The sequence below is a fragment of the Actinophytocola sp. genome, assembly GCF_050699935.1.
Lineage (GTDB): Bacteria > Actinomycetota > Actinomycetes > Mycobacteriales > Pseudonocardiaceae > Actinophytocola.
On sequence record NZ_JBOHGB010000024.1, the window covers coordinates 1 to 57,236 of the forward strand.

General features: G+C 72.0%; 50 protein-coding genes (1 of these 50 running past the window's edge). 17 read left to right on the forward strand and 33 right to left on the reverse strand.

Annotated elements, in window-relative coordinates; translation table 11 throughout:
- Window positions 1-30 precede the first annotated feature (30 nt).
- From ACRDTB_RS11190 to ACRDTB_RS11215, 6 genes are all read right to left on the reverse strand, one after another.
- Complete coding sequence (locus ACRDTB_RS11190) at window positions 31-1,065, reverse strand: ABC transporter substrate-binding protein (RefSeq protein WP_431430011.1); 1,035 nt, start codon at window positions 1,063-1,065, stop codon at window positions 31-33.
- Window positions 1,066-1,095: 30 nt separating this feature from the next.
- Entirely contained in the window at window positions 1,096-1,935 is an 840-nt protein-coding gene (locus tag ACRDTB_RS11195) for an ABC transporter permease (protein ID WP_431430013.1), read from the reverse strand.
- 289 nt (window positions 1,936-2,224) lie between these two features.
- On the reverse strand, window positions 2,225-3,022 hold the full coding sequence (locus ACRDTB_RS11200) for an ABC transporter permease (RefSeq protein ID WP_431430014.1): 798 nt from the start codon (window positions 3,020-3,022) through the stop codon (window positions 2,225-2,227).
- Complete coding sequence (locus ACRDTB_RS11205) at window positions 3,019-3,735, reverse strand: GntR family transcriptional regulator (RefSeq protein ID WP_431430015.1); 717 nt, start codon at window positions 3,733-3,735, stop codon at window positions 3,019-3,021. Before ACRDTB_RS11205 ends, ACRDTB_RS11200 begins: the two co-directional genes overlap by 4 nt.
- 6 nt (window positions 3,736-3,741) lie before the next feature.
- Window positions 3,742-5,067, reverse strand: coding sequence for a UbiD family decarboxylase (locus tag ACRDTB_RS11210; RefSeq protein ID WP_431430016.1), 1,326 nt, complete (start codon window positions 5,065-5,067; stop codon window positions 3,742-3,744).
- 64 nt (window positions 5,068-5,131) lie between these two features.
- Window positions 5,132-6,583 (reverse strand): UbiD family decarboxylase, encoded by a 1,452-nt coding sequence (locus ACRDTB_RS11215; RefSeq protein WP_431430017.1) that lies wholly within the window; start codon window positions 6,581-6,583, stop codon window positions 5,132-5,134.
- Here ACRDTB_RS11215 and ACRDTB_RS11220 point away from each other — a divergent pair.
- From ACRDTB_RS11220 to ACRDTB_RS11235, 4 genes are all read left to right on the forward strand, one after another.
- Complete coding sequence (locus tag ACRDTB_RS11220) at window positions 6,464-6,745, forward strand: hypothetical protein (RefSeq protein ID WP_431430071.1); 282 nt, start codon at window positions 6,464-6,466, stop codon at window positions 6,743-6,745. The genes ACRDTB_RS11215 and ACRDTB_RS11220 overlap by 120 nt on opposite strands.
- 344 nt (window positions 6,746-7,089) lie before the next feature.
- On the forward strand, window positions 7,090-8,217 hold the full coding sequence (locus ACRDTB_RS11225; protein ID WP_431430018.1) for a hypothetical protein: 1,128 nt from the start codon (window positions 7,090-7,092) through the stop codon (window positions 8,215-8,217).
- Window positions 8,218-8,361: 144 nt separating this feature from the next.
- Window positions 8,362-9,426 (forward strand): ABC transporter substrate-binding protein, encoded by a 1,065-nt coding sequence (locus tag ACRDTB_RS11230; protein ID WP_431430019.1) that lies wholly within the window; start codon window positions 8,362-8,364, stop codon window positions 9,424-9,426.
- On the forward strand, window positions 9,423-11,192 hold the full coding sequence (locus ACRDTB_RS11235) for a thiamine pyrophosphate-binding protein (RefSeq protein ID WP_431430020.1): 1,770 nt from the start codon (window positions 9,423-9,425) through the stop codon (window positions 11,190-11,192). The genes ACRDTB_RS11230 and ACRDTB_RS11235 overlap by 4 nt, the downstream gene beginning before the upstream one ends.
- 24 nt (window positions 11,193-11,216) lie before the next feature.
- Here the strand turns inward: ACRDTB_RS11235 and ACRDTB_RS11240 are convergent, their stop codons facing one another.
- Both ACRDTB_RS11240 and ACRDTB_RS11245 read right to left on the reverse strand, forming a co-directional pair.
- Window positions 11,217-11,708, reverse strand: a complete 492-nt coding sequence (locus tag ACRDTB_RS11240) for a DUF2269 domain-containing protein (RefSeq protein ID WP_431430021.1) — start codon at window positions 11,706-11,708, stop codon at window positions 11,217-11,219.
- An 8-nt stretch (window positions 11,709-11,716) separates the two neighbouring features.
- Complete coding sequence (locus tag ACRDTB_RS11245) at window positions 11,717-11,872, reverse strand: hypothetical protein (protein ID WP_431430022.1); 156 nt, start codon at window positions 11,870-11,872, stop codon at window positions 11,717-11,719.
- Window positions 11,873-11,949: 77 nt separating this feature from the next.
- Between ACRDTB_RS11245 and ACRDTB_RS11250 the strand changes: the two genes are divergently transcribed.
- The 3 genes from ACRDTB_RS11250 (at window position 11,950) to ACRDTB_RS11260 (ending at window position 14,882) form a co-directional block, all read left to right on the forward strand.
- Window positions 11,950-12,528: a TetR/AcrR family transcriptional regulator gene (locus ACRDTB_RS11250; RefSeq protein ID WP_431430023.1), complete on the forward strand. Its 579-nt coding sequence runs from the start codon at window positions 11,950-11,952 to the stop codon at window positions 12,526-12,528.
- Window positions 12,529-12,673: 145 nt separating this feature from the next.
- On the forward strand, window positions 12,674-14,395 hold the full coding sequence (locus ACRDTB_RS11255; protein ID WP_431430024.1) for a sialidase family protein: 1,722 nt from the start codon (window positions 12,674-12,676) through the stop codon (window positions 14,393-14,395).
- 97 nt (window positions 14,396-14,492) lie between these two features.
- Window positions 14,493-14,882, forward strand: a complete 390-nt coding sequence (locus ACRDTB_RS11260) for a DUF6578 domain-containing protein (protein ID WP_431430025.1) — start codon at window positions 14,493-14,495, stop codon at window positions 14,880-14,882.
- Between the two features lie 28 nt (window positions 14,883-14,910).
- On the opposite strand, the gene ACRDTB_RS11265 is transcribed toward ACRDTB_RS11260, so the two are convergent.
- Entirely contained in the window at window positions 14,911-15,339 is a 429-nt protein-coding gene (locus tag ACRDTB_RS11265; protein WP_431430026.1) for a MerR family transcriptional regulator, read from the reverse strand.
- Window positions 15,340-15,378: 39 nt separating this feature from the next.
- Here ACRDTB_RS11265 and ACRDTB_RS11270 point away from each other — a divergent pair, with 39 nt between their 5' ends.
- Window positions 15,379-16,023, forward strand: coding sequence for a class I SAM-dependent methyltransferase (locus ACRDTB_RS11270; RefSeq protein ID WP_431430027.1), 645 nt, complete (start codon window positions 15,379-15,381; stop codon window positions 16,021-16,023).
- A gap of 653 nt (window positions 16,024-16,676) precedes the next feature.
- Here ACRDTB_RS11270 and ACRDTB_RS11275 read toward each other — a convergent pair.
- From ACRDTB_RS11275 to ACRDTB_RS11290, 4 genes are read right to left on the reverse strand one after another with little or no spacing between them, the layout of a single operon-like run.
- Window positions 16,677-17,315, reverse strand: a complete 639-nt coding sequence (locus ACRDTB_RS11275; protein WP_431430028.1) for a hypothetical protein — start codon at window positions 17,313-17,315, stop codon at window positions 16,677-16,679.
- A gap of 21 nt (window positions 17,316-17,336) precedes the next feature.
- Entirely contained in the window at window positions 17,337-18,149 is an 813-nt protein-coding gene (locus ACRDTB_RS11280) for a hypothetical protein (protein WP_431430029.1), read from the reverse strand.
- Window positions 18,146-19,567 carry a putative T7SS-secreted protein gene (locus tag ACRDTB_RS11285; RefSeq protein ID WP_431430030.1) on the reverse strand — a complete coding sequence of 474 codons (1,422 nt, stop codon included), beginning with the start codon at window positions 19,565-19,567 and terminating at the stop codon, window positions 18,146-18,148. The genes ACRDTB_RS11280 and ACRDTB_RS11285 overlap by 4 nt, the downstream gene beginning before the upstream one ends.
- A 4-nt stretch (window positions 19,568-19,571) precedes the next feature.
- Window positions 19,572-19,865 carry a hypothetical protein gene (locus ACRDTB_RS11290; RefSeq protein WP_431430031.1) on the reverse strand — a complete coding sequence of 98 codons (294 nt, stop codon included), beginning with the start codon at window positions 19,863-19,865 and terminating at the stop codon, window positions 19,572-19,574.
- A gap of 166 nt (window positions 19,866-20,031) precedes the next feature.
- Between ACRDTB_RS11290 and ACRDTB_RS11295 the strand changes: the two genes are divergently transcribed.
- The 6 genes from ACRDTB_RS11295 to ACRDTB_RS11320 all read left to right on the forward strand — a co-directional run bounded on the left by ACRDTB_RS11295 (window position 20,032) and on the right by ACRDTB_RS11320 (window position 27,498).
- Complete coding sequence (locus tag ACRDTB_RS11295) at window positions 20,032-20,844, forward strand: ESX secretion-associated protein EspG (RefSeq protein WP_431430032.1); 813 nt, start codon at window positions 20,032-20,034, stop codon at window positions 20,842-20,844.
- Window positions 20,845-20,895: 51 nt separating this feature from the next.
- Window positions 20,896-21,360, forward strand: coding sequence for a hypothetical protein (locus ACRDTB_RS11300; protein ID WP_431430033.1), 465 nt, complete (start codon window positions 20,896-20,898; stop codon window positions 21,358-21,360).
- A gap of 4 nt (window positions 21,361-21,364) precedes the next feature.
- Entirely contained in the window at window positions 21,365-22,492 is a 1,128-nt protein-coding gene (locus ACRDTB_RS11305; protein WP_431430034.1) for a PPE domain-containing protein, read from the forward strand.
- Window positions 22,493-22,538: 46 nt separating this feature from the next.
- Entirely contained in the window at window positions 22,539-23,798 is a 1,260-nt protein-coding gene (locus tag ACRDTB_RS11310; protein WP_431430035.1) for an AfsR/SARP family transcriptional regulator, read from the forward strand.
- Window positions 23,785-26,673: a tetratricopeptide repeat protein gene (locus tag ACRDTB_RS11315; protein WP_431430036.1), complete on the forward strand. Its 2,889-nt coding sequence runs from the start codon at window positions 23,785-23,787 to the stop codon at window positions 26,671-26,673. The genes ACRDTB_RS11310 and ACRDTB_RS11315 overlap by 14 nt, the downstream gene beginning before the upstream one ends.
- A gap of 228 nt (window positions 26,674-26,901) precedes the next feature.
- On the forward strand, window positions 26,902-27,498 hold the full coding sequence (locus ACRDTB_RS11320) for a M23 family metallopeptidase (RefSeq protein WP_431430037.1): 597 nt from the start codon (window positions 26,902-26,904) through the stop codon (window positions 27,496-27,498).
- Window positions 27,499-27,523: 25 nt separating this feature from the next.
- On the opposite strand, the gene ACRDTB_RS11325 is transcribed toward ACRDTB_RS11320, so the two are convergent.
- The 14 genes from ACRDTB_RS11325 to ACRDTB_RS11390 form a co-directional block, all read right to left on the reverse strand.
- Entirely contained in the window at window positions 27,524-30,406 is a 2,883-nt protein-coding gene (locus tag ACRDTB_RS11325; RefSeq protein WP_431430038.1) for a BTAD domain-containing putative transcriptional regulator, read from the reverse strand.
- A gap of 592 nt (window positions 30,407-30,998) precedes the next feature.
- Window positions 30,999-33,371, reverse strand: coding sequence for an NACHT domain-containing protein (locus ACRDTB_RS11330; RefSeq protein WP_431430039.1), 2,373 nt, complete (start codon window positions 33,369-33,371; stop codon window positions 30,999-31,001).
- A 274-nt stretch (window positions 33,372-33,645) separates the two neighbouring features.
- Window positions 33,646-35,190 (reverse strand): class I adenylate-forming enzyme family protein, encoded by a 1,545-nt coding sequence (locus tag ACRDTB_RS11335; protein ID WP_431430040.1) that lies wholly within the window; start codon window positions 35,188-35,190, stop codon window positions 33,646-33,648.
- A complete protein-coding gene (locus tag ACRDTB_RS11340) occupies window positions 35,187-36,218 on the reverse strand; it encodes an alpha/beta fold hydrolase (protein WP_431430041.1) in 1,032 nt (343 codons plus the stop codon). Before ACRDTB_RS11340 ends, ACRDTB_RS11335 begins: the two co-directional genes overlap by 4 nt.
- Complete coding sequence (locus ACRDTB_RS11345) at window positions 36,215-36,922, reverse strand: ABC transporter ATP-binding protein (protein WP_431430042.1); 708 nt, start codon at window positions 36,920-36,922, stop codon at window positions 36,215-36,217. Before ACRDTB_RS11345 ends, ACRDTB_RS11340 begins: the two co-directional genes overlap by 4 nt.
- 1 nt (window position 36,923) lies before the next feature.
- Entirely contained in the window at window positions 36,924-38,801 is a 1,878-nt protein-coding gene (locus ACRDTB_RS11350) for a branched-chain amino acid ABC transporter ATP-binding protein/permease (protein ID WP_431430070.1), read from the reverse strand.
- A 1-nt stretch (window position 38,802) separates the two neighbouring features.
- Window positions 38,803-39,678, reverse strand: a complete 876-nt coding sequence (locus tag ACRDTB_RS11355) for a branched-chain amino acid ABC transporter permease (protein WP_431430043.1) — start codon at window positions 39,676-39,678, stop codon at window positions 38,803-38,805.
- Complete coding sequence (locus tag ACRDTB_RS11360; RefSeq protein WP_431430044.1) at window positions 39,675-40,538, reverse strand: LLM class flavin-dependent oxidoreductase; 864 nt, start codon at window positions 40,536-40,538, stop codon at window positions 39,675-39,677. The genes ACRDTB_RS11355 and ACRDTB_RS11360 overlap by 4 nt, the downstream gene beginning before the upstream one ends.
- Window positions 40,529-40,963, reverse strand: a complete 435-nt coding sequence (locus ACRDTB_RS11365; protein ID WP_431430045.1) for a Zn-ribbon domain-containing OB-fold protein — start codon at window positions 40,961-40,963, stop codon at window positions 40,529-40,531. The genes ACRDTB_RS11360 and ACRDTB_RS11365 overlap by 10 nt, the downstream gene beginning before the upstream one ends.
- Window positions 40,960-42,144, reverse strand: coding sequence for a thiolase C-terminal domain-containing protein (locus ACRDTB_RS11370; protein ID WP_431430046.1), 1,185 nt, complete (start codon window positions 42,142-42,144; stop codon window positions 40,960-40,962). The genes ACRDTB_RS11365 and ACRDTB_RS11370 overlap by 4 nt, the downstream gene beginning before the upstream one ends.
- The gene (locus ACRDTB_RS11375) at window positions 42,141-43,325 is read right to left on the reverse strand and encodes an ABC transporter substrate-binding protein (RefSeq protein WP_431430047.1); all 1,185 of its coding nucleotides are present in this window, start codon (window positions 43,323-43,325) and stop codon (window positions 42,141-42,143) included. Before ACRDTB_RS11375 ends, ACRDTB_RS11370 begins: the two co-directional genes overlap by 4 nt.
- 161 nt (window positions 43,326-43,486) lie before the next feature.
- Window positions 43,487-43,918, reverse strand: coding sequence for a cobalamin B12-binding domain-containing protein (locus ACRDTB_RS11380; RefSeq protein WP_431430048.1), 432 nt, complete (start codon window positions 43,916-43,918; stop codon window positions 43,487-43,489).
- Window positions 43,911-45,494: a methylmalonyl-CoA mutase family protein gene (locus ACRDTB_RS11385; protein WP_431430049.1), complete on the reverse strand. Its 1,584-nt coding sequence runs from the start codon at window positions 45,492-45,494 to the stop codon at window positions 43,911-43,913. The genes ACRDTB_RS11380 and ACRDTB_RS11385 overlap by 8 nt, the downstream gene beginning before the upstream one ends.
- Window positions 45,495-45,542: 48 nt before the next feature.
- Window positions 45,543-46,463 carry a cyclase family protein gene (locus tag ACRDTB_RS11390; protein WP_431430050.1) on the reverse strand — a complete coding sequence of 307 codons (921 nt, stop codon included), beginning with the start codon at window positions 46,461-46,463 and terminating at the stop codon, window positions 45,543-45,545.
- A 134-nt stretch (window positions 46,464-46,597) separates the two neighbouring features.
- Between ACRDTB_RS11390 and ACRDTB_RS11395 the strand changes: the two genes are divergently transcribed.
- Entirely contained in the window at window positions 46,598-47,257 is a 660-nt protein-coding gene (locus ACRDTB_RS11395; RefSeq protein WP_431430051.1) for a TetR/AcrR family transcriptional regulator, read from the forward strand.
- Here ACRDTB_RS11395 and ACRDTB_RS11400 read toward each other — a convergent pair.
- The 6 genes from ACRDTB_RS11400 to ACRDTB_RS11425 all read right to left on the reverse strand — a co-directional run bounded on the left by ACRDTB_RS11400 (window position 47,254) and on the right by ACRDTB_RS11425 (window position 53,752).
- Window positions 47,254-48,423, reverse strand: a complete 1,170-nt coding sequence (locus ACRDTB_RS11400; protein WP_431430052.1) for an acyl-CoA dehydrogenase family protein — start codon at window positions 48,421-48,423, stop codon at window positions 47,254-47,256. The genes ACRDTB_RS11395 and ACRDTB_RS11400 overlap by 4 nt on opposite strands.
- Entirely contained in the window at window positions 48,420-50,069 is a 1,650-nt protein-coding gene (locus ACRDTB_RS11405; RefSeq protein WP_431430053.1) for a class I adenylate-forming enzyme family protein, read from the reverse strand. Before ACRDTB_RS11405 ends, ACRDTB_RS11400 begins: the two co-directional genes overlap by 4 nt.
- Window positions 50,066-50,527, reverse strand: a complete 462-nt coding sequence (locus ACRDTB_RS11410; RefSeq protein WP_431430055.1) for a Zn-ribbon domain-containing OB-fold protein — start codon at window positions 50,525-50,527, stop codon at window positions 50,066-50,068. The genes ACRDTB_RS11405 and ACRDTB_RS11410 overlap by 4 nt, the downstream gene beginning before the upstream one ends.
- Before the next feature lie 70 nt (window positions 50,528-50,597).
- Complete coding sequence (locus ACRDTB_RS11415) at window positions 50,598-51,725, reverse strand: NAD(P)H-dependent flavin oxidoreductase (RefSeq protein ID WP_431430056.1); 1,128 nt, start codon at window positions 51,723-51,725, stop codon at window positions 50,598-50,600.
- A gap of 11 nt (window positions 51,726-51,736) precedes the next feature.
- Window positions 51,737-52,792, reverse strand: a complete 1,056-nt coding sequence (locus ACRDTB_RS11420; RefSeq protein WP_431430057.1) for an NAD-dependent epimerase/dehydratase family protein — start codon at window positions 52,790-52,792, stop codon at window positions 51,737-51,739.
- A gap of 57 nt (window positions 52,793-52,849) precedes the next feature.
- A complete protein-coding gene (locus ACRDTB_RS11425) occupies window positions 52,850-53,752 on the reverse strand; it encodes a TIGR03619 family F420-dependent LLM class oxidoreductase (RefSeq protein ID WP_431430058.1) in 903 nt (300 codons plus the stop codon).
- A 210-nt stretch (window positions 53,753-53,962) separates the two neighbouring features.
- Between ACRDTB_RS11425 and ACRDTB_RS11430 the strand changes: the two genes are divergently transcribed.
- Both ACRDTB_RS11430 and ACRDTB_RS11435 read left to right on the forward strand, forming a co-directional pair.
- The gene (locus tag ACRDTB_RS11430) at window positions 53,963-55,117 is read left to right on the forward strand and encodes a thiolase C-terminal domain-containing protein (RefSeq protein WP_431430059.1); all 1,155 of its coding nucleotides are present in this window, start codon (window positions 53,963-53,965) and stop codon (window positions 55,115-55,117) included.
- 3 nt (window positions 55,118-55,120) lie between these two features.
- Window positions 55,121-57,236: the 5' portion of a CoA transferase gene (locus ACRDTB_RS11435; RefSeq protein ID WP_431430060.1), read on the forward strand. The gene runs 95 nt beyond the window's last position; only the first 2,116 of its 2,211 coding nucleotides appear in the window; the start codon lies at window positions 55,121-55,123; its stop codon lies off the right edge, out of view.

Consider the following 57,236-nt stretch of genomic DNA (forward strand, 5'->3'; position numbering starts at 1 on the left):
GCGCCGCCACCACGCCGTCATCCGCGACGGCTACCAGGAGTAGGTCTTGAGCTCGGCGATCACCTTGTCCACAAAGGACGTGTCGGTGACGTCGGCAGCGGGGATGACCGCCTTCTGGGCCTGGATCGCGACGTTCAGCTCCTGGGTAGCCTCGACCTGCTTGTCGGTCCAACCGAGATCCGGGTTGATGATCTTCAGGTCGCGGTGCGCCTTGATGGCCTCGGCCACGTCGGGCTCGTCCTCCGCCGCGCTCTTGAGCCGCTCCATCGCCAGCGCCGTCGCCTCGTCAAGGTGGTCGAGGGCGTAGCGCATGCCCTTGGTGTACGCCGTGAGCACCTTGGTCAGGTCGTCCGGCCGCTCCTCGATGATCCCCGCGGTGGCGAACCAGCCGGAGCCGAGCACGTCGGGCACGATGTCGGCGAGCGAGACCAGCCTGTGGAGCTTCGGGTCCCGGTCGATGATCGGGATGTTCTCCACACCGCCGAGCGCCGCGTCGACCTGGCCGCTGAGCAGCGCGGCCATCCGCTCCGAGTCGCCGCCGGACTGCACGATGCTCACCTGACCGGGGTCGATCTGGTACTGCTCCAGGACCGCGTTCACCAGGATCGCGGACGAGGTGTTGGGCGCCTGGATCGCGATCCGCTTGCCCGCTAGGTCGGCCGGATCGGCGATCTCCTTCTTGGCGAAGATGAAGTCGCGCACCTTGTTCCACGGCACGCCGACCAGCTTCAGATCGGCGCCGTTCTCGTTGGCGGCGAAGCCGGTGCCCGGGGCGAGCAGGATGACGTCGAGCCGGGAGCCGACCGCGGCCCGGACCAGCTCGGCGCCGTTGGCCGAGGTGAACTCGACGTCGAGGCCCGCCTCGGAGAGATAGCCCTTCTTGTCGCACATGAGGGTGAACCCGTCGGGGATGGTCGGGCTGATGGTGCCGCTGCGCCAGGCGATGCGCCCGCCCTCGCCGGCCGCGCCCGCGTCGTCGCCACACGCGCCCAGCAGCGGAACCGCGCCGAGCGCCAGTCCGATCTTGAGGACGTCCCGGCGAGACCTGGCAGTCTCGAATTTCATGACTTTTCTCTTTCTCGAAAGGAAGTCTGACTAGCGTTCGTCGCTGTGCCGCTCGGTTTCCTTCCAAGCGACCACCCGCGACTCGACGAACCGGAGCAGCGCGGTGAAGCTGATCCCCAAGATCATCAGAACAACGACGGGGCCGAACGCCAGCTGGGTGCGCAGCTGGTTGCTGTAGGTCATCAGCAGCCCGCCGAGACCGCTGATGGCGGTGAACAGCTCGCCCACGACGACGCCGCTCAGCGCCCGGCCGATGGCGAGCCGGAGCCCGGCGAGGATGAACGGCAGCGACCCGGGGACGACGATCGACACGAAGTTCTTCCACGGACCGGCCGACACCGACCGTCCGATGTCCATCATGGACGGACCGATGTTCTTGGCACCGACGTAGGTGTTGATGATGATCGGGAAGGTCGCCACGCTCACCACGATGATCAGCTTCGACACGGTGCCGTTGCCGAACCACAGGACCAGCAGCGGTACGAACGCCATCGTCGGTACCACGTAGAGCGCGTAGACGAAGCTGTCCAGCGTGTGCTCGACCACGCGCGACCGGCCCATGGCCAACCCGATGGGCACGCCGAGCACGGCGGAGATGAGGAACCCGATCGCGAACGTCCCGAGCGACGAGCCCGCTGCCCGCGGCAGCTCGCCGCTCACCACCGAATCGACCATCCCCTCGAGGATGTGCGACGGCGAGGGCAGGAACAGCGGGCTCACCTGCCTGCCGACGACCTCCCACACGCCGAGGACCAGCGTCACCGACACGATCCGCACGACCCACCGCACCTGCGCGCTGCCCGGCCTGCGGGATCGCCGCACGGCGGGGGTCCGCTGCCCGGGCCGGGTCACCGGGTACGTCGCGGTCATGACTGATCCGCCTCCCCGGAATTCAATGTGCTGGTTCCGTTCCAGCGAAGGGTGCGGTTGTTCACGTACTTGTGGCTGGGTTGCGTCACGGTCCCCTTAGGTGCGGTTGGGAAGCGCTCGGTCTGATTTGATCTTGAGGTCGACACAGGGGAATTCCATGTGTTGGTTCCGTTGAAGAACGAACGATTCTGCTTGGTCACGTGCTTGTAGCTGGGTTGCGTCACGGTCCCCTGAGGTGCGGTTGGGAAGCGCTCGGTCTGATTTGATCTTGAGGTCGACACAGGGGGCGTCATTGGTCCATCACCTCGATGTTCACCCGGGACAGCCGCCGTTCGACGAACTGCACCAGGAAGGTGAGCCCGACCCCGAGCATGACCAGGACGAGGATCGTCGCGAACAGGTAGTCGGGGCGGAAGCTCCGCGCGTAGGCGGTGATCAGGCTGCCCAGCCCGCCGAACGCGAGCAGGATCTCCGCCACCACCATGCCGCCGACCGCCTGCCCGAGCCCGAGCCGGACCCCGGCCAGGATGTGCGGCAGCGTCGCCGGCAGGAAGATCCGCAGCAGGATCATGCGCTCCGTCGCGCACAACGAGCGGCCGACCTCGTCGAGCGAACCGCTGACGTCGCGGGCGCCCACATAGGTGTTGATCAGAATCGGGAACACGGACATCAGGCAGACGACGATGACCTTCGCCTGCAACTCGAGGCCGAACCACAGCACCACGAGGGGGATGAACGCGATGCGCGGCGTCGGGAACAACGCGTTCACATACGGGTCCAGCGCCGCACCGACCAACCGGTAGCGGCCCATCAACAGCCCGACGGTCACGCCGATCGCGACCGCGAACGAGAAGCCGGCGAACAGGCTCCGGGCGCTGCTGAGGAACGCCTCGTGCAGGTCGCCGCTCTGCACCAGGATCACGAACGCCTTGACGGTCGCGATCGGGGTGGCGAAGAACCTCGGGTCGATCCGCGCGGCGATCAGCTGCCATGCGACCAGGACGGTGACCCAGGCGATGACCCGGATCAGCCACGCGGGCAGGCGGGTCCTGGCCCGCGCCCCGGCGCCCAGCGCCGCCCCGGTCATCGGGCCACCTCGTCCCGATCGGACATCCGGTGTGCCGCCTCGAACCGCTTGCGCGAGTTCACCACGTGGGTGCGGGCGGCGCGCTCGGCGGCCTTCGGGTCCCGAGCCCGGATGGCGTCGTAGATCGCCCGGTGCTCGCGTGCCGCGACGGTGAGCCGGGCCTGGGTGTCGCCGGTGCTGGCGAGCAGGGTGGGTTGGAACACCCGCGCCTGGATGCCGATCGTCTCCAGGAACTGCTCCAGCAGCGGCACGCCGGAGGCCCTGGCGATGCAGCCGCCGAACATCTCGTTCGACCCGAGCCAGCCCGGCCAGTCCCCGGCCTCGACGAACCGCTCGGACTCCTCGACGATCCGGCCGAGCTCGGCGAGCCGCTGGTCGGTGATGCGCTCGGCGGCCAGCCGGCACACGTGACACAGCACCAGCTCCCGCAGCTTGTACAGGTCCAGCGCGCCTCGGTAGGAGTAGCCGGCGACGACGTAGCCGCGGGATCCGTTGCGTTGTAACAGGCCTTGGCTGGTCAGGATGCTCAGGGCCATGCGTAGCGGGGTGCGGCTCACGCCCATCCGGTCGGCCAGGGCCGCTTGGCGGATCACCTGGCCGGGTTCGAAGTGGCCCCGGGTGATCGCGTCGCGTAGCTTCTCCACGACCTGGTCGACCAGTTGCCGCTGCTCGATCCACAGCTCGCCGGAGCTGATCCTCGCGTCCTCACCCATAGCGGGCTACCAGGTGACCTCGTCGGTACCGGGGACGAGCACCTTCTCGTAGCGCAGCGCCTCCGCTCCGAGCGGTTTCGTGGCATCGGTGCCCATCTTGGAGGTCTGCCGCACGAGCGGGGCCGACGGGTCCAGCGGCGCGCCGACCATCACGGGGAAGATGTGTACGTCGGTCGCCGGCTGCGAGCGGGTGTTGACCGCCCAGTTGACCTCGCGGTCGTCGAAGATGTTCACGTCCTCGTCGACCACCACGCAGTACTTCGCCTGCGCGTTGCCGGCGAGCACCGCCGACATCACGTTCCACGGCTCACTCTGGTGCCGCTTGGTCATCTTCACCACGGCCTCGTAGACGTAGTTGCCCTTGACCGTCACGTCGATCACGCCCGGGCTGACCCGCTTGGCGTCGGAGTACACGACGGCGTTCATCGCCACCCAGTTGAGGAGGTGGTCCTCGGTGACCGGGAAGCCGGTGAGCACGGTCTGGAAGATCGGGTCGCGGCGGTGGGTGATCGCGGTGACGGTCATGACCGGCACCTGCATCCGGCCGCCGTAGCAGCCGGGGAACTCGCCGAAGGGCGCCTCGGTCTGCGTGTCGCCCGGCTCGATGTAGCCCTCGATGACACACTCGGCGCTCGCCGGCACCAGCACGTCGATCGTCTCGCAGCGGGTCAGCTTGAGCGGGCCGCCGAGCAGCGCCCCACCGATCGCGTACTTCTCCTGGTCGTGCGGGACCCGCGCGCACGCACCCAGCACCGTGCACGGGTCCGGCCCGATGACCACCGCGATCTCCAGCCGCTCGCCGCGCTCCGCGCGCTTGAGCCGCGCCCGGCCGATGCGCCGCTCGTTGGGTGCCCACAGGCCGAGGCGGTCGCGGCCGAACACCTCCATCCGGTGCATGCCGAGGCCGTGCACGCCGGTGTCCGGGTCCCGGGCGACCTGCACGCCGGCGGTGATGAACGGACCGTCCTTTTCGGAGTGAGTGACCACCGGGACGGTGGCGAGGTCGACGTCGTCCCCGGTGACGACGACGTCCTTGACCGGGCCGCCGTCCACCACCTCCCAGGGGATCGGGTTCTGGATCGCCTCCAGGTAGTGCCGCGTCACCTGCTCGATCGGCACGTCCAGCGCGTCGAGCACCCGCCCCGGGGTCGCGTACATGGCGCCGGTGGCCCGCCACCCCGGGTGCCCGACCACGTCGTCGAACACGAAGCACGGGCCGCCCGTGTCCGAGGACTTGCGGATGTACGCGGCGATCTCCCACTTGGTGCTCACCGGCTTGCCGACGGTGACGAGGTCGCCCTTCTTGTCGAGGTGCTCGAGGAATTCCCTCATGTCGTTCCAGTACACGGGCCGCCTCCGCGGGGTCGTGAGGGTGGAGTTCGGGGTTTCGGGCGCGCTAGCCGAAGGCCGGGGCGCCGGTGGAGCCGAACAGCGTCGGTCCCCACTTCCGCAGCGTGGCCTCGCGGACTTCGGGGGTCAGCTCGACGACGTCGGAGAACTGCTCGCGCCACTCCCACGGCCGGGTCGCGTCGATGATCATGCGCGAGGTGAACGGGTTCTTCTTCTGTCCCGGCGGGACCATCGGGTCGAGCTCGTCGCTCCACGCACGCTTGATGATCGACACATCGGTGGCCGGGTCGCTGCGGGTGCAGACCGCCCACATCACGTCATTCAGGTTGTAGGCGTCGATGTCCTCGTCGACGACGATCACGATGCGCCCCATGTACGCCCCGCCCTGGCACATGGCCGCGACGTGCCCGACCTGCGTGGCGTGCCCCGGGTATCGCTGCTTGATGGACACGGCGACCAGGAACCGGCTGCCACACTCGTGGAGCCAGACGTGCTGCACCTCCGGGATGCCGGCCTTGCGGATCTCCTCGCGGATCCGGGCCGCGCGGATGGTGCCGAGCGCGGTGTGCTTGCCGGTCGGCGGCTTGGCCGGTGGCGTGCCGGTCATGATCGGGCTGTTGCGGTGGTAGACGCGGTGGATCGTGGTCACGTACTCCATCCGCTCGCCGCTGGCGTAGTAGCCGGGCCACTCGCCGAACGGCGCCTCGCGGTGCTTCTCGGCGGGGGAGATCTCGCCCTCGAGGACGATCTCCGCGCGGGCGGGGATCGGCAGCCCGGTGTAGTCACCCTCCAGCACCTCCACCGGCTCGCCCTTCAGCCCGCCGATGTAGCCGTACTCGGACTTGCCGTAGGGCACCTGGGTGCCGCCGGCGAGTAGGATCAGCGGGTCCTGGCCGACCGAGATCGCCACGCGCATCGGCTTGCCCTCGGCGAATAGCTTGTCGCGGAAGATCGTGGCGTGCTTGCCGGGTGCGGTGTAGACGCACACCCGCCGCTCGTCGACGACCATCACGCGGTAGGTGCCGATGTTGACCCAGCCGCCGTCCGGGTCCCGGCAGATCACCGCGTCGCCCGTGCCGATGTAGCGGCCGCCGTCCTTGTCGTGCCAGCGCGGCACGGGGAACCTCAGCAGGTCGACCTGGTCGTCGGCGAAGACGTTCTCGAGCAGCGGGCCGTCGGTGACGACCTTCGGCGGCACGTCGGGCAGGTCCTGGAGCCGGGTACGCCACAGGTCGCAGTAGTCCGCCTTGGACAGTCCGGTGGGGAAGCCGACCATGAGCGCGACGCGGTTGAGCGAGCTGATCGGGTTGACGAGGATCCGGTGGTCGGGTTCGAAGCCCTGGATCCGGTCGAACAGGACCGCCGGACCGTCCATCGCGTGCTCGGCGACATCGGTGATGGGCGCGACGTCGTCATCGACATGTGCTCCCGAAATCCGCCGCAGCTCGCCAAGTTCTTCGACTTTGTCGATCCAATCCCGCAAATCCTGATAAGTCACGCGGCCGTTCCTCTCCGCTCGGTCGTCAACGACAGCCCGGGGTGGTCAGGAGTTGAATCTCGGATCCAAAGTGCAGGATTTCGCATCCGAAGTTTCAGCAGGCTAAGCGCCCGCAAGGTCACCGTCAAGACCATCCCGGTTCCCGTTCTCGCAACATTCTGAAACGTTCCCGACCACATCCGGGTGTAGACATAACAGCAGGTCGATAGCCTGATCGCAATGATCTGGGTTGTCCTACCGTGCAGCGTGCCGTACTATGTACGATAGTGGCGTACGATGGCCGCCTTGTCTACTACTTCTTTGGCCCGGCGCGCGGGCCGGGCACGGTGCCGGAGGCGAAAATTCGGAGCGCTCGGAAATCGAGCCGGACACGCCACCCACGAGCGTGCCGGAAATTTTCCAACCGCACGTTTCGCACAGTCCTGTTCGATTGTCCACGCACGGCACACGACCGAATACATCGCGCACAAAATTCATCGAGCGAAATGAGAACGACTGTGGTTCGGGTGCTGACGAACGAGGACCTCGGTGCCGTGCTCGACTACCCGCACGCCATCGACGCGCTCTACGGGAGCCTCGCCGCGTTCGCCGCCGGCGAGGCGGCCCGCCGCCCCCGGGTCGACGTGCTCGCCCCGGCCGGCACGGCCGGCGAGTACGCCCGGTTCACCACCGCCGACGGCGTGGTGAGCGGCGGCTACTACGCGCTGCGGGTCAAGCCCGAGGTGATCCACTGGCCGGTGGTCGACGGCGCCCGCCGCCTGTCCGCGTACTACTCCACACCGGGCCACTACGGCGGGTTCGTCCTCTTGTTCCGCACGAGCGACGCGGCACTGGTCGCGATCATCCAGGACGGCCACCTTCGGTACGTCCGCACCTCGGCACTCGCCGGTCTCGGTGCCCGCTACCTGGCCCGCCCGGACTCGGCGGTGCTGGGGATGCTGGGCGCCGGCGGCTTCGCCCGCAGCTACGCCCGCGCGCTGGCGACGGTGCTGCCGCTGACCCGGATCAAGGTCTACTGCCCCACTCCCGAGCACGTCGAGGCCTACTGCGCCGAGCTGCGCGCGGATGGCCTGCCGGCCGAGCCCGCCACCGGGCCCGAGGAAGCCCTCGACGGCGCGGACGTGGTGTCCACATGCACCAACTCGCTGCCGCCCGTGCTGTTCGGCGAGCACCTGCGACCGGGCATGTTCGTGTGCAACGTGTCCAACCGGGAGCTGCACGCCTCCGCCCGGGAGCGGATCACGACTGTCGGGCACCTCGCCGAGCAGCCCACGCCGCTGAACCTCGGCGGCTACCAGGACGACAACTTCGCCATCCACCTCAACACGATGTGCTACGTGGCCGGGCGGGAGGAGGAGCGCGCCGCGATCCCCCGCGGCGGCGGCGCGGGGGCGCCCTTCGCCGGGCGGCACGTGGCGTGCGTCGACTGGATGAGCGGGACACCGCTCGGCCGCACCACCGACGACGAGATCACCTTCCTGAGCGACCTCGCGGGCGGCGGCGCGCAGGGCCTGTCCAGCGGTGGCCTGCAAGGGGTCGAGCTGGCCGGGCTGGCCGGCCGCGCCTACGAGCTGGCGGCCGCGGCGGGCCTGGGCACCGAACTACCCGACGAACTGTTCCTGCAAAAAGACTGACACGAAGATGACCGCAGAAGAACCACGTGTCTACCAACCGCACCTAAGGGGACCGGGACGCAACCCAGCCACAAGTACGCACCAAACCGGACAAGACAAACCCAACGCAACCAACACATGTAATTCCGGAGAGGCGGAACTGACATGGCCCGCTCCCCCGTGCGGATCACGTTCGCCTGCGGCGACTACGACCGGGTCCGCCCGCTGCGCGACGGCCGGGTCGTGCCCGCCGGCGTGGTCCTCGAGCACACCGTCATGCCCTCGCACCGCATCTTCCACGAGCAGGTCCGGTTCCGCCGCTGGGACGTCTCGGAGATGTCGCTCGGCAGCTACCTGACGCTCGCCGCACGCGCCGGCCATCCCGGCGAGAACCCGTTCGTCGCGATCCCGGTGTTCACCTCGCGCTACTTCCGGCACGGTTTCATCTGGACGAACACCGCGAGCGGGATCGAGTGGCCGGAGGACCTGAAGGGCCGGCGGATCGGCGTGCCCGACTACCACATGACCGCGGCGATCTGGATGCGCGGCATGCTCTCCGACGACCACGGCGTCCGCGCGCAGGACGTCCACTGGCTCACGGGCGGGCTGAACACGCCGGGCGGCACCGAACGGATCCGGCTCGACGTACCCGGGATCCGCCCCGGTATCCATATCGAGCCCGTGCCGGAGGACCGCACGCTCGACGAGATGCTGGCGTCCGGCGAGATCGACGCGCTCATGGCGGCGCTGCCCCCGCGCTCCTTCGAGCGCGGCGACCCGCGGGTCCGGCGCCTGTTCGCCGACCACGTGTCTGCCGAGCGCGACTACTACCTACGCCGGGGCAACTTCCCGATCATGCACTGCGTAGCGCTGCGGCGTGAGGTGCACGAGGCGTACCCGTGGCTCGCCAGGTCGCTCCTCGACGCGTTCGGCGAGGCGAAGGACCTGTGCCTGCGCGAGCTCGAGGCCCCCGGCGCGCTGCCCGTCACGCTCCCCTGGCTCACCGACTTCCTCGCGGAGGTTCGCGCCGTGCTCGGCGAGGACTTCTGGCCCTACGGCGTCGAGCCGAACCGGCACGACCTGGCGACACTGATCCGCTACGGCGAGGAGCAGGGCCTGCTGGCCCGTCCGCTCTCCGTCGACGAGCTGTTCGCACCGTCCACCCTGTCCGGAAGCACCGTGTCCGGAAGCGCTGTGTCCGGAAGCCCTGTGTCAGGAGGTACCACGTGAGCTACGCCGGAAGGCTGCGCGACGGCCGCGGACCGCGACGTTTCGGTTCGGACGTGATCGTCGACGCGATGCGGGCGCACGGTTTGCGCTACCTCACGATGAACCCCGGTTCCTCGTTCCGCGCGATCCACGACTCGATCGTGAACTACGGCGCCAACGACCCGCGGATGATCGTGTGCACGCACGAGAAGATCGCGGTCGGCATCGCGCACGGCTACGCGAAGGTGACCGGCGAGCCGGCGGGCTGCATCGTGCACGACACCGTGGGGCTGCTGCACGCCACGCTCGGGATCTACTACGCCTATGTGGACCGGGTGCCGGTGATGCTCTTCGGCGGAGCCGGGCCGATGGCCTACGAGCGGCGCCGGCCCAGCATCGACTGGCTGCACGTGTCCAACGTGCAGGGCAACCTGGTCCGCGACTTCACGAAGTGGGACGACCAACCGGCCACCGTCGGGTCGGTGCACGAGTCGGTCGCCCGCGGCTACCGGGTGGCGGTCAGCGAGCCGCAGGGGCCGGTGTACCTCGCGTTCGACACCACGGTCCAGGAGGATCCGCTCACGGCGGACATCGAACCGCCCGCCATCACGGCGAACCCGATCCCGTCGCGGCTCGGCGCCGACCCCGCCGCCCTCGCCGAGCTCGCCGAGCTGCTCGTGACCGCCGAGCGGCCGGTGCTCGTCCCCGGCTACGCCGGCCGTTCCCCGGACGCGATGGGGCAGCTGGTCGAGCTGGCCGAGTCGCTGGGGGCAGGAGTGATCGACACGCACATCAGGCTGAACTTCCCCAGCCACCACCCGCTGAACGCCACCGGCACCACCGCGCTCGAGGACGCCGACGCCGTGGTGTTCCTGGACGTGAAGGACTACGGCAAGCCCACGACGACGCTCAACAAGACCGACCGGACCTTCCAGTCCCGCATCGCGCCGGACGCGAAGGTCGCCGACCTCGGGCTGGGCCACGTCAGCACGTCGAGCTGGTCGCACGACTTCATGGGCATGCACCGGCTCGACCTGCAGGTCACCGCGGACACCACGGTGGCGCTCCCGCAGCTGATCGAGCTGTGCCGCGAGCGCGAGGCGGCCCACCCGGCCCGCCGGGACGCACGGGCCCGCTGGCGGATCGCGCTCGGCGACATGCACCACCGCACCCGCGAGGCGTGGTGGGCGCAGGCCCGGCAGCGCTGGGACGACTCCCCCGTGACCTCCGCCCGCCTGGCGTGCGCGGTCTGGAACGTGGTGCGCGAGCACGACTGGGTGCTCAGCGCCGGCACGGCCAAGGACTGGGCGCTGCGGCTGTGGGACTTCGACCGCCCGTACCGGCACCCGGGCATCAGCCTCGGCACGGCCACCCAGTTCGGCATCTCGCTCGGCGTCGCCTTGGCGCACAAGGGATCCGGCCGGCTGGTGGTGGACCTGCAGCCGGACGGCGACCTCATGTACGACCTCGGTGCCCTGTGGGAGGCGGCCTACCACGAGATCCCGCTGCTCGTCGTCATGGTCAACAACCGCGGCTACGTCGGCGACTGGGACCACCAGGAGCGGCTCGCGCAGGTGCGCGGAACCCCTGGGGAGAACGCGTTCTTCGGCATGGAGATCGACCACCCCGCCCCGGACTTCGCGGCCGTCGCGCGCTCGTTCGGTTGGCACGCCGAGGGTCCGGTGGACAACCCGGCGCTCGTCGAGGACGCGGTCCGGCGCGCCGCACGGACGGTGCTCGACGAGGGCCGCCCGGCTCTGGTCGACGTGGTGTGCGGCCATGAGTGAGCCCGGCACGCGGTGGTCTCGCGGCTAAGTGGTCCGCCGCCACCGGATGGCGCCGCGCGGCTTGTACACGGCCAGCACGGTGGCGGCGAGCAGGACGAGCAGCGCCAGCGTGGCGTGCAGGAGCGGCGACGCGGATCGGACGTCGGCGAGGTCGGTGTCCGGGTCCGCCGCCGCGGCCGCCAGCGCGTCGAAGGTCGCCAGGTAGCGCAGCAGGAGGAGCGTCGCGATCACCGTGATCACGAGCTTGAACAGCACCCAGTAGTGCCGGACCAGCCCCCACCTGGAGCCGAGGGACTGCACGATCCCGATCACGAGTGAGGCCACGGCGAGCGGCATCAGCACGTAGCGGCCGGCGGGCGCCATCACCAGGTACACACCGCGCACGGTCCCGTCGTCCGCGCTCGTCAGGCCGACCACGGCGAGCCCGAGGAACGCGAGCACCGCGCCGAGCCAGCCGACCGACGTCGTGACGTGCACGACCAGGAGGAACCGGCGCAGTCGTGGCCCCTGTGTCATCACAGGTGTCATCCCAGGTCGACCGACTGCTCTACGTCCGGCGCGTGCCGGCCGGGACCGTGCTCCCCGCCGAAGAGCAGCGCCACCACGGCCAGCACCGCGAGCGCGGCCACCACGATCCCGGTCACCTTCACCCAGCGGGGCGCATGCCCGTCCTCGGTCATGCCGCGCACTTTATCGAGACACTCTGTCATTGACAAGACGTACTGTATTCGTCCACAACCACATGTACGCTCGGCCGGTGCCCAGGTTGTGGAACAACACGATCGACGCCCACCGGCGTGCGGTTCGCGACGCCGCGCTCGACGCCACCGGGGCACTGGTCGCCGAGCACGGCCTCCGCGCGGTGACGATGTCCCGGGTGGCCGAGCACACCGGCATCGGCCGCGCCACGCTGTACAAGTACTTCCCCGACTCCGAAGCGATCCTCGTCGCCTGGCACGAGCGGCAGGTCACCCGCAACCTGGATCTCCTCGCGGAGGTACGGGATCGGGCCGCCGATCCACGCGAGGGTCTCGAGGCCGTCCTGACCACCTACGCCCGCCACCTGCACCGCATCCGCGCGCACCACGGGTCCGAGCTCGCGGCGATGCTGCACCGGCACGATCACGTCGGGCACGCGTCGAAGCTCCTCCACGACCTGGTCCGCGACCTGCTCGCCGAAGGTGCCCGCCGGGACGACGTCCGCGACGACGTCTCGCCCGGTGAGCTGACGAACTTCTGCCTGCACGCGTTGACCGGCGCGACCGCGGCGACCTCGCTGAAGGCCGTGGACCGCCTCGTCGCCGTCACCATGTCGGCGCTGCTCGCGTCGCGGTGACGGCCGGTTCCGGTGTCCGACCGCCACGCCGGTCGTGGCCGTCGAGGGCGCTCTTTTGGGCTATGGACCGGTTCGCCGGGCGGGAGTAGCTTCCGGCGGGGTCCGCTCTGCCAGCCACATTTCGTTGATCACGAGGTGAAATGGCATGAAGATGAGTCGGCTGTGGGCGGCGGGAGCCGTCCTCATTCTGGCCGGGGCCGTGGTGACCCTGGCCGGCACGACATCTCAGGCGGCGCCATCGGGCCGGTTCGGCTACGAGCCGGGGCCCGGGCGCCCGCAACTCTCCGGGGTCGCCGACCGCGACCTCATGTCGGCCGAGCGAGGCGTGACGGCCGATCGGAACGCCCGGGTCACCGCCCGGGTCGCGTCCGACGACATCCAGGCGAACGGCGACAACAAGGCGAACCCGAGCGACCAGTTCGGCAGCGGCGCGGGGCTCCCGGCGAACGAGACCGCCATCGCGATCAACCCGACCGACCCGAACAACGTGATCGCCGGGTCGAACGACTACGAGCCCGGGGTCGACTCGACGATGGGCGTCTACGTGTCGTTCGACGGCGGCCGGACCTGGCCGCACAGCGGGCACGCCCGGCAGGTCGTCACGCCGGACCGGATCATGTACGGCACCGGCGACCCGGTGCTCGCGTTCGACCGGGCCGGGGTGGCCTACGCGTCGTTCATCGCGTTCGGGCGCGCCAACTGCGACTCCTACATCGCGGTGAGCCGCTCCACCGACGGCGGCGTGACGTGGACGGTTCCGTCGGACGACGTGGCGCCGGGCACCGAGACGACCCCGGGCGACGGGATCGTCGTGCACAACGGCGGCCCGGAGGACTGCCGCATCTTCCACGACAAGGAATGGATGACCACCGGGCCGCGGCCGCCGGGAGTGCCGCTGGTACCCGGGACGGATCAGGGTTTCGTGAGCCCGGACCGCCTCTACGTCACCTGGACCAGGTTCGACTTCGACGAGGGCGGCACCGGGTTCGTCGAGTCGCCGATCGTGGTCGCGTACTCCGACGACCAGGGCCGGCACTGGTCGGAGCCGGTCGAGGTCTCCGGCTCGGCGCCGCGCTGCGCGTTCCAGACCGGCGACCCGGACGGGGCGTGCGACGAGGACCAGTTCTCGGTGCCCGTGGTCGACCCGCGCACCGGCCGGCTGTACGTGGCGTTCCAGAACTTCAACGTGAACAGCACGGAGCGAAGCCAGTACCTCCTCGCGCGGTCGACCGACGGCGGCGCGACCTGGGACCGGCCCCGGTTCGTCACCGACGTGTTCGACGGCGCCGACAAGTACCCGATCTGTGAAGGGAGCCAGACCCTCGACCTGATGTGCGCGAGGACCAACGCCGCCGGCAACATCGACCTCGACCCCCGGACCGGGCGGCTCTACCTCACCTTCGCGGACAACCGCAACGGCACCGCGGCCGACACCAACACCGACGTACTGGTCACCACGTCGACCAACGCGGGGCGCAGTTGGAGCAGACCGCGCAACCTCACCGAGGGATCCGTGGACGATCAGTGGTTCCCGTGGCTGTCGGTGGCCCCGGACGGCGTCGTCGCGGTGACCTACTTCGACCGGCGCTACAGCGGGCCGAAGCTGATCGACACCTCCCTGTCGGTGTCGACCGACCACGCCGCGAGCTTCACCACGCGACGGGTCTCCGAGCAGGCATGGAACCCCGACCTGGCGTTCCGGCTCGGCGTGTTCATCGGTGACTACAACGGACTCGACACCCGCAGGGGAATCGCCATCCCGTGCTGGACCGACGCCCGCTTCGCCGAACCCAACACACCCGGCAACAACCCACCCAACCAACAGTCCGACGTCATGGTCGACGTCGAGAGGATCCCCATTCGCTGACCGACGACGAGCCGGTGGGCCGTCGCCACGGCGGCCCACCGGCCACCTTGGCCAAACCTCGTGCGTCGCGTCGAGCGAGCGGGTAGAAACGTTCGCCGTGCGCGCGATCGTGTGGCTGGACGAATGGCAGCAAACCTGCTGCGGCGACCCCTTCGAGGTCGGCTCGGTCGTGACCTGGTCGCTCAAACCGCCGAACACCGAAGGGCTGCGCGCCATCCTCGGACCGGACGAGGCGCAGGCCGTCACACACCACGAAGAGCACCATGACGCCGAGGAGACGCCCCGCGTGACCGGGTCGGTCCGGTCGGTCCGCGTCGTCCGCTGCCACTCCGCCCCGAAGCCGGGCGAAGACCCCTGGACGCACTACCCGGTCGCGGAATCCACGGTGATCGAACCCGTCCAGGCCGTGGCGGGGTACCAGCCGGACCGCGACGGCCTCTCCCTCGTCGGCTACCTCGTCGAACTGAACGTCGACGAGCCGAGCTGAGGCCCGAGCGGTGTCGGGTCGGTGAGAGTCAGTGGGAGTGGGCCCGCTCCAGGGACGCGCCGCCGAGGCGTGCCGCCACCACGGCGTCGAAGTTGGGGCAGGTGAAGATGTCCTCGTGCGGACACGCCAGGGCGTGGGCGATGGCGGTGCGCGCCGCCTGGGCCCGGGCGATCCGCCGGTCGAGCTCGGTGAGCTTGCGTTCGTGCCGCTCCCGCCAACCGTCGTCGGCCGACGAGTGGGCCGCTAGGAGCGCCTTGACCTCGCGCAGGGTGAAGCCGACGTCTCGCATCAGCAGGATGACGCCGACCAGCCCGATGGCCGACGGCGGGTAGCGCCGTTGACCCGAGACCCGGGCGGGCGCCGGCAGCAGGCCGATGTTCTCCCAGTAGCGCAGGGCGGACGTGGCGACTCCGGTGCGATGTGCCAGCTCGCCGATGGTCAACTGCTGTTCGGACATCTTGACTTCGAGCGTACTTGAAGCCGTTGACTGGCGATCGTGACGACGACAGGAACCGGCCTCAAGCGGCGGGCGATCGGCGGGTTGGTGCGGCAGTTCGGTCATCCCCGAGGCGTCGCCGGACGGATGGCCGGTTGGGTCATGGCCCATCGCCGGTCCAACCGGGAGCGCAACGGCTGGGTGGTGTCGCTGCTCGACGTGCGGCCCGCGGACCGGGTGCTGGAGATCGGTTTCGGCCCCGGCCTGGCGATCGCCGGGCTCGCCGACCGCGTCACCCGAGGCCGCGTCTACGGCATCGACCGGTCGGCGGTCATGGTCCGCCAGGCGAGCCGGCGCAACCGGGCCGCGATCCGCGCCGGCCGCGTCGAGCTGATTCAGTCCACAGTGGACGACCTGCCACGCTTCGGCGAGCCGCTCGACGCCATCCTCGCGGTCAACTCCGTGGGGTTCTGGGCCGATCCGGTGGCACGGCTCCACGAGCTGCGGCGCCTGCTGCGGCCCGGCGGGCGCATCGCGCTCGCGTCCCAACCCCGCTGCCCCGGCGCGACCCGGGACACCACCGCCCGGGCCGCCCTGGAACTGCACGACCTGCTCACCCGGGCGGGTTTCACCAGGACCCGCGTCGAGACCCTCGGCCTCGACCCACCGGTCGCCTGCGTCCTGGCCACCTACGAGCCGGACTGACCGGCCCTCAGGCACGGAGGTCGACCCACACGACCACCCGCCTGGCCGTGGGATGACCGACCTCCTCGAAGCCGGCGTCGGTGAAGACGTCGGTGAAGACCCTGGCGGGCACCGACGTGCGGCTCGCCCCAGGTGATCTCCTTGCCGGGCTGGGTGATCATCGGGTACGCCTCGAGCACGCGGGCGGTACGCGGCTTGGGACACGCCGTTCGCGGCTCGACCGCGACCCACCCCGCCGGCGACCTTGCGGGACAGGCAACGGCCGGGCCGTCGTGGTCCGCCACGGCCGGTGGTACCTGCTGTGCCGAACCCACCCGCGGGCGCACGCCGCGCATACCGGATCGACCGGGCCCGGAGCGTCGAGGTGCTCGACGACCCGATCGACCCGCCCGCCGACCTGCGCCATGCGTCCCCCGCGCCATCGGCCGGCTCGAACCGCTCGACGCGCGGACCTGCCGCCTGGTCGGCAGTACCAGCAACCCGGGCTGGTACGCCGAGCGGCTCGCGACGGTCCCGGCGCCGTTCCGGATCGTGCGGTGCCCCGAGCTCCAGCACGCCGCACGCGCCCTCGGTCAGCGACTGCGGGCGGCCGCCGAGACTCCGCACCCACTGAGCCAACTCCGTGCTCGACCGGCGCTCGGCCTAGACGAACGTCACGTGGTCCAGGAGATCGGATCGTCGGCGTAGCCGGCGTCATCGTCGTCGTACTCGGCGCCGGTGACCGGCTCACCCTCGCGCGAGGCCTGCAGCACGCAGGTCTCGAAGGTGGCGCCGGCGGTCGTGAAGTCCCGTGGCGCGGACTCGCTCTCGCACCCGTCGAGGTCGCCGACGAGGACCGCGCCGGTGGTCCGGCCGTCCGGGCCGAGTGCGCGCAGCCGCGGACCGCTCACCCCGGGCATCTCCGTGCCGCTGAGGTTCTCCATGGTGACCCGGATGTAGTAGGGCCGGTAGCCCTTGCTCTTCGGCCCGAACTTCGCGGTGAACGCGGCCTGGTCCCCCTCCTCGATGGCGGTGACGGTCATGCCGACCGTGTTCTCGACACTGCCGGCGAAGCGGTAGCGCACCACGGCCGTCTCGCCCACCTTCAGCTCGGTTCCGGGCGGGGTGATCTCCCCGGCCTCGGTCGAGGCCTCCTCCGACGAGGTCGGCGCGGCGCTCTGCTCGGTCGGGGTGGCAACCGGTTCCCGCTCCGCGGCCGGAGAGGTGGCCTCCCCGTCCTCGGCCGCGCAGGCGGTCACCGTGATGGCCACCGCGCCGACCGCGGCGAGCAGCTTCATGCGTGTGCTGGTCATGTCCCTCTCCCTGTTTCCTTGTCACCATGGGTCTTTGCGGACGGCGTGCCAGTCCGGAGCGAAGTCCTCGTCGGCCCTGTCCCCGCCGGCCCTGGTCGCGGCGGAGCGCGGGCCGGGCACGTTCCACTCCTGGCGCAGCCGCCGCGTGCGTTCCGCCAACGCCGCGTGCAGCTCGCGAACCTCCGGCACGTGGGCGGCGCCGCCCTCGGCGAGCTCGGTCCAGCTCGTACGCCCCTCGCGTACGGCCACCGCCAGCGCACGCAGCTCGCCCGGCGCGGAGTCGGCCTGCGCGGCGACGCGCAGCGTCTCCGCCCGCCTACCCGCGTCGCCGCGATCGTCCACAGTGGACCGAACGGAGCGGAGGAACTCGACGAAGTCCTCGAGCACCTCGTCGATCCGGTCCGCGCTCGTGGTGAGCACCAGCTCGACCACCGCTCGCCGGGCCGGGTCCGCGGTGTCCTGTGTGGACACATACACCTGCCGCTGCGCCAGCCGGCGCGGCTCGCCGTCGACGGTCGTGGTCAGCGTCAACGCCTGGACGAACCCCGGCGTCCGGACGCTGCCCACCTCGGCCCGGGCGTCGACGCGCACCTGCCCGTAGCGCCGCAACCGGTCCGCGGACTCCGCCGCGAGGTTCGGCAGCGCCACCTCGGCCGGCCGGTGCTCGCCGCCGACCGTGATGTTCGGGGTGAACTCCGCACCCGGCTCCGGACGCAGCGCGACGAACGCGGCGTCGGGGGCGCCGATCACGTGTGGTGCGACCGCCCGCCATCCCTGCGGCAGCCGGCATTCGATGGGGAACGGCAGTTCGGGGTGCACGGGGCTGTTCGTCATCCGAACACCGCCCCGGCGATCCGGCCCATGAGGCCCTCCGACCCGCCGCCGGTGTCCGTGCCCGCGCCGTCGGTCACGTTGGTGAGCGAGCCGGGGTCGGTCATCGCCTCGCCCATCTCGTGCACCGCCGTCGATCCGTCGACCAGCGTGTCGGCGAACTCCGTGCCGTCGACGGTGACCTCCCCGCCGAAGCCGAGGCCGAGGCCGAACGCGGCGCCGATGGCGGCGTCGATGACGAGCTTGCCGTCCTCGACCCCGGCGGTGACGTGGGCGTCCGCGCCGAAGCCCGCTCGTCCCTCGACGTTGCCCCCGGCCTGCACCCCGGCCACGTCGACGTGCCCCTCGGTGCCGGCCTTGCCGCCGACGAACACGTCGCCGCCGACGTCGACACCGTCGCGCCCGACCGACAACTCCGCGCCCATGTCACTTCCGGCGAAGACCTCTCCGGTGCCGCCGACCCCGATGCTCGGCACACCGGCGGTGCCGGTGACCGTCGCGCTCGCGCCCGTGCGGTTGCGTACCTCGGCGTGCACGCCGTCCGAGCCGGCCGAGAGCGTCGCCGAGCTGTCGCTGCCGACCTCGGCCTCGGCCGTGCCGGCCACGTCCACCGAGCCGATCCTGGTCCGGCCGCTCGCCCGCTCCTCGTACAGGTTCGCCTCTGCCTCCCACTCGCCGAGCCCCACGTCGACCCGCGACTCGCGCGGCTCTGGGCCGGAGTCGGCGCGGTCGCCGTGGGTGCGCCTGTCCTCCCAGCCGAGGTGCCCGGCGTCCCACGAGCCGGACAGGTCGCCGGTGCCGTGCTCGTCGAGGTAGCGGGCGGCGCTGTCGGCCGAGTCGGACAGCCACGGCGGAGCGCCGGGGTCGCGGCCCGAGCAGTCGGCCAGCGCGCCCTCCGCCGTCACCGACGCCGCGGCGAGCTGCTCGCGGGCACGGGCGAGGATCTCCTCGGCCTCCCGGCGCAGCGGGTCGCCTGGGTCGGTGAACGGGCGGACGAGGTCGGCCCGGCCGGCGGCGTTGGCCTGGGCCACCGCGCCCCGGTACGCGGCCACGGCCGCCGCGGTGGCCCACTCCCCCTGCGCCCACACCTGGATGGCCTGGGCGGCGATGAGCTGGGCGGCACGCAATTCGCCCGCGTAGTCGGTGAGCGCACCGGCGGCCGCGCCCATCGCGTCGGTCGCGTGTGTCCAGTGGGGCACCTCGCCGCCGAGCGCGGCCCGGAACGCGTCGGCCGCGACGCCCGACCAGCCCGGCACGCGGACGGCCGCCAGGTCGTCCGCGACGGTGCCGAACACCTCCTGGTACAGCGTCAGGGCCGCGGCGTCGGCGTCGACCAGGTCGGGGTCGCCGGGGACGAGGGCCGCGGGATCGGTGGTCTCGCCGAGCCGGGCGAGCGGCTGTCCTGGCACGGGGCCGGTCATCGCGTCAGTCCGCCTTCATGGGGCCGGTCACGGTGTGGCGCGCGGTGTCCTCGCCGTCGGCATAGGCCCCGGCGACCACGGCGAGCGTCGCGCCGGCGGCCTGGCCCCGCTCGACCAGCCGGGCGAGTGCGAGCTGCCAGGTCGCGCAGAACTCGGTCACCGCCCGCTGCATGCCGGCCCCGCCGTAGGCCGCGCCGCCGCGGATGCCCAGCCGGACATCGCCGGCCGGTGCCACCGCGCCGTCGACCCGCGCCGCCACGGCGGTCAGCTCGTCGACCTCGACGCCGAATCCGTCCACCACGCTTCCCCTTCCCGATCCGTCTGGTGTGGAATGTCCGGTGGATGGTCCACGGATCGGCCTATGCGGCGACTACACGCGACGCATAGCCGGCGCATAGGCGGCATTGGCTACGTTCTTCGCAGTAGGGATCGGCAGTGGGATCGGCGTGTCGGTAGGGGGTTCGGTGTCGTACTCGCGGTCGTGGTCGCTGTCGCTGCCGGCGGTCACGGTGCTGTTCGCCGAGCTCGGGCTCGGTACGCCGCCGCAGCCGTTCGAGCCGGACTACCCGTACGCCAACCAGACGCAGCGGCAGCGGTTCCTCCGCGCTGTGCACGACGACCTCGGCGACCGCGGGCTGCTTCGGGACGGGGCGCCGGACGGGGAGCTCGCCGCGGCGTTGGGCACGCTCGCCGACGCCCCCTACGCGGTGCTGGCCGTCGGCCGGCTGGAGGACGGGCTGCTGGTCGCGCGGTGTGCGTGGACCGACCGCACGGGGGTGTGCGCGGTCCAGCGCGGCGCCGAGCTCGTGCTCGCCGTGCTCGATCCGGGCGCGGCCGTCCCGACGCTCGTCGACCTGCTGCCACGCACGCGTGCGGCGAGCGGCAAGTCGATCCGGGTGCCCGGCCCGATCGCGCCGCCGACCCCCGCACCGACCCGCACGCGGGACGGGGCCGACGACGGGGTCCAGGTACTGACGCCGGTCGGCGAGGACCGCCCGGCCGGGCAGGACATGGTGGACCGGATCTTCGCGAACCCGGTCGTCCGGGGCGGCATGTTCACCCCGGTCATCGCGGGCCGCGACGGCCACCGGACCGAGCTGCCACCGATGACCTGGTTCGACACGCTGGACCCGGCGAGCGGCCCGGTCCGGCACTTCACCACCACGAGCCCCGGGCCGGATGGCAGGTTCTGGACCAGCTACCTGCCGGGCGACAACGCGCGGATGGCCGGTTCGCTGTCCGAAACCATTGTGCGGTTCGCCCGATCGGCCGTCTGACGGGCGGCTAAGGTGCGACAACACGACTCAGCGGCCGAGGGGAAGTCGGTGATGGACACGGGGACGGACACGGGAACCGACGCCGTCGACGACGCCGTCGGCGACGCGCAGGCACGGGTTCTCGGCGAGGGCGGCGAGCTCGACCGGGGCTCGTTGCGGCGGATGACCGCGGATGCCACCAGGTTGCTGACGCTGGCCGACAGCGGCCAGCTGGTGATCGACCCGGACAGCGCGAAGGGCATCGCCAAGGCCTACGACGACATGGTCGAGGAGATCTACTGGATCAGGGTGGGCCTGCTGACCGCGGGGCAGCGGCCGCAGCTGGGCACCGGGCCGTACGCCGGGCGGGTCTCGGCGTACCAGCGCGAGGCGGCCGACTCGTTCCGCGACGTGATCGACGAGCTGGAGACCGTGTGCCGGCAGTGCGCACGTGCCTTCCGGGCGGCCGCCGACCAGTACGTGGCGCAGGAGGACGAGACGGCCCGCACGTTCCGGCGGATCGAGGGGACGGTGTGACGCCATGTCCGACCAGCACGAGCCCGACGAGCACGAGCGGTACACGCACTGGCGCACCCTGCGCGACGAGTACCGGACCGAGCACGGGCTCAGCCTGCGCGAGGCCATGCGGCGGGCGACCGAGGACTGGCGCGCCGCACGCCGGGAGCTGACCGACGGGGCCGAGTTCCGCGACGACGCGCCCGTGTCCACCGCGGTCTACGAGGGCTACCAGCACGAGCAGCTGCACCGGATGGTGACCGAGGGGCTCGTGCCGAGCCAGGTCGGCGACATGTCCGAGTCGTGGTCGAAGCTGGCCAACGCGATGGCCCGGTTCAGCGACCGGCTGCGCGAGCACGTCACGCGTACCGACGCGGTGTGGCAGGGCGAGGCGGCCGACATGGCGCGCGGCTACACGCTGGCCGTCAGCACGTGGAGCGGCCGCACGAGCCGCAGCGCGCAGCTGGTCTGCCACCAGCTCGGCCGGCAGACCAATGCGGCGGCCCAGGCGCGGGACACCATGCCGGAACCGGTCCCGTTCGACCTGGAGGCGCAGTCCCGGGCGTGGCTGGCCGACCCGCAGGCCATGCCGGTGACGGTGCCGCAGTCCATGGCCCAGCAGCGGGACAGCCGGCAGGCGAAGGCCGAGGCGGTCGAGGTGATGACCAAGTACGACCGGCTGCTCGAGTCCGCCGCCGCGCAGCAGCCGGTGTTCTCCGGCCCGCCGAGGCTCACCGCGGACGTCGGCGACGAGAGCGTCACGACGGCGGCCGGCGCGGCCGCGCGGCCCGACACCGGCGGCGCTCGCCCCGGCGTGTCCGGCGTCGACGCGGGGCCGGTCGGACGTCCGGACGGTGGCGGTGGGGGCGGTGGGGGCGCCGCCCCGGGCCGCACCACCAGCTCGATGCCCTTCCACACCGGCGGTGCCGGTCCCGCGGTCGCGGCGCAGGGCACGGCCGGTCCGCGAGGCGCCACCGGGTACGGGGTCCCCGCCGCCCCGGGAGCCACGCCCGGGCGCGACTCCGATCGGGAGCGCAAGCCGTCGGCCTACCTGCAGGAGTGGGACACCGATCTCTGGTTCGGCGACATGCCGGACACCGCCCATGCCGTGATCGGTGGCGAGCCGCCGGCTCGGCCCGGCGGCTCGGACTGATCACGCCGGTGCGCGCTCGCTCGCCGGATCCTGGGTAGGAGTGGGCATGCGGGACACGGAGCCGGCGCTCCGGTTCACCGTGCTCGGGCCGCTCGAGGTGCACCACGACGGCGCGCCCGTGGCACTCGGCCGGCCGCAGCGACGCGCGCTGCTCGCGATCCTGTTGCTGCGGGCGAACCACCCGTTGAGCACGGCCGAGCTGGTGCGCCGGCTGTGGGGCGACCAGCCGCCGGCCACGGCCCGGGCACAGGTGCACGCGCTCGTGTCGGCCCTGCGGGCGGTGTTGCCGGGCGGGGACCGCCTGTTGTGCACGGAGGACACCGGCTACCTGCTGCGCATCGAGCCGGACCAGCTGGACCTGCTGCGGTTCTCCCACGAGCTGGACCGGGCCCAGGGCGCGGCGACCGCCGCAGACATGGACGCCGCCGCGCGGGCCTACCGCGCGGCGACCGGACTGTGGCGCGGCACGCCGTTCGGCGACATCGACGCCGCCTTCGTGCCCCAGGCGCGGCGCGAGCTGGCGCAGCGGTACGTCGGCGCGCTGGAGGAGCTGCTCGAGCTGGACCTGGCGCGCGGCGCGCACGCGGACGTGGTCGGCGCGGCCACCGCGGCACTCGCCGACCATCCGGGCCGGGAACGCCTGCACCGGCTGCTCATGCTCGCGCTCCACCGCGGTGGCCGGGCCGCGGAGGCGATCGCCGTGTACCGGGATGCCCGGCAGGCAATGGGCGGGGCGAGTCCGGAGTTGGACCGGCTCGCGCAGCGGATCCTGTCGGCCGACCCGGCGCTGGACGGATCTCCCGCCGAATCCACCGATCCGCACCGGCTGCCGCCGCCCACCAGCAGCGCCGACGACACCGTGGACGGCGCGGCGCTCGACCGCGCCCTGACCCGGGGGACGTCCATCGTGGTGGTGCGCGGCACCGGAGCGTCCGGACTGGCGGTGCGCTGGGCACACGCGGCCGCCGGACGGTTCCCGGACGGCCGGCTGTACGCGGACCTGCGCGCCACCGAGGACCGTGCGCCCGCCGACCCCGCCGCGATCCTCGCCGGATTCCTGCACACGCTCGGCGCGGGCCCCGACCTGCCGTCCAATGTGGACGAACGAGCGGCGTTGTTCCGTTCCCTGGTGCACGGGCGGCGGGTGCTGATCGTGCTGGACCGTGCCGAGGACACCACCCAGGTGCGGCCCCTGCTGCCCGGGGCCGCGTCGTGCGCGGTCGTGGTGACGAGCCGGGGCGGCCTCGGCGGGTTGGTCGCGCGGTACGGCGCCGCACGGATCGAGGTCGGCGATGACCGAACCTGACGCCTGGTTCGGGGTGCTCGGCCCGCTGCTGATCCGCCGCGGTGGGGCGAGCGGCACCGAGGTGGCGGTGGACCGGCCGCAGCGCCGCACGCTGGTCGCGCTGCTTCTGTTGCACGCCAACAGAGTCGTGAGCACCGAGGAGATCATCGACCAGCTGTGGGGCGCCGACCCGCCGGCGACCGTGCGGACCCAGGTGCACACCCTGGTGTCGGCGCTGCGCCGCACCTTGCCCGGCGGCGGGCGAATCCTGCGGACCGAGTCGTCGGGATACCGGCTGGAGCTCGCCACCGCGGCACTGGACCTGCTGACCTTCTCCGAGCAGCTCGCGCGGGCACGGAAAGCGGACCACGCCGGTGACCGCACCCGTGCCGTCGCCGGTTACCGGGCCGCGCTGCGGCTGTGGCGGGACGTCCCGTTCGCCGGCATCGGCGCCGGCTTCGTCGACCAGGCCCGGCGAAGCCTCACCGAGAAGCGACTGGCGGCGACCGAGCAGCTGATCGACCTCGAGCTGGCCGACCCCTCGGCCGACCCGGCCGGGCTGGTCGAGGAGCTGGCTCGGCTGGTCGAGGAGCACCCGCTGCGCTCGGGCCTGCGCCAGCGACTGATGCTCGTGCTGCACCGCGCCGGACGGCCCGCCGACGCGATGGCCGTGTACCTGCGGGGCCGCGACCTGCTGGCGGACGAGCACGGGCTGGACCCCTCCCCCGAGCTGGACCGGCTGGCCAGCCGGATCGAGGCGGCGGACCCGTCCCTCGACGCGCCCGCCGTACCGAGGCAACTCCCTTACGCCGCGGCGTGTTTCACCGGCCGGACCGCCGAGCTGGCGGCGCTGGACGCACTGCTCGACGGCGGTGGCGAGCATCCCGTCGCGGTGGTGTCCGGCACCGGTGGCGTCGGCAAGACGGCGGTGGCCACACACTGGGCGCACTCGGTCGCCGACCGGTTCGACGGCGGCCAGCTCTACGTCGACCTGCGCGGCTACTCACCGGAGGAACCCGTGCCACCGGCCGAGGCGCTCGCCGGCTTCCTCCGCGCACTCGGCGTCGACGGGCGCGGCGTGCCCACCGACCTGGCCGGCCGGGCGGCGCTGTTCCAGACCATGCTGTCCGGTCGGCGGCTGCTGGTCCTGCTGGACAACGCCCGCGACCCCGAGCAGGTCGCCCCGCTGCTCCCCCCGCGACCCGGCCCGAGCGTCGTCGTGGTGACCAGCCGGGACCGGCTGGACCCGCTGGTCGCCGGCGGCGCCCGGCACATCGGCCTCGACGTCCTGCCGCCGCCGGAGTCGGAGGCGCTGCTGCGCGCGCTGATCGGCGAGCGGGCCGACGCCGGGGCGATCGCGGAGCTCGCGCGCCGCTGCGCGTGCCTGCCGCTGGCGTTGCGGATCGCCGCGGAGCGCGTCGCCGCCCGGCCGGACACTCCCCTGCCGGAGCTGGTCACCGAGCTGGCCGACCAGCGGCGCGCCGTGCACCTGCTGGACACCGGCGACGACCCGCACTCCGCCGTGTCGGCCGTGTTCTCCTGGTCCTACCGGCAGCTGACGCCGGCCGCGGCGCGCACCATGCGCCTGTTCGGCCTGCACCGCGGCCCGAGCCTGGACCTCGCCGCCGTCGCGGCGCTGACCGGCACGAGCGTCGAACGGGCCCGCGAGCCGGTGGCCGAGCTGCTGCGCGCCCACCTGGTCGGCGAGATCACCGAGGACCGGTTCACGATGCACGACCTGCTGCGCGCGTGGGCCGGCGAGCGAGCCGGCGCGGTCGACCCGGCGAAGGCGAGGCGGGCGGCGTCGGCCAGGCTGTTCGACCACTACCGGCACGGCGCCGCGGCCGCCATGGACCTGCTCCACCCCTACGAGCGGCACCAGCGGCCGCCGGTCGGCGGTGGTGCGGGCGCCGGGCCGCACGCGCCCGTGTTCGGCGACGTCGCGGCCGCGCGGCGCTGGCTCACCGCCGAGATCCCGAACCTCGTCGCCGCCGCCGGCACCGGCACGGACAGTGCGGTGATCGAGCTGTCCGCGACCGTGTGGCGGCACCTGGAGTCCAGCGGCCGCTACGACGAGGCGGACATCCTCGCCGGCCTCGCCGCGACCGCGGCCCGGCGCCGGTCCGATCCCACCGCGCTGGCCGGGGCGCTCACCGTGCTGGGCCTGATCTGCTGGCGTCGCAACGAACACGAGCTGGCGGTCAGCAGGCTGACCGAGGCGCTGGCGGTCTACCGCAAGCTCGGCGACGTCGCGGGAACGGCGTGGACGCGGCTGAACCTGGGCGTGGTGTACGAGCGGACCGGCCGGTTCGACCTGGCGATCGAGCACCTCCGCGACGCGCAGGCCCGGTACGCGGAGCTGGACGATCCGATCGGGCAGGCCAACGCGCTGGGCAACCTCGGCGTGGTGCACGAGCAGACGGGGAACTACATGCTGGCCGTCGAGCTGCAGAAGCGGTCGTTCGCGCTGCACCTCGACGCGGACAACCCGGTCGGCATGGCCAACGCGCTGGGCAACGTCGGGATCGTGCACCACCGCGCGGGCCGCCACGAGCATGCGGGCCGGTGCCTGCGGCAGGCGCTCACGCTGTTCGGGGACATCGGCGACCGCGCGGGCGAGGCGGAGGCGCTCGGCTACCTCGGCGCGGTGCTGCTCGCACTGGAGGAGCGGGCGGCGGCACGGGAGCGGCTGGAGCACGGGCTCGCGATGGCGCGCGAGATCGGCAACCGCCGGGTGCTCGCGCTCATCCTCAACGGCCTCGGCGAGCTGTCCCTGGCGACCGGCGACATGGACGCCGCCCTGGCGGCACACACCGCCGCCCTCCATCACGCGGCCGCGTCCGGCGACAGGGAACAACGCGCCCGCGCCGACACGGCACTCCGCGTCCTTCGGTAACGCCAGGAAGGACGCCATGCTGACGTTCAACGTCTGGAAGGCGTCCTTCCACGCTTTGTACGGAGGGTGACCGGCGGGCTATACGGGGTGACCGGCGGGCTATACGGGGTGACCGGCGGGCTATACGGGGTGACCGGCGGGCGATACGGGGTGACCGGCGGGTTTGTACGGGACTTGTACGCGGCGGTGTTGCAGTGGGTCCTCGCACCCAGACATGGAGGGACCGCCATGGCACTGTCGAGAACGAAAGCGTTCGGGGCGCTGGCGATCGGCGCGGCCGCGGTGCTGGCGCTCGTGACCCCACTCGCGAGCACGGCGACCGCGAGCCCGGAGACATGGAGCCCGGTGCGCGCCACTGCGGCGAGCCCCGCCACCGACGGCGTGGAGATCCGCGCGGTCAACCTGCGCACGCCGTTCGACTGCGGGCAGGTGTGGAACGCGAACACGCGCACCAACCACAACCCCCAGCTCTCGGTCGACTTCCAGCGCAGTGGTGCGCTGGGCAAGAACGTTCGCTCCAGCGCGGGCGGCACCGTGGAGACCGTGCGCGACCTCGGGAACACCAGCTACGGCAAGTACATCGTGGTGCGCCACGCCGAGGGCTGGAAGACCCTGTACGCCCACCTGCGGTCGTTCAACGTCTCAGTAGGACAGTCGGTGAACACCGGGACGATCATCGGGAAGGTGGGCAGCACCGGCGGGTCGACCGGACCGCACCTGCACTACGAGCAGAAGCTGAACAACGTGGTGCAGCGCGCGGTGCTCAACCACGTGTCGATCAGGTACTTCGGCAACACCACGATCACCAGCAGCACTGGCTGCTAAGGAACGCGCGTCCGCCGGCCGGAGCTCATCCCCTGTCGGCCCGGCCGGCGGACGCGGCCACCGCATCCGCCGTGTCCAGGCCACGCAGGATGTCGCGCGCACGCCCGAAGTGGCGCTGTGCCTCGCCCGGCTCGCCGAGCGCCTCGTGCAGCCGGCCGAGCGCCGCCATCACCTCGGCCTCGGACCGGCGGTCGCCGCTGCGTCGGTGCCGGCGCAGCGACGAGTCGAGCAGCAGCCGGGCCCGGGGCAGGTCGCCGTCCTCCAGGCACAGCAGCCCGAGATCCTGGTTCGTGTAGCCGACACAGTTGTCATCGCCCAGCTCCAGGAAGATCGCCACCGCGCGGTCGGTGTGCTCGCGGGCGGCACGCAGGTCGCCACGCCGCAGGTGGAGCGTCGCGATCCGGCGGAGGGCGTGCGCCTCCCGGTGCCGGTCGCCGATCGCGGCGGACAGGTCGTGCGCGTCGGTGAACCAGCGCCGCGCGGGGGCGAGACAGCCCAGCTCCAGCCAGACCGAGCCGGCGGCCAGCCGGGCGACGGCCTCCCCGTGCGGGTCCGGCACCGCCGCGAACATCGACAGTGCCTCGTGGCAGCGGTCCAGGGCGTGCGCGTAGTCCCCGCGGATCCGCAGCACCGTGCCCAGCCCGGCCAGCGCGAACCCGGCACCACGGCGGTCGCCGACCTGGCCGAAGAGCCGCACCGACTCGTCGAAGGCGGACCACGCGTCCGCGTACGCGTCCTGGTACAGCGCGAGCTGGCCCAGGTTGCGCAGCACGATCGCCTGGCCGTGCGGGTCACCGGCACGGCGCGCGGCAGCCAGCGCGATCCGGTGCGTGCGATGCCAGTCGTCGTAGTGGCCGCGCAGGTCGAAGTACGGCGTGAAGGCTGCCGTCACGCGCCATGCGAGGTCGTCGAGTCCCCATTCCGGGGCGAGTGACACGGCCGCGACACCCGCGCGACGCTCCGCCTCGAACCAGGCGAGGGGATCGGCGACCAGCTCGGCCGCGCCGCGGGGACGCCACGTCGCGGGGACGGCGGCGGCGGCGAACACCCCGAGGAAGTGGATGGGCATCGCCTCGGCCGCGGACACGGCGAGCGACAGGTAGCCGCCCAGCACCCGGCGCACGGCCGCGCGGTGGTCGGCCGCCGGGTCGTGCTCGGCGAGCTCGGCGGCGTAGCAGCGCAGCAGGTCGTGCAGCCGGTAGCGGGGCGCGCCGGTGACGTCCGAGCCGACCAGCGCCACCAGGTGCGTGTCCACGAGCAGGTCCAGCACGTCGTCGGCGGCCGGCCGGTCCAGCAGCGCGGCCACGACCCAGCCCGGCCAGTGCCCCGGCCCCAGCATGCCCAGCCACCGCAGCGCCCGGGCCGCGTCGGGGGTGAGCAGGTCGTAGCTGAGGTTCACGCTCGCCCGCACGGCCAGGTCGCCGACCCGCAGCTCGTCCAGCCGCCCGTGCTCGTCGCGCAACCGGCCGGCCATCGTGCGCAGGGTCCAGCCCGGCCGGTGGCGCAGCCGGGTCCCGGCGACCCGGATCGCGAGCGGCAGGAAACCGCAGAACCGCAGGATGTCCGAGGCGCTGTCGGGCTCGTCGGCGACGCGGTGCTCGCCGACGATGCCGGCGAGCAGCCGGGCGCCCTCGTCCGCGCCGAGCACGTCCAGCTCGACCGGATGTGCGCCGGGCAGGTCGGGCAGCATCGCGCGGCTCGTGACCAGGACGGCACAGCCGCCCGCGCCGGGCAGCAACGCACGCACCTGCGCCGCGCTGGCCGCGTCGTCCAGCACCACGCACGTGCGGGTGTTCGCCAGCCGGGACCGCAGCAGCGCGGCGCGCTCGTGCGGCTGCCTCGGCATCGCCGAGTCGTGCGCTCCGAGCGCGCGCAGCAGCTCGGGCAGCACCTCGGTAGCCGTCCGCGGACGCGCCGACGTGCCGGCCAGGTCGACGTGCAGCTGGCCGTCCGGGAACTCCGCACGCACGGCGTGCGCCACCCGCACCGCGACGGCCGACTTCCCGACACCGGGCGGACCGGAGATCACCACGACCGCGGGGACACCGCGCGCACGCCGCCGGCGCAACAGCTCGACCAGCTCGGCGACCAGGGGCTCGCGGCCGGTGAAGTCCGGCAGGTCCAGCGGGAGCTGGCAGACCGGCGACGGGTCGGCCGGCGCCCGCACCCGCTCGCCCAGGCGGCGAAGCTCGGGTCCGGGCGCGGCGTGCAGCTCGTCGCGCAGGACCCGCTCGGCCTCGGCGTAGGTTCGCCGGGCCTCGGCGCTGCGCCCGGTCGCGACCAGCGCGCGGATCAGCAGCTGCCACAGCTCCTCGCGCAGCGGGTGGTCGCCGAGCAGGGCACGCAGCTCGTCGACCACACCACCCAGACCGCCGACACCGCCCGACTCGCCGAGGTCGACCCGCAGCCGCAGGCGCTGCTCCTGCGCGGACAGCCGCAGCTCGGTGAGCCGGGCGACCGCGACCGTCCACACGTGACTGTGCGGCAGATCCGCCAGCGGCTCGCCCCGCCACCGCCCGCACGCGCGGTCGAGCAGCGCCAGCGCCTCCGCCCGGTCGCCGGCCGCGCCCGCCCGGGCCACCTCCGCCTCGAACAGGTGCAGGTCGACCAGCTCGGGGTCGGTGACCAGCACGTAGCCCGCCGACCGCCGCTCGATGTCCGCGCCGGAGCCGGCCAGCCGCCGGCGCAGCCCGTGCACGTAGGTACGGATGTTCGCCGCGGCGGACCGGGGCGGCCCGGACGGCCACAGCGCCTCGGCGAGCACGTCGACGGACACCGCCGTGTTGGCGTGCAGCACGAGAGTGGCGAGCAGCGCCCGCGGCTTGGGCCCACCGAGGGCCACCGCTCGCCCCGCGACGGCGACCTCGAGCGGCCCCAGTACCCCGAACACCACCGCCGACACCAACACCGCCCGCAACGTCACGGATACGACGGGTCAGCATCGTACGCCCACCACGACCGGCCGCCGGCCAATCCGGCGTTGCCCGGCCGCGCCGTGACCAGCAATCTGGCCAAGGCTCGGTGTCGGGCCACCGCCGAGGTCCAGCCGCCGGGTGTCGCGGAGAGTCGGTGCACGGCGAACTCGCTGATGCCGGCGGCGTTCGACGCGGCTCGGTAGACCTTCGCCGTCGTGGTCGCGCGGGTGCGAGTCCGGCTTCGTCCGCGATGTCGGCGTAGTCGCGGGCCGGACTCGACCGGGCGAACCGGGTGGTAGAGCGTGAGGTCGAGGAACGGCTGCGAGCCGACCGACCGCAGGAATGTGTCGCGACGCGGGCGTCGCCGACCATCGCGACCGGGTTGCGGTCGCACGCCACGACCAGTCGTCGTTCACGGTTGCGTCCGACGCCGGCCCGAGTACCGGCGGATGGTCGCTGATCGCGGACGTCCACGGCCACGAGACGGCGCTGATGACGGCGCGGATCGGCCGGCCGGTGCGAGAACCGTAGGCCTCGAGCCGATCCATGGCGACCCTCTGGTTGTCGGTGTCGTCATCGGTGTCGTCATCGCCGTTGTTGACCAGCAGCACCGAGACCGGCCGGCCCAGCCGCATGCTCTCCTGCTGTGCGAGCGCTGTCCCGTAGATCAGCGACAGGGTCTGCTTGCTGCCGGTCGACCTCGGTGCTCGTCGAGAAGGCCGGGGAACAGCGGAGGTGATTGAACGTGGTCAGGGTGACCACCGCCGTGGCCAGCACGGTCACCACGACGGTCACGGCCACGATGCGGCGGCGCCGGGTCGCCGCGACGGGGACGGCCGAGGTGCTCGACGGGCCGTCCGCGGGCAGGGCCAGCCGCTGCTGCAGCCGGACGTGCCGGAACTGGTAGGTGCCACCGGACCGACGTAGTAGACCCCGGTCCCGGGCATCGGTGAGGAAGCCGAGCAGTCGCCACGGCAGCCGTCCAGTGATCGCCAGGACGGTGCGGGCCAGCACGAACCGCGGCCATGCCCGGGTCAGCAGTACCAGCAGCGCCACGCCGAGGAACGGCAGCACGACCAGCGTGCCGGCGACCTGTGCGGTGCCGTCGAGCTGGAGGCTTGCCTCGAGAGTCGGGAAGTGGGCCGTGCCGGTCGTGCCGGACCAGCCGGCGATCCCTTGGCCAAGCACCTCGCCGACGAGGTTGGCGGCGGCCAGCATCGGCCAGGTCGACACGGCGGTCACCGTCCCGGCGACGACGGCACCGACGATCGCCGCGCGCCGGTCCGGCCGCAGGAAATCCAGCGGCGTCGCTCGAGCCGACCGCTCGGGAATGGCGTCCAGCCAACGATGTGCGGCCACGGCGAAACCGACCACACAGAACGCGGCGACACCCATGACGACCGTCCGGACGAAATCCACGATGACGGCGAATTCGATGTTCAGTGCGAGAATTCCCGCCAGCGCTGTGACGACGGGCACCGGAGTTCCGGGAATCAGGACGAACGCGGCGCCCGTGCGGAACCCGTGGCGCAGGCGGCATCCCGAGCCCTGCCACACGACACCCATCCGACCGGGTGTCCGCCCGGTCGAGCCGTACCAGACAGCGGTGGACAGCGAGGCCACGACGACACCCACGACCCCAGCCAGTCCGACGACGCTCTCCGCGCTCTCGAAGCCGGTCACGGCCGCGAGTCCGCCCACCAGCAGGACCATGCTCAGCCCGATCCCGATGCCCAGCATCGGCGTGATCCAGGGCGAGACCAGCCGGTCCGCCAGCCGCCACCAGGCGAGGTCCCGCTCGCGGTGGTCGTGCAGGTAGCGCGCGAGGTAGGCCAACCAGTCCCGGCCCTTGCCGGCCCACCGGCTCGCCGACCCCGGGCCGGGCGCGTAGGCCGCGTCGATCGCGCGATCCACGAGGTGGTCCTCGACGGCGTGGCGGCTCGGAAACCGGTTGGTGTCAAGCAACTCGGACGGATCACCACCGCCGCGATACGCCGTCACCGCCAGTGAGATCATCAGCGGGGTGGACAGTGCCGCGGCCACCGAGCCGTCCGGCGCGCGGCGCAACTCCTCGTGGACCGCCGTCCAGGAGGTGCTCGCCGGCCAGTCCGGCACCGCGTCGAGGTGATCGACGATTTCGGGGACCGCGATCGGCTCCACCCGTTGTACCGGCGCCCGCCGCAGCGTAGGTGAGCCGGCCTTGATCAGGTCTTCGTACTCGGCCGCCCGGCAGGTCACCACCACCGGGCGCTCCGCGCCGACCGCCGAGTTGATCCGGTGCACCGCGTGCCGCCGAGCCACCTCCGGTATCTCGTCCAGGCCGTCCAGCACGGGCAGCACGAGCCCGTGAGTCAGCAGCTTGCGAGGGATCTCGGCGTCACCGTTGTAGTACTCACCGGCCAGGGTGTGCACGATCCAGTCGTCGAGCGGATCGCGGACCGGATCCCACGAGGACGCGGACAGGAGCACCGGCACCGGCGAGGTCGGCGTCCGGCCGGCGATCAGGCCGAGGGTCAGCAGCATCGCCAGCACGGTCTTGCCGGAGCCCGGCTCGCCCAGCACGACCAGGCGGCCGGTACGGATATTCCGGTACTCACCGGCCAGCTGCCGAGTCGCCTCCTCGAGCGGGCCGTCCATCCGACCACTCGACCACGTCAGCGGCAACGTGTTCGGGTCACGCGGCTTGCGGGATCCGGTCTCGTCCAACCACTCCTCGCGGATGGTCCGCGCCAGGTCCGCCGCCAGCTCCTCGGCGCTCGACGATGGGCCCGCCGGCGGAGCCAGCCCCACCAGGCTCACCGCCAGCGCCGCCAACCCGACGAAGGCGCTGACGATGCTCGCCAACGCGTCGTTGGAGCCGGTGTCGCCACCGATCACCACGACCGCGACGACCACGAACACCACGCCGATGAGCCCCGACAGCCCGGCATACAGGCGCCGCGGAGATCCCTTCCGCATAACCCGAGCGTCCCCAGCCCACACCGATCACCCCAGCAAGCGGCCAAGCATGACGACCATCCGACCACACCATCGGGAGGACCCCGGGTCGGGCAGCCGAATCGAGGAGACCGAGAAAACGAGCATCCGCGACTATTGTTCGGTTTCGCGCGGAAATTGCGGCGCGAAAGGCGAAAGGCGAACGCCGAGGCTCGCCATCACCCGCCGGGTCGCACCGGACGGCACGACCGCGACGTGAGTGCCCGTGCGAGTTCGGTGGCCAGGGCTTCCAGAACTAAAGAGAGTCGGCCATCGCGAGTGTGCGAAGTGCGCGCTTGTCGACCTTGCCGATGAACGTCTCCGGGATCGCGTCCAGGACCTGTATCCGCTGCGGCACCTTGTAGTGCGCGAGCAGCTCCGCGCAGTGCGCGAGCAGTCGCTCCGGCGTCGTGTCGTCGGTGAGAACCACGAAGGCGACGATCGCCTCCTCCCTGACCTCGTCGGGCACACCGACGACCGAGCACTCGCGCACCGCGGGATGGTCCATGAGGACGCGCTCCACTTCGGCCGGCGCGACGTTGTAGCCGGACCGCTTGATCATGTCGTTGATGCGCTGGACGAAGGTGAGGCGGCCGTCGGCACTCATCCGACCCAGGTCGCCCGTCTCCAGCCAGCCGTCCGTGACCGAGCGGGGCCGGGCGAGCCCGTCGTCGAGGTAGCCCAGCCACAGCCCGTACCGGGACTGCGGGCGGCAGTGGATCTGGCCCAGCTCGCCGGGCGGCACCGGGTTCCCGTCGATGTCGCGAAGCTCGACCTCGGTGCCGGGGACCGGAAAGCCGGCCGTCGCCGTCCACGCGGCGTCGACGGGCGCGCACGTGACGACCCCGGCCTCGGTGAGGCCGTAGAGCTCGACGAGCCGGATGCCGAAGCGGGACTCGAACTCCTGCCGGCGCTCCAGGTCCAGCTCCAGCGCGAAGTGCGCGCGGTAGGCCGGGTGGTCGGCGTCGCGCGGCGACGGGGGTGTGGCGAGGAGGAACTTGACGTGCGTGGCGTTCAGCGCGGTGATCGTGACGCGGTGCTCCGCCAGCTCGCGGACGAAGGTGCTCGCCGAGAACTTCGGGCGCAGAACCAGGGTCGCCCCGACCAGTACCGGCGAGCCGAACAGCGCGATCCCGCCGTTGGAGTGGTAGAGGGGGAAGTAGTGGAGCAACCGGTCGTCCCGGTGGTACCGCAGGGCGTTCGACCAGTTGAGCGAGAACAGCAGCAGGTTCCCGTGGGAGAGCATGACGCCCTTCGGGCGCGCGGTGGTGCCCGAGGTGTAGGTGATCATCGCCAGGTCGTCCGGGGTCGGCGCCGGGAGGTCGGCGGCGACGGGCGCTTCCCGCATCGCGACGTTCAGCTCGGCCGACCCGATGGTCATGCCGAACCGTTCGACCAACCGCGTCGCCGCGACGCCGGGCACCGCGGCCCGCAGTCCGGTGGCGAGCTCGGCCCGTTCGGTGTCGGAGACGAGGAGCACACAACCCGAGTGGGTCAGCTGGTAGGTGATCTCGTCGACCGAGTTGCTCGTGTTCACCGGGACCACGACCGCACCGGCGAGCGTGATCCCGTACCACATGACGAAGAACTCGGGTGAGTGGTCGACGAGGACGGCGACGCGGTCCCCGGCCCGGATCCCGTTGTCTCGCAGGTAGCCCGCGACCCGCCGGCTGGCCGTGGCGACCTCGGCGTAGCTCGCCACGCCGCCGAGGTACTCCAACATCGGCTTGTCCCCGATGGCGGCCGCGTTGTCCAGGAGGGCACCGGGCAGCGTCCGGCCTCCCACGGTATCGATGATCACGCGTTTCTCCCTTCGCCGTGGGGACGGTTGAGGTAGGTCTGCGGCATCGCGACCTCGTCGAGGAAGTCCACGAGGAGCCGCGCCACCGCGACCGGGGCGTCGCGCTGCACGCTGTGCCCGGCGCCCTCGACGGTGACGGCGCGAGCGGGGACGGTGAGCAGCCCCGTCAGCCGGGCCGGCTCGTCGGGATCGAGCACGTCGCTGTCGGCGCCCACGACGAGCAGCAGCGGGCAGCGCAGGCGCGGCAACGACTCCTCGATCATCGCCGCGTCGTCGAGCATCGCGTCGAGCTCCGCCATGGTCCGGTGCCGGCGGTCGTAGCGCCAGGTGAGCCGGCCGGTGGCGAGTCGCATCAGGTTGAGGGCGACGTGCGTGCGCAGGGACTCGGTGCGGTGGACGGGCGGTGCCGTGGCGGGCGGTGCGGTGGTGCCGGACGACTCGCCGGGCACCCGCCCGCCGCGGTGGGCGCGGACGTACTCGACCGCGTCGTCGACCGAGTCGAACTCGTCGCGCCCCGCGATGAAGCCGCGGATCTGCCGGGCGCTTCGCAGCCGCACGCGCGTGCTGACGTCGACGAGCACGATCCCACGTGCCTCGCCCGGACCCGAGGTCGCGATCCGCAGGCTGACGAAGCCACCGAGGGACATGCCCACGAGCACGTACGACCGGATCCCGAGGAGCGCGAGGGCCTCGCGGACGTCGTCGGCGTGGTCCGGCAGGCCGTAGTCCAGCTGCGGCGACCACTCGCTGGCGCCGTGCCCGCGGAGGTCGATCGCGACGACGTGGTGGTCGGCGGAAACCAGCATCGCCACGGCATCCCAGGTGTGGACGTTCAGCCCACCCCCGTGCAGGAGCACCAGTGCGGGCCGGGACGTCGGCTCACCCCATTCGAGATAACGCAGGCGCACCCGGCCGACGAGCGCCTGCCCCTCGGCCGGCGTGCGCGGGGCGCACCCCAGGGAGGTGGACAGGTCGCGGTAGTAGCGCACCACCTCGGCCGCGCTGAGTACGCCGTCGCCGCGGATCATTCGAAGTAGACCTTGGCGAGGTAGCCGGAGTCGAGCAGCCGGCCGGGTTCGATCTCGGCCTCGTTCGCACCCTGCTTGATGACCACGACCCGGTCGGCCGCACGGCTGGCCAGGCCGAGGTTCTGCTCGACGACGACGATGCCGATGGTGCTCTGCGCGCGGAGCTCGCGAAGGAAGCCCTCCACCTCCTCGACCATCATCGGGGCCAGGCCGATCGAGGGCTCGTCCAGCAGCAGGATCTTCGGCCGCGACATCAGGCCGCGCACGACCGTCACGATCTGCTGCTGGCCGCCGCTCAGCTCGTCCGCCTGCTTGTGGATCTTCTCGCGCAGCAACGGAAAGACGTCCAGCCAGCGCGCGAGGTCCGCCTCCACGGCCCTGCGGTTCTTCCGTCGGGTGTACGCGCCGAGCATCAGGTTGTCCCGCACGCTCATCGGACCGAACAGACGCCGTCCCTGGGGCACCAGCGTGATGCCCATCCGCACCCGCGCCCAGACTCCGGTGGACGTGATGTCCCGACCGTCCATCGTCATCGTGCCGGCGAAGGGCTTGGCCAGCCCGGCAAGGGTCCGCAGGAACGTGCTCTTGCCGGACCCGTTCGGCCCCACGATGCCGACGACTTCTCCACTGTGGACGGAGAAGTCGACGCCACGGAGAACGTGGACGTGTCCGAACGCGACCTGGACACCACGTGACGCCAGCATCTCAGCCTCCGAAGTACGCGAGTCGAACCGGCTCGGACGCGAGGACGCCGTCCACCGGGCCCTCGTAGATCAGCTCGCCGCGATCGAGGGCGATGACGCGGTCGCACAACGGAAGCAGGTAGCCCATGTCGTGGTCGACCACGCACATCGCGATGCCGCTGCGGCGGATCGCGGAGAGCAGGTCGATGACCCGCTGCGCGCCGCTCGGGCTCAGGCCGGCGAAGGGCTCGTCGATGAGGATGAGCGCGGGCCGCTGCGCGAGCGCGATCGCGATGCCGAGCAGGCGGGTCTCGCCCCACGACAGGTCGCGCGCCCGGGTGTCCAGCTTGTGGTCGAGCGACACGAGACGGGCGAGGTCGGCGATCCACGCCGAGGCCGCGCCCGGTACGGCGGACGGCGTGGCCTCGACCGCCACGATCATGGACTCCCGAACCGTCAGCGCCGGGAAGACGGTGCGCTCCTGGAAGGTCCGGCCCACGCCGGTTCGGCTGCGCGTCGAGGGTGGCGTGGTGGTGACGTCCCGGCCGAGCACGACCACCCGGCCGCCATCCGCCCGCACCCGCCCGGCCAACGCGTTCAGCAGCGTCGACTTGCCGGACCCGTTCGGCCCGATGAGGCCGAGCACCTCGCCTGCCCGCAGGTGCAGGTCCACGCCGGTGAGCGCCTGGATCCCGCGGAAGTGCTTCGCGAGACCGGTGGCGCTCAGCACCGGCTCCCCCTCCGGCGGCTCGCCGCTCACGTGCGGCACCGACGGGTCGCCCGGCGCACCGGCCGGCGGCGCCTCGGCCGGCTCGGCCGGCTCGCGAGCGGTCGCCCGCCGCCTGCCCAGCCCGAACGCCGCACGCAGGAGCATGTGGACCGTCGGCACGATGCCCGTCGGCATGAGGAGCACGATCAGGATGACGATCGCACCGCGCACCATCTCGCTGACCAACGGCTCCAGGTTCAGAATCTCCGGCAGGTAGACGATGATGAACGCGCCCGCGATGGGGCCGTAGATCGACCGGCTCCCACCGAGAAGCACCATGACCACGAACAGCAGGGCCGGCGTCGCACCGATGGTCTCGGGTGCGACGAAGGCCTGGTTGTACGCCCACAGGACACCCGCGGCGGCGGCGATCGCGCCCGAGATCACGAACGCCTTGAGCCGGAGGTCGGGCACGCGGATGCCGATGGACTCCGTGAGGTGCGGGTTCTCCCGGACGGCCGCGAGCCGGCGGCCGAACCGGCCGTGCGTCATGGCGTAGCTGATCACCGTCGCCACGGTCAGCACGCCGAGCGACAGGTAGTACCACTCCGCCTGGGTGTCGATGTCGAGCGGCCCGAACCGGAAGGCCGGCTCGAAGATCGAGACCCCGATGGAGCCGTTCGTGACACCGGTCCACGCCTCGGCGACCACCTGCGTCAGCACGGTGAACGCGAACCCCACGATCACGAAGTAGTGCCCGTGCAGCCGCAGCAGCGGCCGGCCCACCAGCACCGCGGCGACCGCGCCGGCGGCGAGCCCGGCCACCAGCGACGCCCAGACGCTCCACTGGGCCCGCGCCGCGAGCAGCACGCCGGTGTACACCCCGATGCCCCAGAGCCCGCCGTGGGCGATGGAGAGCATGCCCACCTGGCCGTAGAGGACCCCGACGGCCTGCGCCACGACCGCGTACATGAGGGCGATCGTGACCAGGTAGTAGTCCTGGTAGCCCGGCGCGAACAGCGGCAGCGTCACGCCGGCGGCCAGCAGCACGAGGCCGGGCAGCGGCCGGTCGTGCGAGACCCCGTCCGTGAGCCGCTCGACCGCGGCACGCCAGCGGAGGTAGCGACCGGCGGCGGTGCGCAGCGGGGAGGCCGCCGGGGGCGACGAGGGACCGGGGCCGATCGCTGTCACGTCAGTCAACGCCAGCCTCCACCCCTCGGAACAGACCCATCGGCCGCACGAGCATCATGACGATGAGGACGCCGAACACGAGCGCGTCCACCCAGGCGCCGAGCCCCGCGGTCTGGGCCGCGGCCTCGCCGAGCCCGAACACCACCGCGACGACGAGCGAGCCGGTGATGTTGCCCAGACCGCCGACGAGCGCGATCGTGAAGCCCTTGACGATGATCTCCAGGCCGTAGAACGGCGTGACCGTCGAGATCGACGCGACGAGCGCACCGGCCGCCCCCGCGAGCACCCCACCGACGACGAAGGTCCCGGTGATGATGCGGGTGACCGGCGCGCCCATCAGCGCGAGTGCCTCGCGGTCGACGGACGTCGCGCGCACGGCGAGGCCCGTCCAACTGCGGCTCAGGAGCAGGTAGAGCGCGATGATCAGCACGGCGGCCAGCACCACGACGGTGAGCCGCTGGGCGCTGACCTGGGCGCCGCCGACGTCGAAGACGTCCTTCCACACCGGCTCGATCCCGCGCGGGCCGCTGCCCCAGATGGACTGGATCGCGTTCTGGAGCAGGATCACCAGCCCCATCGAGATGAGGAACCCGTTCACCGGGCGGTTCAGCGTGAACCGGAACAGACCGCGTTCCATCGCGAGGCTGACGACGCCGCCCGTCGCCATCGCCACCAGCAGGGCGCCGAGGAAGGGTAGCAGACCCACGCCGCCCCCCAGCTCCATGGCGACGTAGGCACTGAGCACGAGCACCTGCCCGTGGGCGAAGTTGACCAGCCTGGTGTGCCCGAACACCATCGTGATGCCGACCGCGACGAGCGCGTAGACCGACGTGAGCGACACGCCGTTGACGAAGACCTGGACGACGGTGCCGTTCATCGCGACCCGACCGGCTGGGATCGTGCGGGCTCCCCACACCGCGCCCGCACCAGCGCCGCGAGCCTCGCGACCCTGCGGAGGCGGCCCAGCCCGGCGTCTACGTCGGACCCGACGGCGGCCAGGACGACCACGAGGTCACAGCCAGCCGCCGCGTACGCCCTCAGCTGCCGCATGGTCGACTCCTCGTGCTCGGGCCGGGAGAGCCGCAGCCGGCACGCCACCGTGCGGGGCACCGCGGCCGGATCGCGCCCGAGGTCCGCCAGACGGCGGGTCAGCCGCTCGTTGCGGGCCCGGAACTCCGGTGGCGGCAGGCCGAGCGCGTGCCACCCGTCGCCCATGCGGGCGCACCGGTCCAGCGAGGCCTCGTCGTTCCCGGTCACCCAGAGCTCGGTCGCGAGGTTCTCGCGCAGCAGGCGGACCGCCTCGCCGAACCGGCGCTCCCGGTGCTCGAAGTCGACGCCGAGCGCGGCGAACTCCCCGCGGAGCCAGCCGAGGTCGACGGCCGTGATCAGGGGCGTCCCGAGGAGCCGCTCGACGGTGGCGAGCTGCGCGACGAGCAGTGCCGGGTCGCGCGGCGGGAGGAACAGCGGCCCCAGCCCCACCCGAGGCCCGGTGCCGAGCGCGGCGAGGAAGGCCGCGGTGCACACCGCCTCCAGAAACGACGTCTGCGGGAACAGCCCGTCGGCCGGTGGTGGTTCGCCGATCGCGTACGGGTAGCCGGACGGCTCCGCGATGGACGCCGGCACGACCACGTGATCGCCCACCCAGACCGAGTGCAGCCCCAGGCCCGCGACGGCCAGCGCGACCCGGCGGAACTCGGCGCCGGGAAGGTTGCCGGGCAGGTGCGCGGCTACGTGCACGTCCGCCCCCCATCCGCCGCCATCACGAACACCGGCGCGAACACCGGGGCGCGGCGCCCGTCCGGCAACCCGGTGAACTCCAGCACCACGCGCTGGCCGACCGCGAGCTCGTCGTCCGCGGGCTCCGCCGGCATCGCGGAGACGAACAGCACGGCGTCCTGCCCCTCGACGTCGAGCTCCACCAGCCCGACCCGGAACGGCACCGCCGAGAACCGCGGGTGCAGCACGCGCCACGTCGTCGTCCAGCTGTACAGCCGGCCCTCTCGCGGGCCCTCGACCCAGTTCTGGTCCGTGGAGCGGCAGACGTGGCACCGGACGACGGGAAACGCCCGCACGCGGCCGCAGCCGCCACACGCCGGGAGGACGAAGCGCCCCTCCCGCGCGGCCTTCCAGAACGCGGCCGGTTGCGTGAGCGCCGCACTCATGCCGCGTCCTTCGTCAGCAGCACGGCACTGGTGGGGACCGGCATCCCGCCCGTGACCAGACAGGTCGCCGCACCGGGGACCTGAGAGGTCGACCGGCCTCGGATCTGCCGCACGCCCTCGAGCACGTGGTTGACACCGTGGATGTAGCCCTCACCGAAGCTGCCGCCGGCGGTGTTGGCCGGGATGCCGCCGCCGAGGTCGAACATGCCGGCGGCGGCACGTTGCGCGCCCTCGCCCGGGGCGCAGAACCCGTAGGCCTCCGCAGCCAGCACGGCGGTGATCGAGAAGCAGTCGTAGAGCTGCGCGACGTCGACGTCGCCGGCGGTCAGCCCGGCCCGGGCGTAGAGCCGGCCGGCGGCCTCCTCGGCCGGCGTCCGCAGCACGTCACCGGCACCGACGAACGAGTACAGGAACCCGGGCTGGTTCGCCATCGACGCCTGGACCGACCCCCGCACGTACGCCGGCGGCTGCGCGAGGTCGCCGGCCCGGTCGGCCGGCACGACCACGAACGCGGCCGCGCCGTCGGTCTGCAGGCAGCAGTCGAGCTTGCGGAGCGGGCTGGAGATCACCTCGGACTCGTCGTACTCCTCCGGTCCCAGCGGGCGGCCGTACAGCTGGGCGTTCGGGTTGCGGTCCGCGTGCCGGCGGAAGCTGCGGGCGACCCCGCCCAGCGCGTTGCCCGGCAGCGCGTAGTGGTGCAGGTACCGCCGGGCGATCAGGGCGTACATCTGCACCGGCGAGGTCAGGCCGTGCGGCACGAGGAAGTCCCGGTAGTGCGGGTCGATGTCCTCGAGCGCGGCGGAGGTCTGGCTGGTTCCCGGCCGGGCCCCCGACCGCCCGTTCAGCGCGCGATACCCGACCACGCACCGCGCGGCCCCGGTGCCGACCGCCATCGCGGCGTGGCCGACGAGCGCCGCGCTCGCCCCGCCGCCGAGGTCGACCTCGGACCAGTAGGACAGCCCGCCGAGGCCGAGCGCGTGCGCCACCGCTCCCTCGCTCGCCCGGCGCTGGGAGGCGCCGAAGCGGACGAGCCCGTCGACCTCACCGGGGTCGATGCCGGCGTCGTCGAGCGCGGCCAGGATGGCCTGGCACGCGAGCTCGAGCTCGGAGCGACCCGACCGGGCCGAGAAGTCGGTCGCACCGATGCCGACGATCGCCGCACGAGGTGGCTCGATACTCATGGCTTCGGCGGCTCGACACGCTCGTACTCGATCGCGCTCGAGGCGCCCTTGGCCAGCTCGCACATCTCGAAGCCGAAGATGCCGCCGTTGTTCTCGTCGACCGTGATCGTGCCCTCGACGCCCTCGTAGGTCAGGTCGTGGAGGTGGTCCATGATCTTGTCGGTGTCCGTGGTCGTCCCGGCCGCCTCGATGGCGTCGGCGAGCATGAAGAAGTAATCGTAGTTCCAGAGCAGCGCGTAGGCGTTCTCGATGTCGTCGGACTTCGTGAACTCCTGGTAGTCCTCGATGAGCTGCTTGACCTTGGGGTCGGTCGGTGCCTCCATGTTGGCGCCGATGAAGGTGTTGCCGACGAACGGCGTCTCGATCCCGGCCGCCTTGGCCTCCGCGCAGGACGCGGCGTGCCCGAACATCACCGGCGCCACGTCCAGCTCGTTGGCGGCCTTGATGACCTGCGAGGTGACCTCGCCGCCGGAGGAGAACATGAACAGCACGTCGGGGTTGGCCGACTTCAGGCTCGTGAGGGCCGAGGAGAAGTCGGTGGTCCCGGTCTGGACGAGCGCCTTGTCGACGATCTCCAGCCCGTGCTTGTCCGCGCCGGCCTCCAGGTACTCCTCGATGCCCTGCCAGCTGGCGTCGTTGATGCCCACGATGCCGACCGTCTCGGCGTCCGGGTACATCTGGCGGATGCCCAGCATCTCCGCCTCACCGCGCCACTCGTTCGTGCCGAGCGTGGCGATCATGTAGTTGGTCTCCTTCAGGTACGCGGCCGCCGCGCCCGCCGCGGAGAAGAAGATCGTCTTGCTCGGGTCGGTGACCCGCATGATCACCGGAGCCTCGGTCGCGATCCCGCCGAAGACGATCTTCACGCCCTTGTCCTTCACGAGCTCGTTGGCGCACGACGCGGCGCCGGTGTCCTCGCTGCGGGTCTCGCACTCCTCGAGCGTGAACGTGTACTTCTGGCCGTTGACGGTGACGCCGCCGGCATCGTTCAGCTGCTCGACGGCCAGCCTGCTGGAGTTGTAGACCGGGATGCCGTACGTCGAGTAGAGACCGCTGCGCGTCGAGACGAACCCGATGGGAATCGTCTGTCCATTCCCCGCGGTGCCGCCATCGTCACCGCACGCGGTGAGTGACCCCAACACGACCAGGGCCGCTGCGAACGCAGCGAGACGCTTCTTCATCGGAGCCTCCTGAGGTGCGCCCCTGAGCGGACGGCTGTACTCGCTCCGCAGACTAACGATCGTCCGGTAGTGTGGCAAGCGGCCCGCGGACTCGGGCGGCCGTGACCGTCCGGAAAGGACTGGACCAACACCCGGGATCGTCGCGACGGGGCCGAACCCGGTCAGGCCAGCCCGCGCCGGTGCCGCGCCGCCTGCCAGACCGCCTCGACGATCACCCCCTTCGGCGCACCCGCGCCGACGACGGCGGCGACCCCCTGCCCGAGCAGGTCCCGCTCGTCCGCCGGCGTGATGACCGAACCGCCCAACACGACCGCGGGCGGCTCGTCCACGTCACCGACGAGCTCCAGGAGTTCCTTGGTGTAGCGCAAGTACTCCCACGAGTGGCAGCTGACGCCGATCACGTCGGCATCCTCGGCCTCGGCGACGCGGGCCAGGTGGACCGCCAGCTGAAACCGTCCGAGATAGACCACCTCGGCGCCGGAGTCGGTGAGCGTCTTGGCCGCGAGGAGCGCGCCCGCCTCGTGCTGGTCCATCCCGAAGCACCCGATCACGACCTTCGGTCTGAACGAGATGGCCGAAGACTTCTCAAGCATGTAGGTCTTCCTTCTGGAGCGGGTCCGGCGCCATGCCGTAGGCCACCCGGATCGCGCCGGTGATCTCACCGATCGTGGCGTCCGAGGCGAACGCCGACAGGATCGGCCCGACGAGGTTGACGCCGGGATCCGCGGCGGCGCGCCGGATGTCGTCGACGGCGGCGCGGACCACCTCCGGGTCGCGCCCGGCCTTCCACCGCGCCACCTCGGCGGTGTGGTCGTAGCTCGGGGTGATCTTGGCCGCCGTGTGCTCCGCGAGGAGGGTGTCCTCCTCCTCGGGGATCGCCAGCGTGTTGACGCCCACCACCGGCCGCACGCCGTCCGCGACCTCGGCGTTGGTCTCGATCATCGCTTCCTGGAACAGGGACCGGAAGTAGCCCTTCTCGAACAGCTCCGACGCCGAGCCCAGCCCCTCGATGTGGCGGACCCGCTCGAGGATCCGCGCCTCCATCGAGTCGGTCAACGACTCGACGAAGTACGAGCCGCCGAGCGGGTCGATCGAGGAGAGGGCGTCGGACTCGAGCGCGACGACCTGCTGCGTGCGCAGCGCGACGAGGTGCGCAGCGTCCGACGGCGTCCGGTAGGCCTCGTCGAACGCCGAGATCTCCATGGCCTTCACGCCCGCCAGCGCGAGCGCGAACGCCTGTACCGCGCCCCGCACGACGTTGTTGACCGGCTGCTGAGCCGTCAGGGAGGCACCGGACGTGTGCACGGTGATGTGCGCCTGCCACGACCGCGGGTCGGTCGCGCCGAACTCCTCGCGCATCATCCTGGCGAAGATCCGCCGCGAGGCCCTGATCTTCGCGATCTCGGCGAACACCGTCATGCGGCAGTTGACGAGGATGGCGATGCGCCGGGCGAACCGGTCGACATCCAGACCACGCTCGATGAGCCGCCGCACGACCTCGCGGATCTCGATGAAGCCGAGCGCCATCTCCTCGACGGGCCCGATGCCGCCGTCGCTGATGAAGTAGGTGTCCTCGACGAACGGATGAAAGCGAGGCATGTGCTCGGTGGCGAACTCGATCGCGTCCAGTGCCATGCGCAGCCGGGCGTCGAACGGGAGCAGCGTGGCGTAGGCGTAGTCCTCCATGAAGAACGGCGCGTTGATGGTCGAGCCGCGGAGCAGGGCCGGGTCCATGCCGCGGTCGCGTGCCACCTGGTACAGGCCCGCGACGGTGAAACAGGCCGGCAGCGAATGCGACACCGACACCGCCTCGAGCGGGATCCCGTCGTAGAGCGTCGAGAAGTCCCCGACCCGGCAGATCGACACACCCTGGGTGCCCACGGACTCGCGCGCGTACGGATGGTCGGGATCCATCAGGCCCACGGTCGGCGCGTCACCGATCACGTCGAGGCCGGTGGCGCCCTGGGAGATCAGGTACTTCAGCTGGCGGTTGGACTCGGCCGGGCTCCCTTCGCCCGACAGCTCGCGATGCACCCAGCCGTCTCCCGTGCGGGCGGCGCCGGAATGTCCCCGGGTGAACGGGTACTCCCCCGGATCGCCGATGTCACGCTCGTAGTCGTGGCTCACGTCCGCCGGGCCGCGGAACGCGGGCTCGTGCGCCTCGTCCATTCGACATCCATTCGTCCAGGATTTGGTCCATTGTGTCCTGTCGGCTGCCTACAGCACGGCGACGGGGTTGATCGGCGACCCCGTCCCGTTCCTGATACGCAGCGGTGCGACCGAGAACAGGAACGTCCACTCGCGACGATCCCGGCACAGCTCGGCCACTCGTTCCAACACGAGGTTGTCCATGATCCACAGTCCCATCGCGACGATCCCCACGGCGTGGATCGGCATCGGCATGGGTCCGGCGCGGCCAGGCAGCGGGTCGGCCACCTCGTCGGTCCCGAGCGCGCCCAGCCGGTTCTCGTGGATCCACGGCAGCACCTCCGGGTGCAGACCGGGCGCGTCGGTCTCGGACGCCCTCGATGCGTCGGTCGGCCGGCCGAACCGCACGAGGACGATGTCGCCGCCGCGCAGGTCGCAACCCTGCGCGGCCAGCGTCGCCTCGACGAGTTCGAGCGGGACCACGGGGGGCAGGCGCTCGCCGCGCTCGTGGCAGTAGCCGGCCAGGTCGCACAGAACCCCGCGACCGACGATGCCGTCGGCGGCCGCCTCCACGCTGCCCACGGTCGCCCCCCGCCGCGCGGTCACCGCCGAAACCGAGGCACCTCCGTACAGGCGCCGGTCCCACGCGATGTGCGAGAGGGCGTCGAGATGGGTGACGCTGCGCCCGTGCCACGCGACGGTCAGCACGTCGGTCGTCGATCCCATCGCACCCACCGGTGCGTCGTCGCCCGACGACAGCATGAAGTGCGCGATGGGATTCCCGGGCGTGGAGTCCTTCGGGCTGATCGTGCGGGCACAGCTGACCGTGATGCCGTCGCGCACCGCGGCCGCCGCCCGGCGCACGCAGTCGACGTCGACGAAGTTGAGGGTCCCCCGCTCGCTCCGCTCTGCCCAGGTGATCGCGAGGTCGCCGATCCACGCGACCAGCTGTTCGTCGCTGACCGTGTCGTTCGCCGCAGTCCTCGACATTCTCGGGATCGTAGCTCACCTACCGAACGTACGGTAGAGGTGCGATAGGATGGCCATTCACAGCCGACACTGGGGTACGGTCTCGCATCGACACGACGGGGCCGAAGAGCGCCTCGAGGCCCGAAGGAGTAGGCGTGGCCGGGACTGCCAGGCGCGACGTCATCGTGGAGACGTCCGCGCGGCTCTTCTACGACTACGGCTATCCGAACGTGGGCATGCGTATGGTCGCCGACCACGTCGGCATCCGGACCGCGAGCCTCTATCACCACTTCCCGTCGAAGGAGCAGATCCTCTACGAGATCGCCGTCCACGAGACCCGGGGCTTCATCGACGTGCAGGCTCCCATCCTCGACAGCCCGCTGGACCCGGCTGAACGGCTGCGGGTCCTGTTCGTCAACCACATCGTGCGCTCCTGGCACAAGCGGGTGCAGCTCGTGGTCACCGAACGCGAGGAGCGTGAGCTCACCGACGAGCACCGGGCGGTGATCGTCGACCACAAGCAGGAGTACCGGCAGCTCATCCAGAACTACCTGAGGTCGTTGTCGGCGCGGCGACTGCCCGCCCCCCAGACGCGGCTGCTGATCGTCTCGACGCTCAGCATGATCAACAGTGTCAACGTCTGGTTCGACCCGACCGGCTCCCTGACCCTCGACGAGGTCGCGGACCAGGTCGGCACGCTCGCCGCCAACGTCATGCTGCGGGCGCTGGAGCTGCCCGAGGTGGCCGGCTCGCCGGCGGTCGCCGGTTCGGGGCGCGAGAAGCGCAAGCCCGCCACCCGCCGCAAACGCGCCTAGCGCGGTGGCTCTCGCCACGCTGCCAGCACGTCGGACGCGATCAGCTCGCGGAGGATCTCGGTGGTTCCCCCGCCGATCGCGAGGATCCGTGCGTCCCGATAGTGCCGCTCGACCTCGGACTCCCGGATGTAGCCGCTGCCACCGAAGATCTGCACCGCCTGGTCGACGGCGAACGACACGGCCTCCACGGCCGTGTTCTTGGCCATCGCCGCCTCGGTGTTGACGGGCTCGCCCGCGTCGATCCGCCCCGCCACCTGGTTCAGGAACTCGCGCGCCACCGCCGTCTTCGTCGCCATCTCGGCGATCTTGTGCCGGATGACCTGCCGGTCGCGCAGCGGCGAGCCGAACGTGACGCGTTCGGTGACCCATGGGCCGCAGAGGTCCAGGCATCGCTGGGCGATCCCCACCGCGTGGGCCGCGAGCGTCACCCGCTCCTCCGGGAACTGCCGCATCAGCTGCGAGAACCCGGTTCCCGCCGCGCCGATCAGGTTCGCCCTCGGCACGGCGACGTCGTCGAACGCCAGCTCGGCCGTGTCGGACGAGAGCCATCCCATCTTCCGCAGCGGCGCGGACACCCGCAGTCCCGGCGAGTCGCGGTCGATCACCAGCAGGGAGATGCCCCGCGCGCCGGGCTCACCGGTGCGCACGGCGGTGACGTAGTAGTCGGCGCGGATCGCGGAGGTGATGAAGGTCTTGGTGCCGGTGACCCGGTAGTGGTCGCCGTCGAGGACGGCGCGCGTGCGCAGCCCGGCGACATCCGAACCGCCGCCCGGTTCGGTGACCGCCAGCGCGCCGATCCGCCGCCCGCCGAGCGTCGGGCGTACGTAGGTCCGCACCTGTGCCGGGTCGCCGGCGGCGATCATGTGCGGAACGGTGATGCTGCGGCCGAACATCGCGGCGCAGGCACCGGACGGGACGCCCTGCCTGAGGAACTCGTCCATCACCGCCAGCCGAAGGCGGAGACCACCGCCCTCGCCGCCTACGGCCACCGGATACCCGAGCCCCAGGAGACCGGCCTCCGCGAGGACGCCGGGCACCTCCGGGGAGATCCGTCCCTGCTCCTCCCACGACCCCACGTGCGCCAGCAGCGATCGCGCCGCCACCTTACGCGCGACCTCGCGCAGCAACGACTCCTCGTCGCCATCGGCACCGGTCCGGGGGGTCACGCGCGGATCCCGTCGACCCCGGATTCGCTGGGCAGCAGCCGCCGGGCCGCCACGTCCTCGAGCCCCAGGGTGGCGATCGCGCGCGCCCGCAGCTCGAGCTTGTCCACCTTGCCGGTGCCGTTCAACGGCCACCGGCTCACGAGCTCGAGGTGCGCCGGGACCTTGTACCCGCTCAGCCGCTCGGCGGCGAACGCGCTCAGGTCGGCCGTCTCGACCGGGATGTCGCGGGTCTGGACGTAGGCGTACCCGACCTCCCCCAACCGCTCGTCGGGCACGGCGACGACGTGGACCTGGACGACGTCGGGATGTGCCGTGAGGACGGTCTCCACCTCGGCCGGGAAGACGTTGTTGCCGCCGACGACGTACATCTCCTTGGACCGCCCGGTGATCGACAGGTAACCCTGCTCGTCGAGGCGCCCCACGTCACCGGTGTGGAACCACCCGTCGGCGTCGATGGCCCGCGCGGTCTCGGCCGGACGGCCGTGGTACTCCCGCATCACGAGGTGGCCGCGGACCAGGATCTCGCCCTGTTCGCCCGCCGGCAGCGGCCGGCCCGTCTCCAGCGAGCCGACGGCGACCTCGAAGTCGGAGATGGGACGACCCCGACCCCCGTAGACGACCTCGTCGGGGTCCTCGGGCAGCGGGTAGGTCGTCACCGAGGTCGTCTCGGTCATGCCATAGGCCGGCAGTGGACGGAAGCCGAGCCGCGCGGCCGCCTCGCGCATGACCTCCGACGGGTTGAGCGCGCCGCCGATCCACCCGGACCGCAGGCTCGCCAGCGACCGGTCCTCGGGCGCCACGTGACCGAGGAGGTCGACGTAGTGGGTGGCGATGCCGCCGAAGACGCTGACCCGACGGTCCCGGATCAGGGCGACCGCCTCCTCGACGCTCCAGGTCGGCATGAGGACGACCTCGGCGCCGGTGATGATCGCGGGCAGCACCGCGCTCATCCCGCCGGCGACGTGGAAGAACGGCATGTGCCCGAGGATCCGGCTCGCCGAGGTGATGCCGAGATACCAGGCGATTGCCGCCTCGTTCCGCAGCACCCGGTGGTCGTGCACGACCCCCTTGGCACCCCCGGTGCTGCCGGACGTGTAGATGATCAGGACCGGGTCGGCGACGCCGATCCGCGCGGACCGCGCCGCGAGCGTCTCCGCGTCGGTCCGGTCGGCGAGTTCGAGGAAGGAGTCGAGGCTCGGCGAGCCGTCGCGGACCACGACGGTCAGCGGGCCGGACGGGGTGAGCGCCCGGAGGTACCGCACGGGGTCGATGTCGAACGGCGCGACGTTCACCAGCAGCACGCGCGGGTCGCAGTCGGAGACGACGTGCCGGAACTCGGTGACCGTCAGGCGGGTGCTGACCGGGACGAAGACCGCGCGCACGCGAACGGCCGCCAGCCACGTGACCACCCAGTCGATGCTGTTGGGCATCCAGACGGCGACGCGGTCGCCCGGCTCGACGCCATGGGCGAGCAGCGCACGGGCCATGCGGTCGGCCAGGGCGTCCAGCTCGGACCAGGTGACCGCGCGCTCCTCCTCGCGCAACGCGACCCTCGCGCCGTGGGTCGCCACGGTGGCGCGGAGCTGCTCGTCGATGGTCGGCAGCGCCCGGGGCGCGGCCGGTGGATGGACACCTCGGACGATCACGGGTTGACCTCCCTGTCTTCGGCCGCCGCCTGCGCGACTTCGGGTCGGCGCGGCTGCCAGCTGACCAAGGTGGCGGTCGGCAGGTGCTCGAACCGGGGTCGCACGGCTTGTCCGACTCGGGGCGGCTCGCCGCCGCCGTCGAACCCGCCCACGATCCGGATCCCGTGCGCGAGCTCGACCAGCGCGATCCAGTACGGAACCTCGGGGATCGCCGGGTGGAACCGGCGGTGCACGCGCGTGTGGCTGACCACCCGTCCCGTGGGCTCCACGTCCTGCCACCGGACCGGCGTGGGCCGGTGGCAGTGCGGGCACGCGCCCCGCAATGGCCACCGCACCGCCGCGCAGCATTCGCAGAAGGGGAAGCACAGGCGCTCCTGCGCCGTAGCCGCCCAGAACGGCTCGATCGCGGTGCCGGCGACCGTCGGGAGCAGTCGGGTCGTCGGGACCAGGTCGACCATCGGTACACCCACCTTCGAACGATCGTCCGTTAGATTGAGCCGGCGCCGGCCGCCGCGTCAAGGCGGCCGGTCACAACCGGGATCGCAGATCCAGCACCGCCTCCGCGAAGTCGGTAATGAACTCGTGCACGATCCGGGCGCACGACCGGACGCCGTCGACGAGCCCCACTCCCTGACCCACGTAGTAGGTCTGGAGGCCGCGGGCCTTGGGGTTCCCCGCCTCCGCCGCCCTGTCGATCGCCTCCATCGCCGGCCGCGTCAGCAGGCCCATCAGCGGCATCGGCAGTGGATCCGGGCTGTCGTCGGACTCCCAGATGTCGTGCCATGCCGACCGCAGCTGCCGGCTGAACTTCCCGGTCCGGTACCTCGACCGCACGGTGTCGCGCGACGAGGCGTCGATCAGCTTGCGCCGCAACGAGTCGGAGACCTCGGACTCGGGTGTCGCCAGCCAGACCGAGCCCGTCCACGCACCGGCCGCGCCCATGGCCATCGCCGCGGCCATCTGCCGTCCGGTCATGATGCCGCCGGCCGCGAGCACCGGGACCGGGGCGATCGGGGCGATCGCCTTGATCACCTCCGGCACGAGAACCATGGTGGACACCTCGCCGCAGTGACCGCCGGCCTCGCTGCCCTGCGCGACGAGCAGGTCGACACCCGCGCGCACCTGCTTGATCGCGTGCTCCTTCGCACCGACGAGCGCGGCGACCGGGATGCCGCGTTCCCGTGCCCGCTCGAACATGAAGTCCGGCGCGGTGCCCAGGGCGTTGACGACCAGGCCGATCGGGTGCCGGAACGCCACCTCGAGGTACGCGTCGCCGACCTCGGGCAGCGAGCCCGGCATGCGTGAGTCCGTGCTGCGGTCCGGCGGCGGCACGTCGTGGTCGCGCAGGATCCGGGTGACGAAGTCGCGGTATTCCGGTGCGATCAGGTCGCTCAGACCCGCCAGGTCGAGGCCCGGCTCGGTCCGGCTCCGTTCCGGCACCAGGATGTCGATGCCGTACGGTCGCCCGTTCACCGCCCCGTCGAGCCACGTCAGCTCGGTCTCGAGCTGCTCCGGCGTGAACCCGGCTCCGCCGAGTACGCCGAACCCGCCCGCCCGGCTGACCGCGGCGACGACGTCGCGGCAGTGGCTGAACGCGAAGAGCGGGAAGTCGACGTCGACCAGGTCGCTCAGGGTCCGCGCTCGGGTACCGGCCATGTGAGCTCCCCTCAGCCGACGGAGTTTCCCGGATGCCGGTACGGGTGCGCGTAGGCCGGGCGCCCCTCGGCCAGCGGAGTCAACGCGTCCAGTGCCGAGATCAGCCGGTCCTCCATGGCGTAGTCGAACGTGTCGCCCAGCCGGCGCGCCTCGTCGGAGTCGTCCCGCAGCGGGTGATCTCGGTACCAGTGAACGGTTTCGGCCAGTCCGGTCGCGGCCGGCACCGGTCGGTAGCCGAGCAGCCGCCGCGCCTTGCCGATGTCGAGCAGGCGATGCACCCCGTGCCAGGGGTACAGCGCGTAGGGGTAGGTCAGCGCGGCGGCCTCGAAGGGAATCCCGACGAGCCGGAAGCGGGCGCCGAGCGCGTCGGCGATCGCCTCGATCCAGCCGCGCACGGTGAGCGCCTCGGCATCGCCCGCGTTGAACACCTCGCCGGCGGACTCCGCCGGGTGATCGACCACGCCGAGGATCACCTCCGCCGCGTTGCGGCTGTAGCACCGGGTGCTCGCCAGGATGCCGTCGGCCGGGACGAGGATCGCGGTTCGGCCGTCGCGCCAGCGGCGGACGATGCTCCACTCGACCGGCGCCGGCTGACCCGGACCGTAGATCTGCGGGAAGCGGACCACCGTCGCCCGATAGTCGCCGCCCTCCCCCGCCCGCAACACGGCGTCCTCGGTGCGGATGGCGAGCTCGGAGAACCGGCTGGCGGGCTCGCTGGGCGTCGTCTCGTCGGCGACCGACGCCGTGTCGGCCAGGACCGGGTGCCACGGCGGCTCGGCCCGCCGGTCCCGGGTCAGCAGCCGCCCGTCGACCCAGGTTCGGTAGAAGGTGCCGCCGACGTGGATGAAGCGCTCGGTCCGGCCCCGCATGATCTCGGCGGTGAGCCGGGCCCGTCCGTACATCGACACCGTGAGGTCGAAGGCGCGGCCGGCGAGCCCGTCGCGCAGCGGCTCCTCGAAGTGCGGGTCGGTGTGGACGTGCTCCACCGGCCGGGCGAACTCGACCTCGTGCCGCCCGGAGTGCAGGACCGTGACGTCGAAGCCCCGGGCGAGCAGACCATCGACCACGATGCTCCCGCTCGGCCCGGTACCCCCGACAACCAACGCTCTGGCCGTCATGTTCGCCTAGCCGAGCGCGCTCTTGAGCGTGCGGAACCGGTCGAGGTTCTCCTCGATGGACCGCGACGGCGTCGTGTACACGACGAGATGGTCGCACCCGTTCGCCGCGTAGTCGGCCACCGTCCGCGCGGCCGCCGCGACGTCCGCACCGGGAGACAGGGACAGGCGGGTCGCGACGCTCTTGACCACATCGGAGCCGGCCCTGCCCTGCGCCTCGATATGATGGTCCAATGTGGACGCGTGCCGACCGAACTCGTCGGGCGCGAGCTCGATCGCCTGCCACCCGTCGCCGAAGCGCGCGCACCGCTTGAGGGCACGCGGGGTGTGGCCGCCGACCCAGAGCGGCACGCCGGTCTTCCGCACGGGCGTGGGCTCGCAGAACAGCGGCTCGAAGGAGCGGAACTTCCCGTCGAACGACACCGGCTGCTCGTCGCGCCAGAGCGTGCGCATGATCTCGACGTACTCGTCGAGCCTGGCTCCCCGCTCGGCATAGTTCGCACCGAGGCTGTCGAACTCCTCACGCAGCCAGCCCGTGCCGAGCCCGGCGATGAGCCGGCCCCGCGACAGCACGTCGATCGTGGCGAGCTGCTTCGCGAGCAGCACCGGCTCGCGCATCGGCGCCACGAACACGCCGACACCGATCTCGAGACGTTCCGACACGCCGGCGATGTAGGCCGCGGTACTCGCCGCCTCGATGAAGGACTTGCGGGGGAACAGCTCGTCGATCGACGCGTCGAAGCGCCACAGGTACGGGTACGAGGACGCGTCCTTGATCGTCTCCGGCAGGACGACATGGTCGCCGAGCCATACGGAGTCGTATCCCAGCTCCTCGACCTCCGTGATGAAGCGCCGGATGGCCGGCCCGTCAGCTGTCTCGACGTGGAGTGGAAGTTGCACTCCGACCTTCATGCGCAGATCCCTTCGGGAACACGGCGACCCAGAGCCTGCCGAACGTTCGGTAGGCTACCTGCTCGGGTGCGCGATCGGCAAGGCGTCGCCTCGCCGTTGACAGGTCGAGGCCCGTTCGCCTTCAATCTAATGAACGATCGATAGGGGACCGATGATCGACAGCTCCGGCGCCACGCGCCGCCAGCCGCCCGAGGCCTGGCCGGTCGAGTCATGGAGATAGTCGGCGTCGGTCAGACCGACTACGTACGCGGGACCACCCGTACCGCCGCCACGCTGCTCGTCGAGGCCGTCCACCACGCCCGCACCGACGCGGGACTGGCGGCGTCGGCGATCGACGGCGTCATCCTCGCCGGTGGACTCGGCAAGGTCGAGGACCTGACCGCGGGACTGGGCATGGGCGAGGTGGGATGGACGGGACGCGTCGAGCTCGGCGGCGCGTCCGCGGTGGCGGCCCTGGCACAGGCGCGTGCGGCGATCGTCGCCGGTACCGCGCGACACGTCGTGGTCGCCACCGCCCGCCTCGGCTACTCGGGCAACAGGCTGGGCAGCGGCGACCCGGCCGTGGCCGACCGCGTCGCCGCGCTGCTGCCGTTCCCCGAGTTACGGCGCGACCTGGAGCAGCCGTACGGTCTCATCGTCCCGATGCAGTACTACGCGTTGCAGGCCACCGCCTGGCGGCACGACTACGGGATCGAGGACGGCGCGTTCGCCCCGGTCGCGCTCGCCGCCCGGGCACACGCCGCGCACAACCCGGACGCGCTCATGCGGGCCAAGCCGCTCACCCGGTCCGGCTACCTGGACTCCCCCTGGATCTGCGAACCGTTCCGGCTGCTCGACTGCAGCCTGGAGAGCGACGGCGCCGCCGCCGTGGTGATCTCCGCCGAGGGTGCGCCGGGATCGGCGGGACGGCCCGCGGTGCGGATCGCCGGCGTCCGCGAAGGACACCCGGCCTCACCCGACGACGTCGCCGGGCGGCCCGACCTGATCGAGATCGGGCTGACGCGCGCGGCCGAGGCGGCGTTCGAGGAGGCGGGACGGGGACCGGACGACGTCGACTTCGCCCAGCTCTACGACTGCTTCACCTACGTCGTGCTGCGGCAGCTGGAGGAGCTCGGGTTCTGCGCGCGAGGCGAGTCGCCCGCGTTCGTCCGCGAGGCCGGGATCGACGCCGGCGGGCGCCTGCCGGTCAACACCCACGGCGGGCTGCTGTCCCAGGCGCACGTCATGGGGATGAACCATGTCATCGAGGCCGTGCGGCAGATCCGGGGCGAGGCGGCGATCCCCCTCGACCGCACGCGGACCGGCATCGTGACCGGATACGGCGACTTCGGGGACGGCGCCCTGGCCGTCCTCGCCCGGGGCTGAGCCATGACGCGCGGCGCGGACGACACGATCCGGGTACTCCAGCTCGGCGGGGACGCGGCCACCCGCGTCGCCGGTCAGATATTCGGCTACCTCGGCGCACGGGTGACCGTTCTGGACGGCCCCGCGGCCTCGGTGTCCCCGCACTGGACCCTGCGCGAGCGATCGCTGGTCACGACTCCGGACGTGGCACCGGATGCCGTCGTCGCCGAGGCCCGGCGGCTCGCGAGCGGGGCGGACGTGGTCCTGGTCGGTCCGACCGCACCCGCCGAGCTGCTGGCGTGGCGCGACGAGCCGCCACCCGGCGGCGCGGTGGTCACCGCCATCACCAGCGAGCTGCAGACCGAGTTCACCGGCGGTCCGCGGGACTCGATGCTGGCCGAGGCGGCGAGCGGGCTGTACTGGTCGCAGTTCGGGTCCCGGCCCGGTCCACATTGCACGACCGAACCGGTCGGGGCCTACGGCGCGGCACTCATCGCGGTCACCGGCGCCCTGGCCGGCCTGCTGCGGCGACGGGTCCTCGGCGGCGGCCCGTTCATCAGCCGGACGAGCTACGAGGCGGGCGCACTCGCCTGCGAGGCGGTGTCCGGCGCGTTCACCACCCCGGTCGCCGGAGCGCGGGAGCCGGCGCCGGACACACCGAGGTACCGCGACCGGCTCTCCATCGCGCTGACCCCGGCGATCCGCTTCCACCGGGCCGGCGACGGCTGGGTGCTCGTCGGCGCGCTGTTCCCGAGCCACTGGTCACGCCTGCTCGACCTCGTCGGACGGGCGGACCTGCTGGCGCACCCGGCTCTCGTGGACGCCCCGCTCGTGGTGCTCGACCAGGAGGTCGGCGAGGAGGTCGCGCGGTCGATCGGCGCCTGGGTCGCGGCACGTCCGGTGGACGAGGTGGTGTCGGCGTGCGCGCGGATCGGCATCATCGCCACGCCCGCACTCACCTATCGCGAGTTCCTGGACAGCGAACACTGTGCGGCGCAAGGGATGACGGAGCGACGAGTGGACGGCGACGTGGAACGTACCGTGGTCACCGGGTTCCTGAACCGAACGACCGCTGAACCGTCCACATCGGACGGACCGGCCGCGGGCGCGCACCTGCGGGACGGACCGCGCCCGCTGTGCGGGCTCCGCGTCCTCGACCTGGCCAGCTCGGTCGCGGCGCCGACGTGCGCGCGCATCCTCGGCGACCTCGGCGCCGACGTGGTCAAGGTCGAACCGCCCGGTGGTGACTCGGTTCGGTCGATCGGTCTCGGGTTCAGCCTCGCCAACCGCAACAAGTCCGCGGTCTCGGTCGACCTGCGTGCCGGTGACGGGCCCGCGGTACTGGAACGTCTGGTGCGCTGGGCCGACGTTTGCGTGCTGAACCAGACGCCACGCGTGCTGGCCGCGCTGGGGATCGAGCCCGGGCAGCTGCTCGCGCTCAACCCCGGCCTCACCGTGGTACGGATGTCCGGGCTCGGCGACACCGGTCCGTTCGGCGGCAACGTCGCGATCGACGCGGCGGCCCAGTCACTGATCGGTGCGTCGATGGCGCAGGGCGGGGGCGAACCGGTCGGCTACGTCGGCGGCGTGCTGGACAGCGCGAGCGGCTGGTTCGGCGCCGCGGCGGCGTTGTCGGCGCTGCTCGGGGCGAGGGGCGGGTCGGCCACCGAGCTGGGCCTGCTGAGCTTCGCGGGCCTGCTCAACGCGCGCGGCCTCGTGTCGCCACCGATCCCGGGTGAGCCAGCGCTGGACGCCGACCGGAGCGGGTACGGGCCGTTCCGCGGGCTGTACCCGGCACGCGACGGCTGGGTGTGTCTGGCCGTGCGGGACGGCGAGGGGCAGGCCCGGGTCCGCTCGGCGCTGGGCCCGGAGACCGCCCTGCCGGAGTCGATCGCCGCCCGGACGGTCGCGGAGGTTCTCGCGACGCTGTCGGACGCCGGGGTCGGCGCCGTCACCGAGGTGCGTCGCCTGCCGGACACGGTCGCCTGGCGACCCGACCTGTTCGTCGAGATCGACGAACCGGCGATGGGGCGGGTGACCCAGATCGGCGGCCTCGTCGAGTTCTCCTTCGACGGGGCGGGGCCGCTGCCGCTGCGCCCGGTCGGGAACCCCGACGAGACCTCGGCGCGCGACGTCCTCG

What these genes read in the sequence shown, in the direction of transcription:
- ACRDTB_RS11190 (WP_431430011.1), bottom strand. Translation starts at nt 1,065, where the DNA reads ATGAAATTCGAGACTGCCAGGTCTCGCCGGGACGTCCTCAAGATCGGA.
- ACRDTB_RS11205 (WP_431430015.1), bottom strand. Translation starts at nt 3,735, where the DNA reads ATGGGTGAGGACGCGAGGATCAGCTCCGGCGAGCTGTGGATCGAGCAG.
- ACRDTB_RS11300 (WP_431430033.1), top strand. Translation starts at nt 20,896, where the DNA reads ATGGACACGGGGACGGACACGGGAACCGACGCCGTCGACGACGCCGTC.
- ACRDTB_RS11425 (WP_431430058.1), bottom strand. Translation starts at nt 53,752, where the DNA reads ATGAAGGTCGGAGTGCAACTTCCACTCCACGTCGAGACAGCTGACGGG.
- ACRDTB_RS11240 (WP_431430021.1), bottom strand. Translation starts at nt 11,708, where the DNA reads ATGACACAGGGGCCACGACTGCGCCGGTTCCTCCTGGTCGTGCACGTC.
- ACRDTB_RS11305 (WP_431430034.1), top strand. Translation starts at nt 21,365, where the DNA reads ATGTCCGACCAGCACGAGCCCGACGAGCACGAGCGGTACACGCACTGG.
- ACRDTB_RS11415 (WP_431430056.1), bottom strand. Translation starts at nt 51,725, where the DNA reads ATGGCCGGTACCCGAGCGCGGACCCTGAGCGACCTGGTCGACGTCGAC.
- ACRDTB_RS11385 (WP_431430049.1), bottom strand. Translation starts at nt 45,494, where the DNA reads ATGGACGAGGCGCACGAGCCCGCGTTCCGCGGCCCGGCGGACGTGAGC.
- ACRDTB_RS11280 (WP_431430029.1), bottom strand. Translation starts at nt 18,149, where the DNA reads ATGACGAACAGCCCCGTGCACCCCGAACTGCCGTTCCCCATCGAATGC.
- ACRDTB_RS11355 (WP_431430043.1), bottom strand. Translation starts at nt 39,678, where the DNA reads ATGAACGGCACCGTCGTCCAGGTCTTCGTCAACGGCGTGTCGCTCACG.
- ACRDTB_RS11195 (WP_431430013.1), bottom strand. Translation starts at nt 1,935, where the DNA reads ATGACCGCGACGTACCCGGTGACCCGGCCCGGGCAGCGGACCCCCGCC.
- ACRDTB_RS11430 (WP_431430059.1), top strand. Translation starts at nt 53,963, where the DNA reads ATGGAGATAGTCGGCGTCGGTCAGACCGACTACGTACGCGGGACCACC.
- ACRDTB_RS11255 (WP_431430024.1), top strand. Translation starts at nt 12,674, where the DNA reads ATGAAGATGAGTCGGCTGTGGGCGGCGGGAGCCGTCCTCATTCTGGCC.
- ACRDTB_RS11410 (WP_431430055.1), bottom strand. Translation starts at nt 50,527, where the DNA reads ATGGTCGACCTGGTCCCGACGACCCGACTGCTCCCGACGGTCGCCGGC.
- ACRDTB_RS11230 (WP_431430019.1), top strand. Translation starts at nt 8,362, where the DNA reads ATGGCCCGCTCCCCCGTGCGGATCACGTTCGCCTGCGGCGACTACGAC.
- ACRDTB_RS11345 (WP_431430042.1), bottom strand. Translation starts at nt 36,922, where the DNA reads ATGCTGGCGTCACGTGGTGTCCAGGTCGCGTTCGGACACGTCCACGTT.
- ACRDTB_RS11340 (WP_431430041.1), bottom strand. Translation starts at nt 36,218, where the DNA reads ATGATCCGCGGCGACGGCGTACTCAGCGCGGCCGAGGTGGTGCGCTAC.
- ACRDTB_RS11375 (WP_431430047.1), bottom strand. Translation starts at nt 43,325, where the DNA reads ATGAAGAAGCGTCTCGCTGCGTTCGCAGCGGCCCTGGTCGTGTTGGGG.
- ACRDTB_RS11210 (WP_431430016.1), bottom strand. Translation starts at nt 5,067, where the DNA reads ATGAGGGAATTCCTCGAGCACCTCGACAAGAAGGGCGACCTCGTCACC.
- ACRDTB_RS11310 (WP_431430035.1), top strand. Translation starts at nt 22,539, where the DNA reads ATGCGGGACACGGAGCCGGCGCTCCGGTTCACCGTGCTCGGGCCGCTC.
- ACRDTB_RS11380 (WP_431430048.1), bottom strand. Translation starts at nt 43,918, where the DNA reads ATGCTTGAGAAGTCTTCGGCCATCTCGTTCAGACCGAAGGTCGTGATC.
- ACRDTB_RS11315 (WP_431430036.1), top strand. Translation starts at nt 23,785, where the DNA reads ATGACCGAACCTGACGCCTGGTTCGGGGTGCTCGGCCCGCTGCTGATC.
- ACRDTB_RS11275 (WP_431430028.1), bottom strand. Translation starts at nt 17,315, where the DNA reads ATGACCAGCACACGCATGAAGCTGCTCGCCGCGGTCGGCGCGGTGGCC.
- ACRDTB_RS11285 (WP_431430030.1), bottom strand. Translation starts at nt 19,567, where the DNA reads ATGACCGGCCCCGTGCCAGGACAGCCGCTCGCCCGGCTCGGCGAGACC.
- ACRDTB_RS11320 (WP_431430037.1), top strand. Translation starts at nt 26,902, where the DNA reads ATGGCACTGTCGAGAACGAAAGCGTTCGGGGCGCTGGCGATCGGCGCG.
- ACRDTB_RS11265 (WP_431430026.1), bottom strand. Translation starts at nt 15,339, where the DNA reads ATGTCCGAACAGCAGTTGACCATCGGCGAGCTGGCACATCGCACCGGA.
- ACRDTB_RS11200 (WP_431430014.1), bottom strand. Translation starts at nt 3,022, where the DNA reads ATGACCGGGGCGGCGCTGGGCGCCGGGGCGCGGGCCAGGACCCGCCTG.
- ACRDTB_RS11390 (WP_431430050.1), bottom strand. Translation starts at nt 46,463, where the DNA reads ATGTCGAGGACTGCGGCGAACGACACGGTCAGCGACGAACAGCTGGTC.
- ACRDTB_RS11370 (WP_431430046.1), bottom strand. Translation starts at nt 42,144, where the DNA reads ATGAGTATCGAGCCACCTCGTGCGGCGATCGTCGGCATCGGTGCGACC.
- ACRDTB_RS11330 (WP_431430039.1), bottom strand. Translation starts at nt 33,371, where the DNA reads ATGCGGAAGGGATCTCCGCGGCGCCTGTATGCCGGGCTGTCGGGGCTC.
- ACRDTB_RS11245 (WP_431430022.1), bottom strand. Translation starts at nt 11,872, where the DNA reads ATGACCGAGGACGGGCATGCGCCCCGCTGGGTGAAGGTGACCGGGATC.
- ACRDTB_RS11365 (WP_431430045.1), bottom strand. Translation starts at nt 40,963, where the DNA reads ATGAGTGCGGCGCTCACGCAACCGGCCGCGTTCTGGAAGGCCGCGCGG.